A 55789-nucleotide genomic window follows, 5' to 3' on the forward strand; every position below is an offset into this window, starting at 1 on the left:
CGATCATCATGTTGCCGAATTCAGTGTCGTACTGGCACAGGTGGCGCTTGCCGCGCTCCAGGATCAGGCGGGTGCTGTCCTCGCCGCCGCGCATCAGCGTCACTTTGTTTCCCCCGTCAATTTTCAGAATGGAGGTGCGCGTCCTGTTTTTGTCCTCCGAAGTATATTCTTTGTAGACAATATACCGGCTGTCGCCCCTCCGGACATAGGTGCCGAAGGTTGTCAGCTCCACTTCGCCCGTTTCATCGTCCACTCTCTGGCGGCCTTTGATCGAGATCAGATAATTCTCCTGCATTCCAGCACTCCTAATAAATATGTTGTGATATGCTTCCGGCGCGGATTCCGGGAGGCGGCGCCGGATAACAAGTGGAATTAAGCTTTTTCCAGAGCCAGGTCGATCAGTCGGTCCAACAGCCCGCCGTAGGGAAGGCCGGAGGCCTCCCAGAGCTTTGGGTACATGCTGATCGGAGTAAAGCCGGGAATGGTGTTCAGCTCATTGAGAAGGATCTCCGTATGGTTGCGCACAAAAAAGTCCACGCGGGCGAATCCGCGGCAGCCCAGCGTGCGGTAAGCTCTGACGGCGATGGAGCGCATTTCCTCCGAAACCTCTTCGGACAGGTGTGCCGGAATGTACAGCTTCGATTTGCCGGACTTGTATTTGTCGTCGTAATCGTAAAACGCGGCTGACGCGGCGATTTCTCCCACCATGGGAGCGGCCTCGGCCGCGTCGTTGCCCAGGACCGCGCATTCGACCTCCTGGCCGATCACGGCTTCCTCCACCAGGATCTTTTCCCCTTCGGTGGCTGCAAGCCGGATGGCGGCGTCCAGTTCCTCTTCGCTGCTGACGCGGCTGACGCCCACGGAAGACCCGGAGCCGGCCGGCTTGACAAAGACCGGATATCCGAGCCTCGCCCCGATTTTGATGCGGACCTTTTCAGGATGTTCCAGATAGCGCGGATAATAGAACCAGAGATACTGTGCCTGCCTGATGCCGACGCCGGCCAGAAGCGTGTGGGTGACCGCCTTATCCATGCAGAGGGCGGAACTCAGGGTCCCGCAGCCGACGAACGGCAGGCCGGAGAGCTGCAGAAGGCCCTGTATGGTGCCGTCTTCTCCATTTTTGCCGTGAAGCACCGGGAAAACGCAGTCGACCGGCAAAATTTCAGTCTGATCCCTGCCGACGACGACGATCCCGCCGACGCTCCGGTCCGGGGACAGAAAAGCGGGACGATTCCGTTCGTCTTTTTCCCATTTGCCGTCCGGGATGGAATCCGTCGGACCTTCGTACAGGAACCACCGCCCGTCTTTGGTAATTCCGATGCGGTAAATCTCATATCTGTCCTCGGAAAGATTGTTTATAACGGAATACGCGGAAACGCGGGATACCTCGTGTTCTGGGGAACAGCCGCCGAACAGGACGGCGATTTTTTTTCGATTCATTGTTAACCTCCTTGCAGCGTCCGCTTGTGGAAGTGCGGAGCAGCGTAATGGAAGCGGGCTTTTTGAAAACAGAATACTACAAATACATATGATAGCACAACGCCGCTCCGCACGCAATTGCCTATTTGGGGAAATCTTCGGCCCGTAAAATTGTATGGTGACAAAAAAATGTTTATGTAGTATAATCTAGTATAATTACTGTCTTTAGACAGAAAATGGAACGGAACGTTTTAAGATTCGGGAGTGAACCATGATGGATCAGAAAGTATTTGAAATGGTGGCGGGCGGCGTGGAAGCCGCGCTGAACGGGCAGGGATACCGCCGGGCGGAAAACAAGGCGCAGGAAGACGGGCGGGAAGTTTATCTTCTTGGGGAATCGGTTGCCTACAGCGTCCTGTACCAGGAAAGCGCCAAACGCTTTGTTCTCCGGACCTGCGAAATGGACGGCGAAGAGCCGGACGGCAAGTGGAAATCCCTTTCCACATGGCTTTATGACCCGGATACCGATACTCCGGCTCAGGCGCAGAGCATTGCCGATGATTTTACTGAGACTCTGACCGGGCCGAAACAGACGGCGGCGGCCAAGGCGCGTAAGAAACGCAAGAAGGACGACGACAATAACGCCGACCCTGTATTCTTTTTCAACCGTTTTGTCGGCCTGTTTCCGGAACTGAAGGAGGAGCTGAACGCGGAACGATCGGTTTACGGTGATGTCCGCGCGGTCACGTTTGCCAGGGAGCGGCTCCTGCCGAAAATCAATGCCCTTGTGAACAACCCGGCTGAAAAGGACCGGACCGCACGATGCTGCCAGCTGCTGAACGACCTTTATCTCGCCGGGGATATGGACGTCCGCTCCATCATTACCATTGTGATCCTGAACGGAATCGAAGGCGGGTCGGCCGTCGAAACCGTCCGTTCCCAACTGGGAGAAGACCTGCTGAAAAGCTATAAGGCGGGCCTGAAGATGAAGGGCAAAAAAGTAAAACCGGAGAAAAAGCAGAAAAAGAAAAAGTTTATGGCGGATACTCTGCTCAACCGCTGACTTGTTTCCACAGGGCGCTTTTTACAGGCGTCCTGCGGGCCCTGACAGGAAAATTCCGTTAAATCAAGAAAATCCTGCGAAAAAACTTGACAGGGAAACGACTGTGTGCTATGATGTTTATACCTCGATAAAGGGGTTATTTTTTTGTGCCCGTTTATTTTGAGGGAGGCCGAAGCCCTTTTCATAGGGCTGAAAAATTTTTTCCGTACAGCGGGAGGTGCCGTCATGAGGACCAAGGTAACGTTAGCCTGCACAGAATGCAAACAGCGCAATTACAACACCATGAAGAACAAGAAAAATGATCCGGACAGGCTTGAGATGACCAAGTACTGCAGGTTCTGCAGGAAACATACGCTTCACAGAGAAACGAAGTAATCCGGACGGAGGGACAAAAGAAATTATGGCCGATAAAAGTGAAAAGAAAGAAAACTTTTTTGCCAGAACAGGGAAAAGCGTCTCCAAATTCTTTCGCGAAACGAAAAGCGAAGCCAAGAAGATGGTCTGGCCCACTCCTCGCTCCGTATTCAAGAACACCGGCGTCGTTCTGGCCACCATTATCGTCATTGGACTGTTTGTTTTCGGGCTGGATACGCTGCTGGTCAACCTGCTCGGGCTGATTATGAATGTCGCGGGCTGATGGAAGGACGTCGCAAAGTAAAAGTAATGAAAAGAAGCGGAGGGGTTTTCTTTGCCAGAGGAAGCTAAGTGGTATGTGGTTCATACTTATTCCGGCTATGAAAACAAGGTAGCCTCCAATCTTGAAAAAACGGTGGAGAACCGCCAGCTTCACGACCTGATCCAGCAGATTCTGGTCCCGACCGAAACCGTCACCGAAATCAAGGATGACAAAAAGCGCGATGTGGAGCGGAAGATCTTCCCGGGCTACGTCCTTGTGAAGATGATCTTAACCGATGAATCCTGGTATGTGGTGCGGAATATCCGCGGCTGCACGGGATTCGTGGGGCCCTCCTCCAAACCGATTCCTCTGACGGACGAGGAAGTGGCGAGGCTTGGCGTTGAAAAGAAAGAGATTGAGGTTTCTTACGATGTCGGCGATTCCGTCCAGATTATCGACGGGCCCCTCGAAGGGTTTGTCGGCGTTGTGGAAGAGGTCGACAAGGAAAAGAACCGGGTCCGCGTCACGGTTTCAATGTTCGGACGCGAAACGCCGGTCGAGCTTGAGCTGAATCAGGCCCAGGCCATGGAATGATTTTATTTGGGTAATAAGCGGAGGAATCCGCTGTTATGAGGGGGCAGCGCCCCTGTGGGAGGGACGGCAGAGCCGTTCCGCCATCGACCACGAATTTTGGAGGTGCAGTAAAATGGCTCAGAAGGTTACGGGCTTTATCAAGCTCCAGATACCTGCCGGCAAAGCTACGCCGGCGCCGCCGGTGGGACCCGCGCTCGGTCAGCACGGCGTCAACATCATGGCGTTTACGAAGGAATTCAACGAGCGTACCAAAGGCGAGGCGGGAATGATTATTCCCGTGATTATCACGGTGTACGCCGACCGCTCGTTTACGTTTATCACTAAAACGCCGCCGGCCGCGGTCCTGATCAAAAAGGCATGCGGAATTGAAAAGGCTTCCGGTCAGCCGAACAAAACCAAGGTGGCGAAAATTACCCGTGAACAGATCCGCAAGATCGCTGAAACCAAAATGCCCGACCTGAACGCGGCTTCCATTGAAACGGCCATGAGCATGGTCGCCGGAACCGCGCGCAGCATGGGCGTGGAAGTCGCGGACTGAATGAAAGCCCGGGTGGGAGGAAACAGGAATCCGATTTTACCACTTCACAGGGAGGATAACCAATGAAACACGGAAAAAAATACAACAACAGCGCAAAGCTGATTGACCGTTCCAGCCTTTACGAAACCGCCGAGGCTCTTGATCTTTGCGTCAAGACCGGCACGGCGAAATTCGATGAAAGCGTCGAAGTCCACGTCAAGCTCGGCGTGGACAGCCGCCATGCGGACCAGCAGGTCCGCGGCGCCATCGTCCTTCCGAACGGAACAGGCAAGACCGTCCGCGTTCTCGCGCTGTGCAAAGGCGACGCGGCGAAGGAGGCCGAAGCGGCCGGGGCCGATTACGTCGGCGCGGAGGAATATGTTCAGAAAATCCAGAGTGAGAACTGGATGGATTTCGACGTTCTGGTCACTACGCCCGATATGATGGGTCAGGTCGGCCGCCTTGGTAAAATTCTCGGCCCGCGCGGCCTGATGCCGAACCCGAAGGCAGGCACCGTGACGCGCGAAATCGGCAAGGCCATCAATGAGGCCAAAGCCGGCAAGATCGAGTACCGCCTCGACAAATCCAATATTATTCACTGTGTCATCGGCAAGGTTTCGTTCGGCGGGGATAAGCTGCGCGAAAACTTCGATGCTCTGCTCGGCGCGATCGTCAAGGCAAAGCCGGCCGCGGCAAAAGGGCAGTATATCAGGTCCTGCGTTGTCGCGTCCACGATGGGACCCGGCGTCAAGATTAACCCGAACAAATTCGGCGCTTAATTTAGTTGACATTTACTGCTTTTTCTGTTATAATAATCAAAACAATAGTTTTTCTTTATTCAAAGACAGCAGGCGCTGTACGCTTAATGGATTTTCCAGCCTGCCGAGAATAAGGTTCGATATGCATTTGTGTGTTGAAAGCCTTTTCTGCGGCAGCGGAAAAGGCTTTTTACGTTCTGCGCGGAAACTGAACCAAACGGAGGTGAATTTGTTTGCCAAGTGAAAAGATTCTTGAAGAAAAGAAGAAGGCTGTGGCTCAGCTTTCCGACAGCCTGAAAGCGGCCCGGACGGGCGTGATCGTCAGCTATAAAGGAATCACGGTGGAGGCCGATACGAAGCTCCGCAAGGAACTGCGCGAATCCGGCTGCCAGTACAAGGTTGTGAAAAACACCCTTTTGCGTCTGGCGCTGAAGGACGCGGGAATAGCGGGGCTCGACGATGTCCTGGAGGGGACGACCGCTCTGGCCGTCGATCCGGACGATTATGTCGCTCCTGCCAAGATTCTTGCGGGATATGCCAGTGCCGATAAAAGCGAAACCTTTCAGATCAAGGCGGGCTTTATTGACGGAAAAGCCGCAACCGCGGACGAGATCAAGACTCTTGCGTCCCTGCCCCCGAAGGAGCAGCTGGTCGCACAGGCTCTCAGCGGCCTGAACGCGCCGATTACCGGTTTTGTCACCGTTCTCAGCGGAACGATCAAGGGATTGGTGGTTGCCCTGAACGCAATTGCCGAAAAACAGCAGGCATCCGCTTGAGTTTATAAAAATAATATTAATTTGGAGGTTTCAATCTTATGTCTGATAAAGTTGCAAAGCTCATTGAAGATGTAAAAGCTCTTACGGTTCTTGAGCTCTCCGAGCTCGTCAAAGCTCTTGAAGAGGAATTCGGCGTATCCGCCGCCGCTCCGGTCGCGGTTGCCGCCGCTCCGGCTGCCGCCGCCGCTCCCGCAGAGGAGAAGACGGAATTCGACGTCATCCTGAAAGCGATCGGCCAGCAGAAGATTCAGGTCATCAAGGCGGTCCGCGAGATCACCGGCCTGGGCCTGAAGGAAGCGAAGGACCTTGTCGACGGCGCTCCGAAGCCGGTCAAGGAAGGCGTTTCCAAGGACGACGCTGCAGCGATGGAGGAAAAACTCAAGGCCGCGGGCGCGGAAGTCGAAATCAAGTAATTTTCGTTCCTCTGTTGTTTTCCTGCCCCGTAAAACGGGAAAAAGGTCCGTCCCATACAATCCGTCGGGTTGCTTGGGACGGATCTTTTTGCCTTCTCTTGTAAAACATAAAAATTTGAATACAATATTCTTAATGCTATTTTAATTTGCCGCAAATTTTTCTTAAAGTCGCTTCTGCTAAAGTGGTGGTAACAGAAACGAAGGAGGATCAGATAAAAAATGGTTACATTGGAACAGGTTGAAAAATTGAAGGAACGCGCAAATGTAAGTTACGATGAGGCGAAAGCGGCGCTGGAGGCGACGGGCGGCGATCTTTTGGAAGCCCTGATCTATCTGGAAAAACAGGGCAAAACGAAAGCGCCGGAAGGCAACGGCTTTTACAGCAGTAAGGGCGAGACTCCGCAGTATGGCAAAGAATATACGTACAGGGAGGAAAAGGCGGCGCAGCGGGGAGAGAGCTTCTCTGGGCTTCTAAAACGGTTCGGAAAATTCTGCCTGCGTCTGCTTCAGAAAGGAAACAGAAATACGTTCGAGGTGCTGAAGGGGAGCGAATGCAAGGCTTCCATTCCGGTGACGGTGCTGGTGCTTCTCCTGCTCTTCGCTTTCTGGGTGACTCTTCCGCTGATGATCGTCGGCCTATTCTTTGGGCTGCGCTATCGCTTTCAGGGGCCGGACCTCGGGAAGGACTCGGTGAACAAAGCGATGGATACGGTGGCGGATGCCACGGATGATGTGAAGAAATCCTTTTGTGACGACAAAAAATGATTTGAGGACGCGGGGCGGTGACAACGGTTGGGCAGAAAGATTCTGATTGTCGAGGATGAACAGAAAATTGCGCGCTTTATTGAAATGGAGCTGAACTACGAGGGATACGCGACGGAGAAAGCGGCCGACGGACAAACGGGGCTTGAACTTGCCCGCACGGGCGCATTCGACCTGATCCTGCTGGACCTGATGCTTCCCGGAATGAGCGGCATGGAAGTCCTGAGGCGGATCCGACGATCTTCCGATGTTCCGGTCATCGTTCTGACGGCGCGGGACAGCACGATGGACAAGGTCTCCGGTCTCGACGGAGGCGCGGACGACTATATGACAAAGCCGTTTGCGACCGAGGAACTCCTCGCCCGCATCCGAAACGCCCTGAGAAAAAGCGCGCCGGCGGAAAGCGAACAGCTTTCCGCCTTCGGCGTTGTGTTGGACCCGGCCCGGCGGACGGTGTCCGTGAATGGGCACCCTGTGTCACTGACGAAACGGGAATTCGATTTGCTTTGCTATCTGATGAAAAATAAGGGAATGGTTCTGTCGCGGGAAGTTCTGCTTGAGAATGTCTGGGGTTATGAATTCGAAGGGGAGACCAACGCCGTGGATGTTTTTGTCCGTTTTCTTCGTTCGAAAATCGACGATGTATACGGAATCAAACTGATCACCACGGTCCGCGGCGTCGGCTATGTGATCAAAGATGAGGAGTGAAACGCAGGGTCGCGGAAACCCCGCGCCGGAGGATCACACAAAGCCCTCGATCGTCTTCCGGCTGAACACCGTCTTTTTCTTTGAGCTCCTCGGGATTTTTCTGGTTTTGGACCTTCTGTTCGGCGCATCGCTGCTGATTGCTGCGGCCGGTCATGCGGAGCGTGCCGCCGGCCTTGCCGTTTACGCCGTGGAACAGGAGGGACTTCGGGATTCGGACGGACCGGTGATTTTTTCAGAAGGCGGGGTGACGTTGGAGAAAAGCGGAGCTGCTCCGGAGGGCCTTCGTGTCCCTGCGCTGGCCGGCAGATTATTTTTTGATGAATCCCTCTCAGGGGAAAGGTATTTTGCGGTTCCCAGAACTTCTCCTCTTTTCAGAAAACTCGATGGATTGGTTTACCGGTTGTATCAAAGCACGGGCGACGTCGTTTCCGTAGACCTGAGCAAAGAAATCGGGCTCGGCGAGACCATCCTGATCATTTTTCTGGCCGCGGAGCTGATGATGCTCCTTTTCGGCGTGAGGAAACGGTCGCGCAGGATCCGGAAGACACTGAGGCCGATTGCGGAACTTGCCGAGACGGCGCGCAGGCTGAACCAGTCGAGGCCGTTTACGCCGGAGGAAATCGAGGCCCTTGCCGGAAAGATCAATGGGATCAACGCGTCCCGTCTGGATACGAGAATCGCGGTCAGCGGCACGCAGGAGGAACTCAGGAATCTTGCCGCCGCGATCAATTCGATGCTCGACCGGATCAACGAGTCCTACCGCGCTCAGGTCCGCTTTGTGTCGGATGCCTCCCATGAGCTGCGCACCCCGATCGCCGTCATCCAGGGCTATGTCAGCCTGCTGGACCGCTGGGGGAAACATGACGAAAAGGCTCTCCAGGAGTCGATTGAGGCCATTAAGAGCGAAACGGATAATATGAAGCAGCTGGTGGAGCAGCTGCTGTTTCTGGCCCGTGGGGACAACAACACCATGATCCTGCAGAAAGAGCGGTTCGACGTTTCGGCTCTTGCCCAGCAGGTCTACCGCGAGACCAAAATGATCGACGGGGGGCACGGCTATTTTTTGAGGGCGGAACCGGCCCTGATCGACGCGGACGAGGCGCTGATCAAGCAGGCCATGCGGATCCTGGTGGACAACGCGGTAAAATATACGCCCGCGGGCGGGACCATCCGGATCTCAGCGGTCAGCAGCGGGGAAGAGGTTCGGGTGACCGTTCAGGACGACGGGATCGGCATTCCCGCCGAAGCGCTCCCCAGAGTTTTCGACCGCTTTTTCCGCACCGACGCTTCCCGTGCCCGCGCGACGGGCGGGGCGGGCCTTGGCCTTTCCATCGCAAGGTGGATTGCCGAACGCCACGGGGGGCATATGGAGGTGCTGAGCCGCGAGGCGATCGGGAGCAGAATTTCCCTTGTGCTGCCTGCGGCGAAAGAGGAAAGAACAGAGGGGAAAGAAGAAAAGGAGCCGGAGGCCGGGGTGCGAAAATGACGCGCCCACGGCTTCCGGCTCCCTTTTTCAGAGAAGTTATTTTACATTTTTCTATATTTTTTCACTTTGCGCATGTTCTTTTTCTTTCGGTTATAGACCAGCGTGAGGACAATATAAATCACAACGAGAAGAATAATCAGCGCGGCGATTGCCAGAAACCAGCCTGAAGTGAAAATCGACTTGATCACGTCGGTCATATGCAGCAGCTCGCTGCGCTCGACGGACTCGGAGGCGACGAGATTGATGGTCGCCAGCGTCTGGTCGGCGTACTTCAGCGTCGCTTTGCCGATCACCTGTCCCTTTTTAATCGGCGCGTCCACATGGTCCGGAATGGTCTTGTTGATGATGACGCTGCTCTGAGAGACGTCCTTTGGCAGAATCGCGGAATAGCTTTTCTCTGCGGTGAGCAGCAGGCTGTCCTTTTGCCAGGCGTAGTTCAGTTTGACCTCTCCCAGGGTCTGGTCGGTGCCGACTACTTTTTTCAGTTCCAGATTCTTTAGCGCCCAGCGGTAAAGGTTTGCGCTGTCCACCATTTCGCCGCGCGTTTTGACCGCTTTGCCGTTTGCGTCCACCGAGGGGGCGCCGAGCGCCACGCACAGATAGCTGTACCCGTCCGCGGACGCGGTGGAAATCAGGCAATAGCCCGCTTCGTCCGTGTGGCCGGTTTTAATGCCTTTGGCATACAGGTAATAATATTCTCCCCCGAGCGCATTTTTGTCAATCAGCAGGTTTGTCGTGGAGAGCGTCGGCATCTGTTTTCCCGCATTCGGCCCTCCGACGGGTTTGTAGGAGTACCGCGTCTGGGAGCAGACCTGCATGAAATAGGGCAGGCTCATCGCGCACCGCGTGATTTTCACCAGGTCCGCGGCGGTGGTGTAGTGATTGTCGTCGTGCAGTCCGTGCGGGTTTGTGAAGTTCGTTCCCGTACAGCCCAGCGCCTTCGCCTTTTCGTTCATCATCTCGACGAATTTGTCCACGCTTCCGCCCCCGACGTAGTCGGCCAGAACCATCGCCGCGTCGTTCCCGGACGGAACCATCATGCAGTTCAGGAGCTGATAGACCGTCAACACGTCGCCCGTCCGGATGTTCGACATGGAACTGCCCGTCCCGAGAAGGCGGTCGACCACATCCTTGGAGATCGTCACCTGGGTTCCCTGCAGGTCTTTGACCTGTTCGCTGACGATGATGTAGGTCATGATTTTGGTCAGGGAAGCCGGTTCCCTTTTTTCGTCCGGATTTTTCTGGTAAACAACGGTTCCGGTGTCCAGGTTGACCAGCTCGACCGCCGCGCAGGAAGGCTCGAAACCGATAGAGAAGTTGGCGGCCCGTGCGGGGACGGAAGAGATCAGGATGCAGCAGGCCGTCAGGACGGAAAACAGGAACGCTAGCCTTTTTTTCATGGAAATTTTGCCTCCGATGTGATATGATAGTAAAGCCGGCCGAAGCAGGCGTTTTATGTAAAATCAACCTATCTGATACATAGTATAACAGCCATTTCCGAAAAGATAAAGGACTATGCCGGAAAAACGTTTCATATGATTGATTTGTATCACTGGGAACGGCTTCGGAATCGAGCTGACTGGAGGAAACCGGTATGATCTATCTGACTGCCGATACGCATGGGGAGCTGCGCCGATTTGATTCTCCTCAGATGCGCAGGCTGAAAGCGGGGGACACGCTGATTGTCTGCGGGGATTTCGGATTTATCTGGGACGGAGGCCCGGCGGAGGAAAAGATCCTGAAAAAGCTGGGCAAAAAAAAATACGGAATTCTGTTTCTGGACGGGGCGCATGAAAATTATGATCTGTTGGAGAAATACCCCGCCTCCCAGTGGAACGGCGGCAAGGTGCGGCAGATCAGCGGCAATCTGTATCATTTGATGCGCGGTCAGGTTTATGAAATCGAGGGAAAGAAAATTTTTGCCTTCGGCGGCGGTGAAAGCAGCGAAAAGCAGCTGCGCATGGAGGCCGGGAAATGGTGGGAACGGGAAATGCCCACCATGGAGGAGATGCGCGAGGGCGCCGAGAATTTGAAAGCCGTGGGAAGACAGGTGGATTATATCGTCACCCACACGCCGCCGCCGAAAATGGGACCCGGACCGTCCGAACCTGGGACGGATGGGAAAAATCAGCTGGAAGCGTTCTTTGAGCAGATCACGAAGCAGGTCAGCTATGAAAAGTGGTTTTTCGGCTCCCTGCATATCGACCGAAAGGTCACCTATAAAAACTACGCGGTGTTTGAGGGGGTTCTCCCGGCCTGGGAGATTCCGTCGAAACACCACTTCAAAAAGTAACAAATGCTCCGGCTGCTGCGTGTGCAGAGCCGGAGCATTTATCAGCAGCTTATCCTGCGTCCATCAAATATTGAGAATTACTTTGACACCTGAAAGGACTTCGCGAACGAGATCAGCTCCTGTTCGGAAAGGTTCTTTTGGGCCGCGATATAAACGCTTACTTTGTCTGTTTCCCACTCGAGCGTGTCGCCGTCGATCAGCGCGGCTTTATGCCCATTGATATTCAGCACTTTCACATCGGTACCGCCGGTTTCCGTCGCGGCTTCCGATGTGTTCCGTCTTTCCTGGACAAAAATTTTCTTATCGCCGTTGGTAAAATAGAAGTCGGCATAATCTCCGTCTATTTTTCCATTGTCGTCCGGATAGAGCTTTGCGCAGTCGAACGCATAGCCGGAAGGCATCGATGCGGGAAGCAGGGGCTGGAAGGTAAGCTGAGCAACGGCCTTGCTCAATTCCTTTTCAGTGACGCGATTGTCCGAATGGTCTCCGTTCGCGATGGTGCCGAGTTTCTTGCCATTCTTGTCGTAGATGTCAATGTCTTTGCCTCCCGGCATGCTGGTGATCGGATTTCCGTCCTTATCGTAAACCTCCGGCTTTGAGGGCGCTGCGTTCGGGTCCTCCACCAGAACGGTGTTGTGCCCCAGACTGATGGTCTGAAGGATTCCGTCGATCGCCGTTTTTGCGAACGCCGTTTGGGAGAAGCCGACCAGGCAGACCAGGCAGGCCGCCGCGGTCGTCCAGCGGACGGTGGATTTTTTGTTCAGGCCGGCGGCGCGCCGGAATTCGCGCTTCATTTTTGCGCGTTCCGAACGGTTTAAGACCGGATTCCCGGTGTCCTCAGATTTTTCCTGAACATCGTTTAGCAAGTCGTAGATGTTTTTCATGGCTTAACCTCCCTGCATTGTCTCAGTTTTTTTCTTCCGCGGGAAAGGCGGTTGTACAGCGCCGATACCCTGATATTCCGTTCCCGCGCGAGCTGTTCGGCCGGCTTTTCGCGGACGTAGCAGTCCCAGAACAGCTTGCGGTCTTCTTCCGGCAGGTCCCGAAGCAAATCCCGGACCGCTTCCCTGGCTTCGCATGCGGATTCGTTTTCCGCAGTGCAGAGGGCTTCTTCCTCGCCCTCCGAGGGGAGCGGAAGCTCGCTTTGAAACCGGGAAGACCGGCGCAGACGGTCGATGGCCTTGTACCGGCAGACCGCCGACAGCCAGCCTGAAAAGCTGCTTTTCGTACTGTCAAAATGCTCAATTTCGTTCCAGACAGCGAGAAGGATGTCGTCCTCGCATTCCTCCCATTGGTCCGGAAGCGAGGAAAGGCGCCGGCGCACGATGGACCGGATCATTCCCCCGTAGGAATCGATCACATAATCCAGCGCCCGTTCGTCCCGCGCTTTCAGCCGCCCGATAAAATTATTGCCGTCTATCTTTTTAGCATCAAACATGTTTTCTCCTTTTCTGCCGTTCCCTGCATATTTGCGCGCTCACCTTAAATATTCGCGGGCGTGCAAGGAAATCTATCAAAAAGGACCGCATTTTTTCAATGCGGTCCTTTGAAAGATCAGTCCGTCCAGTTTTGAAAGAGCTGTCTGACCTCGGCGCGCAGGCCCCGGTGCTCCGGAAGGGACAGCTCCGGGTCCGCTCGGAAAATTTTTTGGGCGGTTTCCTGCGCTTTCCGCAGAGATTCCATGTTTGTCGTCATATCCGCGATTTTCAGGTCCGGAAGGCCGTGCTGCCGGTCTCCGAAGAAATCGCCGGGTCCCCGCAGCTTTAGGTCCTCGTCCGCGATTTGAAAGCCGTCGGAGGTGGAGCACAGGATTTTCAGCCGGGCGAGCGCCTCCTCGTTCCGCGCGGCTGAGATCAGGATACAGGTCGAGGCGCAGGTTCCCCGCCCGATCCGGCCCCGGAGCTGGTGCAGTTGGGAAAGGCCGTACCGCTCCGCGTTCTCGATCAGCATGACGGTCGCGTTCGGCACGTCCACGCCGACCTCCACGACGGTGGTGGAGACCAGAACGTCGATTTCCCCCGCTGAAAAGCGGTTCATGACCGCTTCTTTTTCCTTCGGCTTCATTTTTCCGTGCAGGGTGCCGATCCGGCAGTCGGGCAGCCATTTGCTTTTCAGGCGCTGCGCGTAGGAATTCACGCTTTCCATATCGCTCCCGCTTTCGTCGATCATCGGGCAGATGATATAGCACTGCCGGCTTTCCCGCACGTACCTGCGCACAAAAGCGAAAACGCGCGGCCGGACGTCCGGCGTCACGGCATAGGTTTTTGTTTCCTTTCTTCCGGGCGGCAGTTCGTCGAGAATGGAAAGATCCAGATCGCCGTAGATCATCAGGGCGAGCGTGCGCGGGATCGGCGTCGCGCTCATGACCAGCGTATGGGGACGGTCCCCTTTTGCGGCGAGCGCCGCCCGTTGGGCCACGCCGAACCGGTGCTGTTCGTCCGTGACGACCAGGCCGAGCCGTTTGAAGCTCACGCCGTCCGAAATCAGCGCGTGGGTGCCGACCAGCAGGTCGATCTCCCCGTCGGCCAGGGCGCCGCGCAGCTTCCGCTTTTCAGCGGCGGGCAGGGAACCGGTCAGAAGGCCGATCCGGATCCCCGTCGGCGACAGCAGGGCGGAAAGCGTCCGCGCGTGCTGCCTTGCCAGGATTTCCGTCGGAGCCATCAGGGCGGCCTGCATTCCGTTCTTGATCGCCGAATGGCACAGGGCTGCCGCGACTGCCGTCTTTCCCGACCCCACATCCCCCTGAATCAGGCGGTTCATCGGGAAACCGCCGAGCATGTCCGCCATCGATTCGCGCACCGCCCTTTTCTGGGCCTCTGTGGGCTGAAACGGCAGCAGACGGTAAAATTCACCGGTCCGGTCGCTTTGAAGCTGAAACCGGCTCCTGGCTCGGGTACGGCCCCCAATTCTCAGTAGGCCGAGCTGCAGCACCAGAAATTCTTCAAAGATCAGCCGCTCGCGGGCCGATTTCAGCGATTCCATATCGTCCGGGAAATGAATGTTCTTCAAGGCGAAATCCAGGCTGCTGAGAGTTTGCTCTTTTCGAAGCATCGGGGGAAGTGGGTCCGCCATCGGGTCCGGCAGCAGCCGGAGCGCCTCGCGCACCGCGTTTCCGATCAAGCGGCTGGAAAGCCCGCTGGTCTGGCGATAGACCGGCAGAACAGGGGGGCAGGACGCCGCCGGATAAAATTCCGGAGAAATCATTTCCCGTTTCAGGAAATTGGCGGTGACTTTGCCGTAAAACAGATATTCTTCGCCCGGATGCAGCAGGTTCATCACATAGCGGTTGTTGAAGAAAGTCAGTTCCAGGGTGCTTTCGCCATCAAAGGCGCGGGTCTTATAAAGCGTCATTCCGCCGCGGATGCGGGTCTCCGTTGGCGCTTTTTCAACGGCGGCCCGCACGGCGCAGACCGTTCCCAGGGGGGCGGTGCGGACCGGAAACGGGCGGCTCAGGTCCTCGTAAGCACGGGGGTACAGACGCAGCAAGGCGCCGACCGACGGCGCGCCGAGCTTTCGGAACAGCTCCGCGCGCCGCCTGCCGACGCCTTTCAGGGTCTGGATATCCTGTTTGAATAAGCTGGCCATTCTACCACCTGCAAACTGTGTTTTGTTTTTTCAGGCGGGCATGGCGTTATTCCACTGAAATGATAAAATAATAAACCGGCTGTCCGCCGTTGACAAGGGTGATCTCAATATCGCTGCTGACCTTGGATTTGATGCGGCTGCACGCATCGTTGGCCATTTCCTCGGTCACGTCCGCACCGTAGATCAGGGTGATGAACGAGGTGCCGCGTCCGACCATGGACCGGGTCAGCTTGGAGCAGACATGGACCGCGTCCCTGTTCTTTTCGATGACACTCAGTTTCCCGTTGACCAGTCCAAGTGTATCCCCCTCGCGGATCCGCTTTCCGCCGAACTCGGAGTCCCTTGCCGCAAATGTGACGGTGCCGGTCTGCACGCCGGAAGCGGCTTCCATCATGCCGACGGTGTTGACTTCCACGCTCGCGTCCGGGTTGTAGGCCAGAAGGGCGGAAAGGCCCTGCGGAATGGTGCGGGTCGGCAGCACGATCACCTTGCGGTCCTGGATCAGGGGGATGGTCTGTTCCGCCGCCAGAATGATATTTTTATTGTTCGGCATAATGATGACGGTCTTCGCCGGCGTTGCGAGGGCAGCGGCCATTAGCTCCTCGGTGCTGGGATTCATGGTCTGCCCGCCGCTGACGACCTGTGCGCAGCCAAGATCCGTAAACAGCGTTTTGAGTCCTTCGCCCGCGGCGACCGCGACGAAACCGATTTCCTCCACCGGTTCCGCCGGTTCCGGCGGCGCGGCGGATTTCGCCTTGGCGGCTTCGTTTTCCTCGGCGTTTTTCCGGTGCTGCTCCTTCATATTGTCGACCTTCACGGTCAGGAGCTGACCATAGGCGAGGCCCGCCTCCAGCGCGTTGCCGGGGTCCTCCGTATGCACGTGGACTTTGATGATTTCATCGTCGTCCACGACCAGGACGCAGTCGCCCATGCTTTCAAGGTAAGTGCGAAGGTCCTGCGGGTCTTTCCCGCACTCCGGATTCCGCCCGATGATGAATTCGGTGCAGTAGGTAAAATTGATGACTTCGTCGAATTCCGCGGCCGCGTTGCGGAAAAAGTCGCTGTTCAGCGTTCTGTCGTTTCCGGAACCGCCGCCGGCTTCCGCCGTTTCGCCGGAGAGGATCGTGTGGTCGCGGAAGACGCTCAGCATCCCGTCGAAAATATAGCACAGCCCTTTGCCCCCGGCGTCGACAACGCCGGCCCGTTTGAGGACGGGGAGAAGCTCCGGGGTTCTGGCGAGGGCCTCCTCTGCTCCCTTGCAGATGGCTTCCCAGACGACGACCGGATTGTCGTCGTCCTGCGCGGCCGCCTTGCCTGCTTCACAGGCGATGCGGGACACGGTCAGAATGGTTCCCTCGGTCGGCTTCATGACCGCTTTGTAGGCGGCCTCCACTCCGATGCCGAGCGCGGCGGCGAGGTCGGAGCCCCCGACCTCATCCATCCCCTCCAGGCCTTTCGCAAATCCTCGGAACAAAAGGGAAAGGATGACCCCTGAATTGCCTCTCGCCCCGCGGAGGAGGGCGCCCGAAGCGATCTTCGCGACCTCTCCGGCGGAATTTGAACTTGTCTTCACCAGTTCTGCGGCGGCCGATCCCATGGTCATGGACATATTGGTTCCCGTGTCTCCATCCGGAACGGGAAAAATGTTGAGTTCATCAACAGATGTTTTATATCGGACTATATTATTGGCACCGGATATGATAGCATTTTTCAGATCGATCCCGTTCATCACTTTGTCAGCACTCCCTCAATTCAAACAGCGGTTGGAAGCCGGACCTGCGAGCTCCGTCCCGGCTATGATACCATGAACCGCGAAGCCGCGAAACGCGCGGTCAGCCACGATTCATGGTTCAGTGTACTCTCAGGCGTCGGAAGCTTTGCCTCCGTTTACACCGTGAGGTTATTATACCATACACTTCCAATGGATTCAATCGTTAAAAATAAGCCGGGGCTTTAGGCCTGGAATGAAAATATCCTCACTCAAGGTGAGGATATCGGTTTGCTCTACCGGGGTTCCACAATGAGCTTGATTGCGGTTCGCTCCTCTCCGTCGATCGTTACGCTTGCAAATGCAGGCGTGCAGACGGCATCGATTCCCGACGGAGCAAGATAACCGCGCGCGATAGCTATGGCTTTGATAGCCTGATTGGTAGCGCCGGCGCCGACGGCCTGAATCTCGACCGAGCCGGATTCCCGGATGACACCCGCAACCGCGCCGGCAACGGAATTAGGCGCCGATTTTGACGACACTTTTAAGATTTCCATAAGCTATCCCCCAACTTATATTTATAGATACATCATAAATCGAAAAAACAGTTTTTGCAAGTTATTTTAATAAAAAATAATTGCTATATCTAAAAATTATTAGCAGAATAGCCAAAGCAAATTAGAGTATTTGTATTCTTTCAATGGAAACGGTTCTGCCTGATTTTTCATCCACGGATAAAACGGCTCCGTCCATCCGGCAGTCGCCGTCCGCCAGGTCGAAACGGACCGGCATTTTGGTCCTCATTTTCTGGATCACCAGTTCGGGCTTGACCCCCAGAACGGACTGAACGGGCCCCGTCATGCCCAGGTCGGACAGATACCCCGTGCCTTTCGGAAGGATGGTTTCATCCGCGGTCTGAACATGGGTGTGGGTGCCGAAAACGGCTGAGACGCGTCCGTCCAGGTAGTAGGCGAGCGAGCGTTTTTCCCCGGTTGCCTCCGCGTGAAAATCCACGAGCGTGATTTTCGGCGTGCCCGCCGAAAGAATTCGGTCCGCCGCGTCAAAAGGGGATTCCATGCTCTCCATATAAACGACTCCGATCAGGTTTAAAACGCCGACCTGGACCCGGCCGAGGTCGATGATCTCAAATCCTTTGCCGGGCGCCGCGGAAGGAAAGTTGGCAGGGCGCAGCAAAGCGGGGCAGGAATCATAAAAATCATAACTTTCCCTGCGCCGGAAGCTGTGATTTCCGGAAGTGATGACATCTACGCCGCTGTCGAACAGATGGCGGGCGGACGCGGGGGTCAGGCCGTTCCCGTCTGCGGAGTTTTCTCCATTCGCAATGACCAGGTCGATTCCCTTCAGCTTTTTGACGGAGGGCAGGTGTCTGCGGAGAAAATTACAGCCGATACTGCCGACCACATCACCAATTGCCAGAATGTTCATCATTGAATCCTCCTTCAGACAGAAAATGCAAACAAAGAGGGGGGAACAGCCCCTGTTCCCCCCATGTCAGGCGTGATGCCTTCCCTCACTTTGCATATTCGATTGCTCTGCTCTCACGGATTATGGTAACCTTGATTTGACCCGGATATTCCAGATCGCTTTCAATTTTTTTGCAAATGTCACGAGCCAAAAGCGCCATTTTGTCGTCGCCGACGGACTCGGGTTTCACCATGATCCGGATTTCGCGGCCAGCCTGAATGGCATAACTGCGGTCCACTCCGTCAAACGACGAGGCAACAGCTTCCAGTTTTTCCAGGCGCTTGATGTAATTTTCCAGATTCTCGCGCCTTGCTCCCGGGCGGGCCGCGCTGATCGCATCGGCTGCCTGAACCAGGCAGGCGACGATGGTTTTTGCTTCCACGTCCCCGTGGTGAGCCTGAATCGCGTGCACCACAGCGTCACTTTCTTTATATTTGCGGGCCATGTCGACTCCGATGTCGACATGGGAACCTTCGATTTCGTGGTCCAGCGCTTTCCCGATGTCATGCAGCAGGCCTGCCCTGCGCGCAATCGTGGGGTCCAGTCCAAGCTCGCTTGCCATCATGCCGGCAAGGTAGGCGACTTCCAGAGAGTGGTTCAGCACGTTTTGGCCATAACTGGTGCGGTAACGCAGCCGTCCCAGCAGCTTGACCAGTTCCGGATGGACGCCGTTCACGCCGGCTTCGATCACGGCGTGTTCTCCTTCCTGTTTAATGGTGGCGTCCACTTCCCGCCGGGCTTTTTCAATGGTCTCCTCAATTCTCGCAGGATGAATTCTCCCATCGGCAATCAGATGCTCCAGAGCGATGCGCGCCACCTCGCGGCGCACCGGCTCGAAACAGGAGAGAGTGATTGCCTCCGGCGTGTCGTCAATAATCAGGTCGACTCCGGTCATAGTCTCGATCGCCCGGATGTTCCTTCCCTCGCGGCCGATAATTCTGCCCTTCATCTCGTCGTTGGGCAGCGGCACAACGGAGATCGTGGCTTCCGCAACGTGGTCGGCGGCACAGCGCTGGATTGCGGTGGAAATAATTTCGCGCGCGCTTTTTTCGGCTTCTTCCCGCGTCTGCTGTTCAAACTCCATCAATTTGACGGCCTTTTCATGGGTCAGCTCGTTTTCAAGATTATTCAGCAGGTAGTCCTTGGCCTGATCCTTTGTAAAACCGGAAATACGCTCAAGCATTTCAAACTGGTTCTTTTTCAGAGCTTCCGCTTCGCCGAGCCGTTCGTCCGCGTGCTTGATCTTATTGTTCAGGATCTCGTCTTTGGCTTCCAGGCTTTCCGTCTTTTTGTCGAGCGTTTCTTCCTTTTGCTGAATGCGGCGTTCCTGCCGCTGAATTTCTTTCCGGCGGTCGTTCAGTTCCTTTTCGGACTCCGTTCTCTGGCGGTGGATTTCGTCTTTTCCCTCCAGAATGGCTTCCTTCTTTTTCGCTTCCGCCGTCTTGATCGCGTCGCTTACAATCCGCTTTGCTTCCTGCTCGGCAGAACCAATGGTATATTCGGCGGTCTTTTTGCGGTGGACAATTCCCGCAAGGAACGCAATAACCGCCGCAGCCACTGTAAAGACAGCGGTAATGATGATGCAGGTGGTGATATCGACAGTCAAATGTTGGCACCTCCTTTTCCTTTTACTAGAAAAAATTTCAAAAATTAAAATTATAAAAATGGGTATCATGGGTGCGTTAACCCATCAATGCAAAATATTGCATTATAAAAATAATTGTATTACTTTTTGTGCCGGTCTGTCAAGAAATTTACATAGAAATCCGGAAGGGATTTTGCTTATTTCAGGCATGACCGGAGAGAGAGGCCTGCGAAGGTTACGCGGATCTTGACAATCGGGGGAGACGGTGCTATCATATATAAAATACAGCAGTGGTCATGCTTTTTAATGTTCATGGAAAATTTATTCTCTAAAATGTTGACGAGGAAGCCGCGTCAGAGCTCCGCTTCAGAGAGCGCGCGCTGTAAGCTGAAAGCGCGCGCAGCAGGACGGACGGCGGCTACCGCCTCTGAGTGTGCGCCGAAGCGGAACTGCGAAAGGCGCGCCGGGATGTCTCCGTTATCGGACCGCAATGAGGGCAGAAGCACCGCTTTTGCCGCAATTGGGTGGAACCGCGGGATCAATTCCCCGCCCCATGTTTTGGGGCGGGGTTTTTTATTTTTCAAAGGAGTGTAGTTTAGGATGATTCATGTCAGCTTAAAGGGCGATGTCCGCGATTATGAAAGCGGCACAACCGTCGCGGAGGTTGCGAAATCGATCGGCGCAGGGCTTTACAAAGCCGCATGCGCCGGAAAAATCAACGGAAAAACGGTGGACCTGCGCACGGCGCTGACCGAGGACTGCGAGCTTCAGATCCTGACTTTTGACGACGCGGAAGGAAAGCACGCCTACTGGCATACGACCTCCCACATCATGGCGCAGGCTGTCAAGCACCTGTTCCCGGATGCCGGATTCGCCATCGGCCCCGCGATAGAAAACGGTTTTTATTACGACTTCGATCTTCCCCGCACGCTGACGCCGGAGGACCTTTCCGCCATCGAAGCCGAAATGAAGAAGATCATCAAGCAGGACCTTCCGCTGGAGCGCTTTGAGCTCGACCCGAAGGACGCCGTTGCCCTGATGGAAAAAGAGCATCAGATCTACAAGGTGGAGCTGATCAAAGAGCACTCCGGCAAAGGGGAGAAGATCAGCTTTTACAAGCAGGGAGACTATGTCGACCTGTGCGCCGGCCCGCATCTGATGACCACCGGGCAGGTGAGGGCGGTCAAGCTGACCAACTGCACCGGCGCCTATTGGCGCGCGGACAAGAACAATAAAATGCTGCAGCGCGTCTACGGCATTTCGTTCCCGAAAGCCTCGGAGCTCGACGCTTACCTGACGATGATGGAAGAGGCGAAAAAACGCGACCACCGCAAGCTCGGCCGCGACCTCGACCTCTTCGATATCTACGACGAAGGGCCCGGTTTCCCGTTCTTCCTCCCGAAGGGCATGGTTCTGCGGAACGTGCTCGAAAATTTTTGGCGCGAGGAACACGCGAAGCACGGCTATGAGGAAATCCGTACTCCGATCATCCTGAGCAAAGACCTCTGGCTCCGTTCGGGGCACTGGGACCACTACAAGGACAACATGTACACGACGAAGATCGACGACGAAGACTACTGCATTAAGCCGATGAACTGCCCCGGAGGGATGCTGGTCTACAAACGCAAGCTGCACTCTTACCGGGATCTCCCGGAGCGCGTGGCGGAGCTGGGGCTGGTGCACCGGCACGAGCTGTCCGGCGCGCTGCACGGCCTGATGCGCGTGCGCTGCTTCACCCAGGACGACGCCCACATCTTCATGACGCCGGATCAGATCGAAAGCGAGATCCTCGGCGTAATGAACCTGATCGACAGCTTTTATAAGGTGTTCGGCTTTGAATACAGCCTGGAGCTGTCCACCCGTCCGAAAGACTCCATGGGCACCGACGAGCAGTGGAAGACGGCGACGAACGCGCTGATTCACGCGCTGAAAGCGAATGGCAAACCCTATGTGATCAACGAGGGCGACGGTGCGTTCTACGGCCCGAAGATCGACTTCCACCTGCGCGACTCGATCGGCCGGACATGGCAGTGCGGCACGATTCAGCTCGACTTTCAGATGCCGGAGCGCTTCGACCTGACCTATACCGGCGCGGACGGCGAGAAGCACCGGCCGGTCATGATCCACCGCGTGATTTTCGGAAGTATCGAGCGGTTCATCGGCATTCTGACGGAGCACTACGCGGGCGCTTTCCCGCTGTGGCTGGCTCCGGTCCAGGTCAAGGTCCTTCCGATTTCCGAAAGTACGCAGGGCTATGCCGGCAAGGTGGCGGATGAGCTCGCCGCCGCGGGCCTGCGCGTGGAGCTTGACTCGCGGAATGAAAAAATCGGCTACAAGATCCGTGAAGCGCAGCTTCAGAAAATCCCTTATATGATTGTGATCGGGGAGATGGAAGCGCAGAGCGGGGAAATTTCCGTGCGCAGCCGCAAAAACGGGGACCTCGGCACCATGAGCCTCTCTGAATTTGTTAAGAAGGCCTCCGAAGAGGTTGCCTCTAAATCAAAAGACTGATTTTTTCACAAGGATAAAACATGCGGGCCGGATCCGTAAAAATGGATCCGGCCCGCATGTTTTTCGACAAGCCAAAGCGTTTTTCCGGTTTCCGTCCGGCCTCGTCAGATTTTGCCGCGGCCCAAAGCGCCGGTAATTTTGATGAGATTTTGGTCCCGCTTTTCTACAGCCTTGGCTGCTTTACCGCCGGTGTAGTTGTAAAAACCGCGTCCGCTTTTTACGCCCCAGTCACCCCTGTCGTAAAGAGCTTTCAGCGTCTTCGGCACTTCGGCGCTGTTGTCGAGATCGGCAAACAGATAATCGGCAATGTGAGTAAAAACATCAAGGCCGGCGAGATCCGCGGTCTCAAACGGACCGAGACAAGCGTAACGGAGGCCAAGCCCATACTTCATGGCTCTGTCGATATCCTCGGGGCTTGCAGCGCCGCTTTCCGCCAGGGAAAGGGCTTCCCGCAGAACGGCAAACTGAAGCCGGTTCAGAACGAAACCCGGCACATCTTTCGCGCGGATCGGCTTTTTGCCAAGCCGCACGGCCAGGTCATAAACAAAATTTAAGGTATCTTCCGAGGTTTTTCCGCCCCGGATTATTTCTACCAGCGGAATCAGGTACGGCGGATTGATCCAGTGCATTCCGACGAACCGCCCTGCATGCAGGACCGCCGTTCCCAGCAGAGTGATGGACAGACCGGAGGTATTGGTTGCGATGATACAGTCCTTCGGTACCGTCGCGCTGATACGGCGGAAAAAATCCTGTTTGATTTCTAAATCTTCGGCAATGCTTTCCAGAACGAAGCGGGCGGAAGAGAAGCAGGCTTCGCCGGTCACTGCGTCGATCCGCTCCGTCAATTTTGCCGATTCCGCGCCGGTGATTCGCCCTGAATCCACCATTGAGATCTGGTTTTTCTGAATGACGGCTTTTGCCCGGTCGATTCCCTTCTCGCTGCGGTTCCATAATGTAACTGACAATCCATGCTGAGCAAAGATCTGTGCAAGTGCGGTTCCCATGGTGCCGGCGCCCGCGATAACGACGCCGGGAAGTTCATCTGTGTTCATTTGGTCCTCCTTTGAGGCCGCTGCTTCAGCCGTCAGAGCAATCGAACAGGAATGATCGTGAGGCAGTGACGGGAAAAGCCTTCGTTTATCAACACCGGAAAGGACTATTTGCTGATCTTATCCGCAATGCTGCTTGCCGCAAAGGAATCCGGTTTTATTTTGCAGTCATAGCCGCAGGCTTTGACCCATGAGACAAGTTCCGGAATTAACTTGCTGGTTTTCCCCTTTTTCCCGACATCCACATGAATGCAAAAGCTGACATTGTTGAAATCGAAATTAATTTTTTTACAATAATTTTCAATTTCGGCGATCAGTTTGTCAGCGTATTTCAGGCTTAAACTTGTCTCGTAAAAAAGTTTCTGCCTCATATTGTCGATTCTTTTGATCCGAAGAATATCGTAGAAAAAAATACCGCCGTGGCCCACGTTCTGGACCGCGATGACCACAACCATTTTCGTATCGGAATAGTTCTGACTGTCCGTCCCGACGACAAGGTTGAAACCTTCCGATGTTTTATAATTTGACTTGATGTAATTTGTTATGATGCCGATCATCTGATCGTCGTTGCAGTTACCATAAGTTGGACTAATCATACGATATACTCTCCGCTGTATAATTTGAGGCATCCCTTTTTTATTTAATTGTTATCATACCACAGATCTTACCGCACTGCGTTACGTTTTCGTAAATTTTATGCGAATTCCGTCCTGATTGATCGGCATGCGCTGGAGCCTATGCGGCATCCCTTTTTACAGTTAAACTATATATAGCTTGACTGTTGACTATTGTTTCCATATGTTGTATAATGCAAACAGCAATAAAGGAGGCTGAAAAGGATGCAGACGAATGTGACGGTTGTTGGGAACACAATTGCAGAATCCGAGGTAAAAAATTATATTCAGTATGTCAATCAAAAAAATCCGGGCAGGGCGATCAGCTCCCTGCGGATCGAGCCGGATGGCGGGTACGTGAATCTGTCCTATGAGCTGGAACCCGTTCCGTTTGAGCGGATCCGCAGGATCACGGGATATCTGGTCGGGACGATGGACCGCTGGAACGATGCCAAACGTGCCGAGGAGCGGGACAGGGTCAAACACGGGATCTGAGCTTCTTTCAATCATCGCGGAAGAATGTTTTTTTTCTGAAGAAAGGGAAATGCTAATCCGCGGGGTGATCTTGCATGACAGAAATTGATCCGAAAATGAAGGATCGGTTTAATTCTCTTTCGCCGGATTTAAAAGCGGAAATTATGAAACAGAATGTTCAGATTCACAATCTGCAGGACCTGATTCATTGTCTTGAGAAAATTGTTCAGGGGAGCTGATTCGGATAAAACGCCGCGCGGCCAGAGAGCCGCGCGGCGTCCTGCTGACTGAGGACATGGTCAGAATTCTTCTCTGCCTTTCAGCATGCTGTCCAGTTCATCCGCCAGGTGTACGATCTGCTGGACCGCGTTTGCCACGTCTTCCAGTGCTTTCGTCTGTTCCAGAGAGGTGCTGAGAGTAGCTTCAGAGTGGGTTACCGTTTCGCTGATGGACTTCTTGATCTTTTCTGTCAGGAGGGAGATTTCATTTACCGTCTCTTTTGAGTGATCCGAAAGATCCTTGATCTCTTTGGCGACAACCGAAAAGCCGGCGCCGAATTCCCCCGCGTGGGCCGCCTCAATGGAGGAATTCAGGCCGAGGATCTTCGTATTCATAGCTATTTTGTTGATCATGGCCAGAATATTGCCGATTTCTTCATTAAATTTTCCGATCTGTGAAATTTCATGATTTAAACTCTGCTGTTCGCCCATAATACTTTGGGAAGAAGAGGCAAGCTCTTCCAGTGTCGCGGAAACCTCCACAAACTTGCCCGCGAGCTTTTTCGCGATGATTTCCAGATGCAGTTTTGCGTAACCGCTTTGGGCGAACGCGTTTACGACGATGAAGAGCACTTCGGCGGCCGCCGCGATATTTTCCTTTTTTGTTATATCGATCTCTCGCGCGGCAGCCAGGAGCCCTGTCTCACTGAGCCCGATCTCCTCGGCGGTTTTACGGAAAGCATTTTCTTCGGGTTTGTCCGCAAGGCATTGGCCCCCAAGAACGGTGCCGAGAAGCTCGCCGTCAACGACGACGGGAGCCGCGAAATCGATCAGCCCGGCGTGACAGTTCCCGATATACGGCCGTCCGGTTCTGGCCGCCTCCAGCCCCATCCGATGGTGTGACTCCGCGCAGCGGGCGTCTCCCGCCTCTGTTTTATGGATCCATTCGGTACAGAACTTCGTGTATGAACTGGGTTCGGTGATCGGATTTCCGCGGCGGTCGACCGTGATGCTGGCGCAGTTCATTCCTGTGGCGAAATTGTCCTGAAATTTCTGCAGCAGCCCCATGTCCACAATATCTGTGATTTCAAGTGCCTTTAGGTCGATTTTCCCATCCTGCATCTGCTTGATCAAATACATCATCTCCCCATTTTTATCTCATTCTATCATTTTCTAAAAACCGTTTTCAGTGATAAGGAATTATCGGGAAATAATAAAGCCTGTGTTTCGATGGAACATAAATCGCTTTCCCTCATGAGGATTGATTATGGAACAGTTTAAAAGAATCCCCGCGCATATCGGCATCATTCCGGACGGCAACAGAAGGTGGGCCCAGCAAAACGGACTGCAAAAGGAAGACGGATACGGGCATGGGATCGAACCCGGGTTCCAGCTGTATGAAATGCTGTTAGAGTATGGAATTCGGGAAGCGACCTTTTACGGTTTTACAAAAGACAATAACAAGAGGGTTCAAAAGCAGCGCGAGGCTTTTACGAAGGCGTGTGTGGATGCCGTCGAGCTCCTGAGCGGGAAAGACGCCAATCTGTTCGTCGTCGGAAATACCGGGTCGCCGGCTTTTCCGGGAGAATTGCAGAAGTATGCGAACCAACGCGTCTGCTTCGGGCAGGGCAGGATCAATTTGAATTTTCTGGTAAACTATGACTGGGAATGGGATCTGGATGGGCTGAGGGAAAACGGCCGTCTGAGGTCGTCCAAGATATCCAGGATAGACCTGATCATCCGATGGGGAGGGAGAAGGCGCTTGAGCGGCTTCCTGCCGGCGCAGTCGGTGTACGCCGATTTTTACGTTGTCGACGATTTCTGGCCGGACTTTCGGCCCTCGCATTTTCTCGATGCGCTCCGCTGGTATCAGGGCTGCGATGTGACGCTCGGAGGCTGAACCCAAGGAGCGCGTTCACAATGAGTTCATATTTTCATGGTATTATGTAAACAAAATAAGGATACAGGAGGTCTAAAATGAATTCAAACGCGAAAACCGCGCTGCAGAGCAAGCTGATGGTTTACCTGGCTTACTATCGATTGGCGGAAAAAGAAAACGACCAGGAACGCAAGGACAAGCTGGAACCATACATTGAGGACCTTCGGGAAGAAATTAAAAACGCGGAATAGCAAAAGCGCCGTTTGGATTTGGTTCCAAGCGACGCTTGTTACATAAAGGCGGGTCTATTCAATTCCCAGTTCGTTCATCTTGTCCCGCAGCCTGAGAAAATCCTCAAACGCCCCCGGTTTGTTATGCGGGTTTCTCAGCAGTGCCGCGGGGTGGAGGGTCCCCATCATGAAAACGCCGCTTTTTTCGGTAAACATCCCGTGTTCCTTCATGATTTTGAAATCCGGGCGGATCAGTTTCGCGGCTGCGATGCGCCCGAGGCAGACGATGATTTTTGGGTGCATCAGCGCGACCTGGTTGCGGAGCCATCCGATGCACTGCTCCTGTTCCTCCGGCTGGGGGTCGCGGTTTTTCGGCGGCCTGCATTTCACGATGTTGCCGATATAGATGTTCTTCTCGCGGTTGAGGTCCACCGCGTCCAGCATCTTATCCAGAAGCTGCCCGCTGCGCCCGACGAACGGCTTGCCCTGCAGATCTTCCTGTTCGCCGGGTCCTTCGCCGACAAAGAGAACCTTCGCTTTCCGGTTCCCCATGCCGAATACGACATTTGTGCGCCCTTCGCATAATCCGCAGTTGGTGCAGTTCAGGCACGCATGTTCCAGTTCTTCCCACGTCTGATACAAGAGATCGCCGCCTTTTCTGTCGAATCCTGTTCTCATGATACCATGGACCGCGAAACCGTAAAACGCGCGGTCAGCTTTCGGCCATGGCCCAATGTTCTCTGTTATTATAACATAGGAAGAGAACTCATGAAAGACCCTTGTCAAGATGTTTCCGTGGATTCATCACGGGCTGACAGCGGCGGCTGCCGGAAGAAAAGAGAACGGAAACCATGCTGAAAATTCCTACTGATTTTCTCGGACGGAAATGACGTAGGAGTAGACAATCGGGATGACAGTCAGAAGAATCAGAGCCGCGTACAGCAGCCACATCAGGCTCAGCAAACCGGAAAGCGCAATCAGGATTCCGCCGGCGACCCAGAGAGGCCCGGCCATGCGGTGCGTTTTCCGCCAGTTTTCCTCGCTCGCCAGCGTCCACGGCACCCGGATTCCCATTGTGTAATTAAATTTGCACTTCGGAAGGTAGTTCCCTATGACGGCAATGCCGACCCCGACCAGGGCCATGACGATCATGCTCATGTTGAACCGGACGTTTAAGGCGTTCAGGATGATCAGAACGTCCATTGCGTTCGCGAGGATGACGATGAACCACAAAGAAATGCTCTTCATTTGCGGAGAGCGGTTGATATTCTGGCTGCGCGGGTCGAGCTTCAGCATGACGCTGACCAGAACGGAGGCTGCGAGCATGATTGCCGGGAGGGCGAACAGCCCGAACGCCTTGGAGCCGTAGCCGTTCGCGGTTCCCGCGCCGTCCCAGTGAACTGCGATCCGGTCCGGTACCCGGGAATAAAACGCTGCGGAAATCAAAAACGGCAAAACAGCAAAAAACCAGTAGAGAACGTCACCCTTTTTAAATTTCATGATCCGATTCCTCTTTTTTGTTCAGAAATTGCTGGAACCAATTGAGAACGTCTTCAAAGACCGAAAGGTCCAGTTCGTAATAAATGAATTTCCCTTCATGCCGGTCCGAAATCAGGCCGGCTTCCCTTAAAATTGCAAGATGGTGAGAAACCGTCGCCCCGGTCATGGAAAAATGTGCCGCAATCTCCCCCGCGGGGAGCGGACGCTCCCGCAGAAGGTTTAATATTTCCCGCCGCGTCGGATCGGAAAGGGCTTTAAAAGTGAACGCCAGAGGCATTTTCTCACATCCGTTATTTAGATATCTATCTAAATAAAAGAATAGCGCATTCGAGCCCTGCTGTCAATCGAAAAATATTTCCTTTTTTTCGCCGTTTAATCGAATTCCGGCGGCTTGAAAACCGAAATACGGGTTGTCTTTTTCAAAGAAATAGGGTATAATAACTTCCATGACTTTTATACTCGAAGGTCAAGCAAGGCAGAGATGCGTGCGATGGGATATGCGGCCGGGCGGGCTCTGTGCGGCGGAGCGCCGCGAACCATGTCAGGCGGGGAACCGAGCAGCATTAAGCGGAGTTGCTCCGTGCGACGCAGCCGGTCTGTTCGTCCGCATATCCAATCGCATGAATGCCGTGGCATCACGGCCTGTCTTGCTTTCCGCTTTTCTGGGGGGTGAGTTGGCACGTATCAGGTACTTTACAGAAAATGGAGGCCGAAAACTTTCTCCGACGTGGTGGGGCAGCCGCAGGTCACCCGGACGTTGAAAAATGAACTTGAATCCGGCCGCGTGGCGCACGCGTATCTGTTCACAGGTTCCCGCGGAACGGGAAAGACCACCTGTGCCAAAATCCTTGCAAAGGCGGTAAACTGCCTGAATCCGGTGGACGGGGACCCCTGCGGAGAGTGTGAGATCTGCCGCGGGATCGAGGACGGATCGGTGATGGATATCGTCGAAATCGACGCGGCATCCAACAACGGGGTGGACAGCATCCGCACTCTGCGGGAAGAGGCGAACTTTACGCCGGCTGCCGCGAAATACCGGGTCTATATCATCGATGAAGTCCACATGCTTTCCATCGGGGCGTTCAACGCGCTGCTCAAGACGCTGGAGGAACCGCCCGCGCATGTGATCTTTATCCTCGCCACTACGGAGGTGCACAAGCTGCCCGCGACGATTCTGTCGCGCTGCCAGCGGTTTGACTTTCACCGCATTCCCCCGGAGGAGATCGCCGGGCGCCTTGCCTATATCGCGGAGAAAGAAGGCGCCTCGATCGACCAGGCGGCCGCGCTGCTGATCGCCCGGCTGGCGGACGGCGCGCTCCGCGATGCGCTCTCCATTTTGGACCAGTGCTTCGGGCGTTCCAGGAACGTGACGGAAGAGGTCGTCGTGGAGACGGCCGGGCTGGCCGGGCGGGAACACCTGTTCCAGCTGGCGGATGCGGTCGGCCGGCAGGACAGCGCCGCCGCACTCGAAATCGTAGACCGCCTGCACTCCGCTTCCAAGGACATGGCGAGGCTGTGCGGGGAGCTTTCCTCCCACTTCCGCAGCCTGATGCTGATCAAGACGATGAAAAATCCGCGTCCCCTTTTGTCGGTGACCGACGCGGAATACAGCGAGCTGTCCCGGCAGGCCGGCGAAATTCCGATGGCGGCGGTTCTGCACGCGATCGATACGCTTCAGGCCACGCTGGAGAAGATGTACCGGGGCGGGGACCGGCGGATCGAATTTGAACTTGCAATGCTCCGGCTCTGCTCCCCGCAGCTGGATTCCTCTCCGCAGGCGCTCCTGAGGCGCGTCGAGGCCCTGGAGCAGGGCGCCACGAGGCCCGGGACGGCGGAGCCGTCCCGAAAGCCTGCCGCTGCTCAGGTACCGGACCGTCCCGATCTGCCGGAACAGGAAGGGAAGACGGCGGAGGGCGGAGAGGAATCAGACGTTCCTGCTGAAAGTGCGGTTCCGGCGGAGCCGGAGCAGATCATCGGAGAACTGAAGACCAATGCGGAGAAACTGGCCGAATGGCCCGAAATTGTCCAGACGCTGAAAAATTATTCCCATACGGTCGCGGCGGCGTTCAACGGCTCGACCGCCTATGTCAGCGGCGACTACGTCCTGATCGACGCCCCGAACGAAATTGCATTCAAGCTGCTGAGAAAACCCGATCAGCGTGAGAACATGCGCAAGGCGATTCAGCAGGTGACAGGGCGGACCTACAGCCTCGGCCCTTATCGGAAACCGAAAGAAAGCCGCCCTGAGGACGACCCGCTTGCCCAATTGGCGCGAAAGGCGGAAGACCAGGGGATTCCGGTGGAAACAAAATAACGGGAGGAATTTTTTATGAAAGCAAGACTGCCCCAGGGATACGGCGGAGGCGGCGCGTCCAATCTGCAGCAGATCGCGCGGCAGGCTCAGAAGCTCCAGGAACAGATGGCGCAGACGACGCAGGAACTGGAGGAAAAGGAATATACGGCCTCTTCCGGCGGGGATGCAGTCCGCGCCACAGTAACCGGGAAGATGGAACTAAAATCGATGGAGATCAAGCCCGAGGTCGTCGATCCGGAAGATGTGGAAATGCTGTCCGACCTGGTCATCGCGGCGGTCAACGAGGCCCTGCGCGCGGCGGCGAACGATAAGACGGAACGCATGGAGAAAATTTCGGGCGGGCTGAACGTGCCGGGGTTTTTATAAGCGATGGCCGGCTATCATATTCCCCCTCTGTCCCGCCTGATCGACCAGTTTGAACGGCTGCCGGGAATCGGCGGCAAAAGCGCCCAGCGCCTGGCCTATTATGTGCTCGGCCTTTCCGAGGACGGGGTGAAGGAGCTGTCCGACGCGATTCTGGACGCTCATAAAAAAATTCATTACTGTAAGGTCTGTTGCAATCTGACGGACGAGGAGCTGTGCCCGATCTGCCGCAATCCCGCGCGCGACCATTCCGTCATCTGCGTGGTCGAGGATCCGCGCGACGTCATCGCGCTGGAGCGCACGCATGAGTTCAACGCGGTCTACCATGTCCTTCACGGGGTCATTTCCCCGCTGAACGGGATCGGTCCGGACCAGCTCTGCATCAAGGAACTGCTCGCCCGGATCGGAAATAAGGATCAGAAGATCGCGGAGGTCATCATGGCGACGAATCCCACGGTCGAGGGCGAGGCGACCGCCATGTATCTTTCGCGCCTTTTAAAGCCGCTCGGCGTAAAAGTCACGCGCCTGGCCTACGGAATTCCCGTCGGCGGAGAGCTCGAATACGCCGACGAATTCACGCTGACCCGCGCGCTGGAGGGCCGAAGCGAGATTTGAGTTCCTCCGGTTTACATAACTCTTGACAACCGGCGGGAAATATGGTACTCTTTAATTCCCGAAAAGAAGGGGCTTTTTATGCAGAAGGATTCTTTCAAAACGATTGCGAAAAATAAAAAGGCCTATCACGACTATTTTGTGGAAGAAAGCATGGAGGCCGGCATCGAGCTCTGCGGGACGGAAGTGAAATCCATCCGCAGCGGTCAGGTGAACCTGAAAGATGCGTGGTGCGCAATCGACAACGGAGAACTGCAGATCAGGGGAATGCACGTCAGCCCGTATGAACACGGCAACATTTTCAATCAGGACCCGATGCGCGTCCGCCGGCTTCTGATGCATAAAAAGGAGATCCTGAGACTGTTCGGGCTGGTTAAGCAGGACGGCTATGCGCTGATTCCGCTTTCGGTTTATCTGAAAGGTTCGCTCGTCAAGGTTCAGGTGGGACTTTGCAAGGGCAAAAAGCTGTACGACAAGCGGGCCGACCTGGCGGCAAGGGCCGCGAAGCGCGACATGGAGCGCGCGATGAAGGAGCGCAACCAGTGAAATCACACATGGGGATGTAAAGGCTTCGACGGGGACTGTCAACCATGGTAAGCGAGTAGCGCCGCAGAACGCTTTATTTCTTCAAAGAAAAATAAATGACAAAACTGAAAACGCTAACTATAACTACAATTATGGGATGGCGTACGCAGCCTAATTAGACTGCCGTCTTTACCGGGAGTACCGCGGCCCGGATAAAGGCGTCGATTAGCGGTGAACGTGAACCGGGGAACGCCTTTACCCCGGTCACGGACGAAAGGCTACCAAGGCGCGAAGCCTGCCGATTGGCGGCGTGCTGAGGGAATTTTAAATGATCGGCTACACTCGTAGAAAGCCATGGCAAGCAATCTTCGGACACGAGTTCGACTCTCGTCATCTCCACCAATTTGTACGGGAAAGTCTGAAAAGGATTTTCTCGTATTTTTTTGCTCTCATGCCGTGCGTACAAGCGCCGCATCTTCGGCCTTCACGCTTTCCTTGGATTTTACGCCACGGTAACTTTTGAACCCGTCAAAGGTGACGTTGAAGTCTACTCCGATGTTATAATTCCTGCCGACTCGGACGGCTTTGATAAACTGCGACACGATCACTTCCTTTGCCATGAAGGAGCTTATGTTGTATAGGTCCGCCCAACTCAGCAGCCGGTCATACTTGCGCTTTTGGCTTTTCGAGGTTTCAGGCAAGGTTTTCAATTCCAGGTCTGCCGCATCCAAGGTGGACTAGGCATCTTTAATTTGTGCTCCGGTTTCTGCGACCAGCGTATTGAGTAGGTCGATGCTCATTTTGTTCTGACTGTGAATGACTTTAAGAGTCTCATTTTTGTAATTGTCAAGCTCTTTCTGTTTATCCTGCAAATGCGCTTTTGCTATCTCGTACTTTGACTTTGGTTCGATGTTCTTCTCATGTTGGCTGGAGAGGATTTCCGATTCGGCCTGCCGTTTGGCGTGGTAGTAGTAGGTCGCACGCGGCAAAACGGAAACATCTAATAGCAGGGACAGCTTATGCTTATGCCTTAGCTTCGAGATTGCCTGTGCTTTTTCTCTTGCTGTTCCCTTTTTAAAACTAAGGCATTCAAGTTTTTTAAGTAGTCAAGTTCCGCTCGTAGCCGCTGATTTTCTGCTACCAAATCTTTCTCGACCTTTTTATCAAGCTTCGGTTTGCACCCTTTCTGAGTACCGCTGGCTGCGTTGGCTCGCCCACGCCGCTCGATGTACAATCCTTCTGGACCCTCTTCCAGATAGATGCGTTCCCAGCGTGATACATGACTTTTATTGCCGATGCCAAATCGCTGGGCTGTCTCTCGGCAGCTTAACCCCTCTTGACGCATGGTCTCCACCACATGTTGCTTGAATTCTCCTGTATATCTTTGGTTCGGTACTCCTTTTGGCATAAAAACACCCCATTTGTTTTTCAGTATACCATACTGTCTAACAAATGGGGTGCAGTTCAATGCAGGCTGGCCTTGTCTTAAAAGCGGCCACCACCGGACCGCTAAATTTCGTGAAGATGCTTTGTCAGTTTCATATTTTCGCCGTAATCAACCGGGCAGTCGATGATGCTTGGGAAGGGCTGGCGGAAGGCATTTTCCAACGTTGGAATCAGGTCGTCCGCTTTTTCTATCCGATAGCCTCTGATACCAAAGCTTTCTGCAAATTTGACGAAATCCGGGTTGGTGAAATCGACGTAGTAGCTTTTCCCGTACTGATTCATTTGCTTCCATTGAATCAGGCCGTAGTGGCGGTCATTGAAAATCAGAGTGACGAACGGAGTACCGATCCGCACGGCTGTTTCAAGCTCCTGGCAGTTCATCAGGAATCCCCCGTCGCCGGTCACGGCGATAACCTTTTTGTCCGGATTTATCAGCTTTGCCGCAACGGCCCCGGGCAGCGCGATTCCCATTGCGGCAAAGCCGTTCGATATGATACAGGTCTTGGGTTTGTAGCAATGGTATTGCCGCGCGATCCAGATTTTGTGTGCGCCCACATCGGAAACGAGGATATCGTCTGGATCCAGAACTTTCCGGATATCGGAAAGGATTTTCTGAGGTTTCATCGGAAAACTCCTATCATTTTCATAGGCGTTTGCCTCCTCCTCCATTTTCTGCTTGATCTGCAAGGCAAATTCCGGCTCGGAATTTCGGCTAGCTTGATTAAGAATCCGGAAGAGCGAATCAGAGATATCCCCGATAACCTCTATCATCGGCTGGAACAGTTTGTTAATGTGGGCGGGCCTTGGATCGATATGGATAATTTTGCGGCATCGGTCGCTGTTCCATTTGGATGGGGCGTATTCCACGATGTCGTATCCGACTGCAATGACGAGATCGGACTTCTCCAGGACCTTATTCTCGTAATCCGTTTCCGGGATTCCAATGGTCCAGAGGGAATATCGGCTGTCGAACGGGATGATTCCTTTCGCCATCATCGTATGAACAACGGGGATTTTCAGCTTTTCCGCGAACACCGTCAGGGCTTCTGCTGCGTTGGAACGGACCGCGCTGCTGCCAGCGAGGATGACGGGAAATTTCGCCGCGGAAATCTCATCGGCGGCGCTTTCAATCAAACTGCTTTCAGCATACTCTTTTGGAGGAATCTTTCTCTCGAGCGGCTCCTCATCCAAACCAACTGGCATTTTTGAAATGTTGACGGGAAGGTCGATATGGCAGGCACCAGGCTTTTCACTTTCAGCATATTTAAAGGCTATCCGGGTGATTTCACTTACCGTATCCGGCCGAACAATCTGTTTGCTCCGTTTGGTGATGGGCTCAAACATCTTGCACAGATCAAGATACTGATGGGAAGTCAAATGCATCCGTTCGGTGCCGACTTGGCCGGTGATGGCTATCAGCGGAGCACCATCCTCGTTGGCATCTGCGACGCCGGTGACCAGGTTGGTGGCGCCGGGACCGAGGGTGGAAAGACAAACGCCGGCTTTCCCGGTCAGCCTCCCGTAGACATCTGCCATAAAGGCCGCGCCCTGTTCATGGCGCACCGTGATGAAACGAATCGAAGATTTATGTATGGCGTCAATCAGTGCGAGATTTTCTTCGCCCGGAATACCGAAAATGTATTCCACTCCTTCTTGTTCCAGGCATTTTACCAGCATTTCCGCTGTGTTGAAAGATTGCGATGAAATGGATTTTTCATCATTGCCATTCTGCTGAAGCATAAAAAGAGTTCTCCTTGCCGATTGCTTCCTTGACAGGAAAAAATATGGTTTTTACTTTGAAAATATAATGCAAACCGGACTTTCCGTCTCGATCTTCCGGCCTGTGTAGTGCGGGATGCCCGTTGTGGGATCAATACGGAAAACGGTAATCGTATCGCTGTCTTCATTCGCAACATAGAGAAGTTCCCCGGCGGGGTCCGTTGTGACAAATCGCGGCGTTTCTCCTTGAGTTTCGGTGAACCCCATACAGTGCAGGTATCCTGTGAACGGGTCGATGGAATAGGTCGCAATACTGTCGTGGATGCGGTTGGAACAATAAACGAACCGGTTACTGGGATGTACAATCACCTCGCTCGCCTGCCCCTCTCCGGTGTAGGTATCGGGAAGGGAGGGAAGAATCTGTTTTGGCTCGAGGATCCCTGCCTTCTCGTCAAAATAGCTGAAAGTAATATTGTTTCCCTTTTCGTTGACCTGGTAAACATAGTGATTGTTTGCATGGGATGCGATGTGACGCGGTTCGTCAAGCTTACGGGAAGCGACCCGGCATGTCAATGTGAGGGATCCGTCCTTCTCAATCCGGAAGACGTTTGTCTGTCCGAAACCGGTTGTACGGCCTTGGGCAGGCGCAAAAAGGTAGGATTTACTCTGGTCTAAAATACACTGGTGAGGAAGGGAGACGGTGCCTTCTCCATGTCCGGGAATGATAGCTTCGTGAATGGGGTCGGTTAGACTTCCGTCGGCGCTTCTTGCAAGGGTGGAAATTTTCCCTCCTTGCAGGGTTGCGACAAAACAGTACCGGTTCGTCGCATCCACCGAGACGAAGACAGGATTTTTTCCGCCTGCTTTGGCGGAATTTAGAAATTTCAGTTTTCCGGTCGTCTTGTCAATTTTATAGGCACTGACGAAATCCTTATCGCCATGTACCGTATACAGAAAATCGCCGTTCCGGTCAAAGCACTGATAGGACGGGTTCTCAATATTTCCGACAAGCTGGATTTCCTGCCACTCGATCGTTTTATGGTCGACCCGGTATACCTTCAATCCCTTGCCGCGCGCGTTTCTTTCTCTTGTGGTCCTGCAGCCAACATATGCGAAACTCATTCCAAACCTTCCTTTATAAGTTTATTTTGCGGGGAAGCATATCAGGAATTACGGTCGGCCCCGCAACTTCACACCGCGGAATTCCTCTTGCTCCAAGGAGACAATTGTCTCTGAAATATTGATGGCCTATATGGAATGGACAAGCGTAACAATCCTGCCGAGAATTGCTCTTATTTGCCCAAACCATTATAGACCATGTAGTTACGATCGAAAATTTCAACGATTTCAGGCCGAAATGGATCATCGTAACTTGGAACTTCCAGGCCATTTATCCCATGCAGATTAAATGGAATACGCCGGTGATTGCTAAAATGAACGTGACGGCGAGAGCGACAAAAGCCCATCCCCAGAGCTTCAGAAATATTTTATTGATGTCGTATTTTTTCTCTGCATCCGGTTGGGAGGAAATCGCCGCCATAATTAATCCGCCGGTGGTGGAAATCGGGCTTACGCCTGTGATAGTTCCGCCGATGACGACAGCGGCCGCCAGTTCGACCGGGGAAACGGCACCGTTGAAATGAGAAGCGATACCGCCGACGGTGGGAATCAATGTCGGGAAAACGACGCCGAGGCCCGAACTGAAGAACGACATGATACCTCCGGTAACACCCATGATCGCAGTGCCGGTAAATGGTGTCATGATGGAGCTCAGCGCATTTGACAGTAGTGTGATGCCATCGGACTGTACAACGATATTCATCAGCATACCTACGCCTACGACCATCAGCAGTACGTTCCATGGGATGCTTTTAATGCTCGCACCCTCATTCCCAACACCAAAGAGCAGAATAACCGTGCCCACAAGGAATGAAATCAGGCCTACATTCACCTTGAAAGCGAGGGTGCAGACGATCATGACGAGCAGTCCGGCCAGTGAAATCACTTGGTTTTTGTTGAACCGGATTTTTTCATCCGGCAGGTTTGCCTCGCTGTATTTGACTTTCCAGCCTTTATAAACGATGTAGACAACGGCGGCAAGAACCAGCGAAGCGACAAACAGGCTGGCCCAAATGGGAAACAGATTGGTGTTGATTCCCTGTTTGCCCATTAGGTTCATAACCACAACGCCTTCCGGTGTGATCGGGGTCATCCTGCCGCCAAAGCATCCACATTCGCCCATAATTGCCAGCATAATTGGATTGTAGCCCGCGGACAGCGCAATCGGTACGGCCAGCACCGGGATAATTGCCAAAATAGGAATGGAACCGGGCCCGATTGCGGATAGAATAAAACCGAGGCAGTAAAAGACGATGGGGATGAGCCAGACGTGGCGCTTAACCGACGAAACGAAAAGGTTCGCAATATTATCCAGTGTCTTGTTCTGCATCAGAATTCCCAGGAGATATGTAACACCCACCATCGTAATAAACAAGGAACTGCTGAACCCCGCTATGATTGTTTTCTCGGCGATTCCGTAAATTCGACCGATGATTAGGGCAAGAGCGATAGAGACGATACCAACGTTAGCTTTCCAGACAAAGCCGATTACGATTGCCACTAAAAGTGCGATCAAGGATATAAGACCTAAACTTTCTCCCATTCGATTACTCCTCCCAAATATTATTGACTACTCCCGAATCCATGAACTGTAAAGTTTTTCTCCGATGGTAGAGTCCTGTGCCGCTTTGGTTACAAAAGACGGATATTCAGATTCTGTAGAGAAACCGGGGACAACTTTATGCCCCCTTTCGATTTTTTATGTAAGAGAGCTGCCCGCCGCTGAGAACGATTTCAATTTCAACATCGGAGAGGTCAAGCCTTGCCTCGAAGGCTGTTCCTTTCGTCAGGTTGCGGACGATGACCTTTCTGCCCCTGATCTGATTGGCCGAGTCGTCAATTTCAAGTTCATCCCCGAGGGAGAGCCCATCATAATCGGCAGGATTTTGGAACAGAAGTGGGATTACGCCGTGATTGATCAGGTTGTTTTTATGAATGCGAGCCATGGATTTGGCGACGATTGCCTTTACGCCCAAGAACATCGGGCAGATCGCCGCATGCTCACGACTGGAACCCTGTCCGTAGTTCTCTCCGCCGACAATGATGCTGGTTCCAAATTCCTTGGCACGGGCCACGAAGCTCGGGTCGTAACGGTTGAAGGCATACTGGGCAATCAGCGGAATGTTCGAGCGCATGGAAGAAAACTGCGCGCTGCCCGGGGTGATATCGTCCGTGGAAATGTTGTCGCCTGCTTTCAGGCTGATTTTCGCCTTGATGGTTTCCGCGGGCGGCGTATTGACCGGCAGTGGTTTGATGTTCGGCCCGCGGATGATTTCAACGCTGCTGGAGTCGGCGGGGGGCGCGATGATCATCGTGTCGTCAATCGGATAATTCGCCGGTTCCCTGATCTCGCCAAGCCCGGAGAGATCACCTAGGATATCCACGGGATCGGTGATGAAACCTGTGATGGCGGTGGCTGCGGCGACCTCCGGACTCACCAGAAACAGTTTCGCATCGGCCGTCCCGCCTCTGCCCCTGAAATTCCGATTGGAGGTGCGCACTGAAACACCGCCTGTCGGCGGTGCCTGCCCGATGCCGGGGCATGCGCCGCAGGCAATCTCGGTGATACGGGCACCCGAATCGACCAGATCGGTGATGATGCCCTCTTTCAAAAGTTGCCGGAAGGTCTGGCGCGTAGCTACCGAAACCGTTAAGCTGACATTTTCATTTACCGTCCTGCCTTTTAGGATCACGGCAGCCTTTTTAATATCGGCGTAAGACGCATTGGTGCAACTCCCGATATAGACCTGCTGTACCGGAATATCGTGAACTTCCCGGATCGTTTTGACGTTGTCGGGCATGTCGGGGCAGGCGACCAACGGTTCGATTTTCGAAAGATCCAGCGTGATTTCCTCGTCATATCCACAGCCTTCGTCGGCGCTCAGCGGCACGAAATCCTTCTCGCGGCCCTGTGCCGCAAAGAACCTGCGCACCACCTCATCCGCAGGGAAAATGGATGTGGTCGCCCCCATTTCCGCTCCCATGTTAGCAATCGTCCCGCGTTCCGGTACTTCTAGCGTTTTGACCCCTTCGCCGGTATATTCGAAGGCCTTGCCAAGCCCGCCTTTGACCGTGAAACGCCGCAGCATTTCGAGCGCAACGTCCTTGGCAGAACAGCCGGGCCTCAGTCGGTTGATCAGATTGACCCGCACGACTGCCGGCATTTTGAGGCGCATGGGAAAGCCTGCCATGGCGACCGCCACATCCATTCCGCCCGCGCCGATTGCCAACATGCCGATCGCGCCGCTTGTCGGCGTATGGCTGTCGGTACCAAGCAATGTTTTGCCGGGAATGCCAAAGCGGGAATAGTGGACCGAATGGCAGATGCCGTTGCCGGGACGCGAAAGGTACAGCCCGTATTTTTTGGCGATGGACTGCAGAAAAATATGATCGTCCGGTGTTTTATTGTCGACATATAGGAGATTGTGGTCCAAGTAGCTTACGGAGCATTCCGTTCGGACGCGGGGAAGATTGAGTGCTTCAAATGCAAGGTATGACATCACGCCTGTGATGTCATGTGTCAGCGTCTGATCTATTTTGATATAGATTTCTTCTCCTGGAATCAGTTTTGCCGACGAGGTCAGATGGTTGCGGATGATTTTTCGAATCAGATTTTCTGGCATAAAAAGCAGTTCCCTCCGTTAATAAAATTTTGCAGGATCTCACAGACAACTCGGATTTGCCGATAAGTGGATCATTCGTGAAAAGTGCCCAAGATTGTGCGATTTGAACGACTGAAATTATCATAAACATTCCCATGGCCCTTGTAAAATGCCAATATGTATATGGTCAATATAGACAAAACTGTATGATGGCGCCTGAAGGGTACTTACATCCGTCAGAAAGGGTAAAATCAAAAAGGCTTATATATGCGAAATGCACAAGCATTTGGGTTTCATATGCAATGTTACTCATAACGCCCATAATGAAAAAATCATGTTGGAAGCGTCTCTATTGCTGCCAAAACAGATGCACAAAAGGAATGGGCGGGGCGGGCTCCAAATTTGGAGTCCGCCCCGCCCATTCCTCCATCCGTTTTCCGGAAGGACGCCTAATTGGCTATCCCGGGCGACCCGTTCCGGAGTCCGGCCGGTTGTCCGCCCTGTAATGCTGGATGAATGATCTCTTTGAGAATACCTCCCCTGCAATTTCAAAGAATGACTTTTCCGCTTCGCTGAGATAAGCGTCCTTACGATAAAGAGCTAGGATTTCCCATCTGACGGGATGCTTAGTGAGGGAATAAATATCTACTTCAGTTTCACATTTCGCCAGTTCAATAGTCATGGCGGGCACGATCGTCACGCCCATATTTGCAGATGCCAAGCGGCAAGCACAGGTATTGCTGTCTATTTCCATAAAAATATTAGGCTTGATTTTATAGGAGCCAAACAGCAAATCCAGAAAAGTCCGGAGTGCATGTCCTTTCTTTAGAAAAATGAATGGAAGATCCTTCATTTTATTCAAATCAACTGCATAAGGGCAATTATCCACATAATATTCCGGGCCTACCACATTCTTGGCGGTGACAAGAAATAGCTCTTCGCTGTAGATAAGCTTCGCTTCCAGATTTTTATCTTTTCCGTCATTATCATTATTTTGAAAGGGAAGAATCGCAAAATCCAACTGGCCTTTTAAAATACGGTCCATAAGAATATCTCCCTTGGATGAAAATATCTGCACGTCAATCCCGGGGAATTTCTTTCGGTAGCGAGGCAGAATCAGAGGTAACATATAGGAACAACGTTCGAACGGAAAGCCAACCCGTATTCGTCCTTTCCTGTTTTTTGAAATGTCACCCAGCTCTTTGGACATATTGTTTTCCATCATCAAAATCTGCCGGGCATACTCTATATATCGCTCGCCGGCAAATGTAAGGGAGAGCGGTGATGTGGAGCGATCGAAGAGTTTTACTCCCAATTGATCCTCCACTTTGGAGATAAAATGGCTCAAGGCGGGCTGCGAAATATAGAGCGAATTTGCGGCTTTCGTGATGCTTTGACACTCTGCGACAGTGCAGATGTAGACCAACTGCTGCATATCCATTTTACATACCTCCCTAAGCAAATTACCACATCCGTTTCATTCTGTCAACAAGCTGAAAAACGGGAAAAAGCCTTATGCACTTTTGTTTATAGTGTCCATATTAAAATAAGCATTTTACTTAAAGTCGTTTTTCAGCTAAGATGACTTCAGTGAATTGTGCCCAATTTTTAAAATTACAAAATTCTGGAGTCGATATTAAAGTCGTGTATTTTTAAGTAATGGTGGATTTGGGTAACGATGACGGAGTCTGTATAGGAGGGTTACAAATTGGAAGCTGTCAATAGCGCTGTAAAAAAATTTGGCACGCTGATTGAACAAGATCTGGAGCGGGTTTCCCGAATGAAGGAAGCGGATGAATTTACAGATTTTAAAGCACTCGATAGAATTGTGATCGGTGTCCTGCCGGGCGACGGCATAGGGCCTGTCCTCATGGAACAGGCCCTGCGCGTCCTGCGGAGCCTGATTCAAAACGAACTTGACAGGGGACGGATTGAAATACGGATCATCGAGGGGATGACGATCGAGAAGCGCGCAGAAAGAAGGGAATCTCTGCCTGCTGACATCTTCGAAAAAATTAAAAAATGTAACGTTATTCTAAAAGGGCCGATGGTTACGCCGCGTGCCTCGGATCCGTGGCCCAATCTTGTAAGTGCAAACAGCCTTCTGCGCAGAGGTCTCGATCTTTTTGCCTCGGTCCGCCCGATTCGAATCCCCTCAAAAGGGATCGACTGGACTTTTTTTCGGGAGAATATCGAAGGGGAATATATCTGGAGCGACAAAGGGATTCAGGTAAACGAGGATCTCGCGGTGGATTTTAGGGTTCAAACGAAACAGGGTAGCGAACGGATAGCCCGCGCGGCTTTTGAATTTGCCAAGAATAACGGAAAAAAGAACGTGACGGTGATTACCAAAGCAAATATTATTAAGCTGACGGACGGTAATTTTGTAAAAGCCGTCCGGGAGGTAGGAAAGGAATATCCGGGGATAGAAGTAGAGGAACGATTGGTAGATGCGATGGCCGCCAAAATGATGAACCCGGAATTTAGCAGAGGATTGGAAGTCTTTGTACTGCCCAACCTCTATGGGGACATCATCACCGACATCGCCGCCGAGAACCAGGGCGGGCTGGGAACAGCATCCTCCTCCAATCTTGGCAGCCGGTATGCGATGTTCGAGGCCATCCACGGCGCGGCTCCAGATCTGGTCGCTTCGGGGAGGAGCGAATATGCTGACCCGAGCAGTCTGATCCGCGCGGTCGGTATGATGCTTGGTCATATCGGTTACACCGGCCTCAAAAAGAAGCTGGATGACGCCATGGATATCTGCACGGTTACCGAGCGCCGGATCGTCGTAACCACCCGGAAAGAGGACGCCTCCGCCAGGGAATTCACCGATTATCTGCTGGAGACATTGTCTAAGTTAGGTTGATCGCAAGTTTTTAAGTTGCTCTTTCAGACTGCGTTTTTGAAAGAGCAACTTGTTTTTGGAAAGAAGGGTTTCAGATGAAGATAAAACGAAGCGCAGTGGCCGGTACGATGGAATCGAGCGATATCATGGTCACCGTTGCTCCCAACAATGGCGGTATTCAAATCGAATTGAACAGCACGGTGGAAAAGCAGTTCGGGCAGGAGATCCGGAATGTGATTCAGGATACCCTGACGCGGCTTGGCATCGACAGCGTAACTGTTACCGCTGTGGATAAGGGCGCGCTGGATTGTGTGGTCCGTGCGCGCGTGGAAACGGCTGCCTATCGCGCGTGCGGCAGTGAAAACTATGTTGACTATGATGTTTGGGGTGGCATGATGATTGGCTTGTTAAGGAGAAGCGTGCGGTAAACAGCAATCATAGCGGTACGCACAGAGGTTTCTACAGGGAAACGGCGCAGACGTTGAAGCTTGTTAATATCACGGTCTTAATAATAGGTTCAAGCAGCGGAAGATATAAAAAAAATCCCTCGCTCTTTTTATAAAGGAGCGAGGGATTGTACTTCCATCTGATATAGAATTACCAACGGCCGGGTCCTTGAAGAGTCAGCCTTGCATTTGAGTTTTAATCTGCTGAATCTCCTGATCGTTCGCCTGCGCGGCGGGTTTATAATAACCCTTCGATTCCGCAAGCTTAAAAAGTTCATACTGCGACGTTTCACATTTATTGCGGATTTGCTGGAGCGTGGACCGCAGATTCTGGTTTTCGCATTCCGAAATTGCGTTGGCATAAAAAGTCAGGCTGCTTTTCTCCATAGAAAGGGCATCATTCACCATTGCTTTTTCTTGCATTGTTACCATCTCCTACTGTAAAAAAGTCATGAGCTGCTGTTTTGTACTCTTGGCATCCTGAGCAGATTTTTCAAAAAATGATTTGACCTGCGGGTCCGTGGCCTGCTGAGCGTAAGTCTGCATTTTTTCATATGCAGTATCGTGAGCCCCCAGCATATGCCGCAAATTTTGCAATTCCGTCTGATTTAACTGAGACATGAAAACAATCCTTTCTGTATGAATTTCTTGTTATATTTTGTTTCCTATTCTGCCTTTTATACGAAAATTTATTGATAAATCCGGCGAGCGGTCCGATCCTTTCGGACGGCGGCCGGTCCACGCCTTGCAGTGCCAGAGGCATGGATCGACGGGGCGATTCATACAAGTCCTAAAAGCCGGGCTGTATTGGCAACCAGGAAGCAGACGACAATCCCCGTAACCGTTGGAATGGTGAAGCCGAGAGCGGTCCACTTTGCACTCTGCGTTTCTTTCCGGATGGTCAGGCAGGTCGTGCCGCAAGGCCAGTGCAGAAGGGAAAAGAGCATGACGCACACGGCGGTCAACCAGGTCCAGCCATGACTGACGAAAAGAGTATGGAGCTGCGCGAGGCTTTGGTAATCCGTCAGGGTCCCGGCCGCCATATAGCTCATGATAATAATCGGCACGACGATTTCGTTCGCGGGGAAACCGAGGATAAACGCCATCAGGATATAACCGTCCAGTCCCAACAGCTTGGCGAAGGGGTCCAGAAACCCGGCGCACTGTGCTAGAAGGCTGGCGCCTCCGACATGAATGTTGGCGAGAAGCCAGATGACGAGCCCGGCCGGAGCCGCGACAACAACGGCGCGCCGCAGCACGAACAGCGTCCGGTCAAAAATGGAACGGACGATCACCCGTCCGATCTGCGGGCGGCGATAGGGGGGGAGCTCCAGATTGAAGGAGGACGGCATCCCTTTCAGAATTGTTTTGGAGAGAAATTTCGAGATCATCATGGTCATGAAGACCCCGAAAATAATAACGGAGGTCAAAGTCAGCGCGGAGACGGCCGACTGGAACGGCCCGGCCGCCGCGGCCGCGAAAAACATGGTGATGACAGTGATCAGCGTGGGGAACCTTCCGTTGCACGGAACGAAGTTGTTGGTCAGGATAGCAATCAGCCGTTCTCTTGGGGAATCGATGATCCGGCAGCCGATTACGCCGCAGGCGTTGCAGCCGAAACCCATGCACATGGTTAAGGATTGCTTTCCGTGCGCGGACGCCTTGCGGAAAAAGTTATCCAGGTTGAATGCGACGCGCGGCAGGTATCCCAAATCTTCCAGCAAAGTAAACAAAGGAAAGAAGATCGCCATGGGAGGAAGCATGACGGAAACAACCCAGGCCAGGGTCCGGTACATCCCTTCGACCAGCGGCCCTGTGACCCATTCGGGGGCGGAAATCCAATGGAAAAAGTCCAGCAGGCGGTCTTCCACCCAGAACAGTCCGTCGGCGATCAGCTCAGACGGCACATTTGCCCCCGTGATCGTAATCCAGAAGATTCCGAGCAGCAGTAAAATCATGACCGGGATTCCGGTGGCTTTGGAAGTAAGTATTTTATCGATTTTCCGATCTCGCTCCGCATACTCTTTCTTTTCATAGACAATGGTTTCGCGCCCAATTGCTTCGCAGAGTTCAACGATCTTTGTAACGACGCAGTCACGGAATGAATCGCCTGTAATGCCTCCCTGTCTCAGCTGCTCTTTTGCTTCCCGGAGCCGCTCTGAAACAGATTTTTCCGCAAGAATGTCTTTTCCCAGATAATTTCGCATGGAACGCAGCAGGCTTTCATCGCCGTCCAGCAGCTTGAGCGCCACCCAGCGGCTGTTCAGCTTTCCGTCCAGTGAATCTTCCAAAACCGGCTGGAGCATGGAAATCGCCCGTTCGATTTCATCCCCATATGCGATGGTAAGCGGTTGGATTTCACTGCTGTCCCGGGTTAAGTCCGCCACGGCATCCGTCAGGCGGTTCAGCCCCTTTCCGCTCCGGGCGCTGGTTCCCACAACGGGGATTCCCAGCTTTTGAGACAGCCGTTCCAGATTCACCCTGATCTTTTTCTTTTTCGCCTCGTCGAGCAGGTTGACGCACAGTATGACCCGTTTTGAAATCTCCATGGTCTGAAGGACAAGATTCAGGTTGCGCTCCAGACAGGTGGCGTCGGCGACGACCACTACGGCGTCCGGGGCTCCGAAGCAGATAAAGTCGCGCGCGATTTCCTCTTCTTCCGAATTTGCCATCAGGGAATAAGTGCCCGGAATATCGACAAGGACAAAGTTCGTATCCTGATGCCTGTATCTGCCCTGCGCGTTGGCCACGGTTTTCCCCGGCCAGTTTCCCGTGTGCTGATTCATTCCCGTCAGGCTGTTGAACACCGTGCTTTTTCCGACGTTCGGGTTCCCGGCCAGCGCCACCACTTTATCGTCCGCGGTTTCCCGTTCGATTTGCAGTACGCCGCCGCAGCTGCATAAAACCCCGGCGCCTGTCGATTCTCCTGTCAATCCCAATGTGGTTCCCTCCTAATATGGTTCTGTTTAGGAATATATCATTGCAAAAAAGTTGGGCGCATCCACATGGTCGATATTCCATGCGGCGGCCCGATAGAGGCCTTTTATTTTGTTTCACTAGGCTAATATATGGTTCCTTTACTGAAAGTGCTACTATTATTTCCTGTCCGTAAGGAAGACGCCGGATTGCGCGCTGGGGAAGCCGGCTGACCCGAACTTCGATGTAACCGCGTTTACGTTATAAATGTATAAAAAACGGAATACCGGCGGAAATTAACAAGAAAGGACGGTGAAGGAACAATGAAGCCGAAGCGTCGCCGCAGCGCGGCGCGGCCGGTTTTGCTGGCTGCGTGGATTCTCGCTTTGCTCAAAATGCAGGAGAACCGGAAGCTCCTGCTCTCCCGGCAGGAGAGGCTGTCGTATGAAGATCCGCTGACCGGCGGAGCGAATGAAAAAAAATTCGTGGAGGAGGCGCGGCGACTTCTCAGGCCGGCGGACAGGAAAAAATATGCGCTGATTGCCTTTCATGTGAGGGGATTCGGAGTAATTAACGAGATTTTCGGCTATCGCAACGGAACGAGGGTACTTCAGGGAATCCATTGGGTATTTGTTAAGAATCTTGGAAAAGACGAGCTGAGCGCACATGTTTATGCCGACCGATTTTTGCTTTTGCTGGCATGCCGGGACAGAGCCGGTTTGACGGAAAGACTGAATCGGATTTGCGCGGACCTGAAAAATACCATTGAGTTTTACGGGATCCACTATGAACTGTCTCCGGCGTTCGGAGTCTGCGAATGCCCGGTCGGTGCTGCGGAAGATGTGCAGGAGCTGATCAGCCGCGCCGTAATGTCCCTGAAGGCCGATCATTTTCCGGACTGCCCGCCCTGCGCCTTTTATGAGGACCGGATGCGGATCGGCCGCATGACGCTGAAAAATATGGCGGACCGCCTGGTGCCGGCCTTGGAAAACCACGAATTTGTGGTGTACTATCAGCCGAAATATTCCACTGCTGGCGAGACGCTGTTCGGCGCCGAGGCTCTGGTGCGCTGGCGCACGGATCCGAATACCCTCGTGCCGCCGGGCGAGTTTATTCCCGTATTTGAGCGGAGCGGAAAAATCGCGGAGCTGGACCGCTACGTGTTCCGGCAGGTTTGCCGTGATCTTCGGAGGTGGCTGGACGAGGGAAAGGAGGCGGTGCCGGTTTCCGTCAATCTGTCCCGCGTCAGCCTGCTGAATCCTTCCGTTGCGGGTGAATACCGCGGGGAGGCGGCAAAATTGGACGTACCGTCGGGTCTGTTGGAGCTGGAAGTGACGGAGAGCGCGTTCGCGCAGGATGCGGCGGTCCTCGAAAAATCTATGAGAAGACTGAGCGCCGCCGGCTTTTCACTTTCCGTTGACGATTTTGGCTCCGAGTACTCCTCGCTGAAAATGCTGTACGATGTTCCGGCGCAGACGATCAAGCTGGACCGGGATTTTTTAAACGGACTGGGTTTCGGGGAGCGCGGGGAAGCGGTTGTTTCCTCTGTCATCGGTCTGGCGGAACAACTGCATATGTCGGTTGTGGCGGAGGGCGTGGAAACAAGAGAACAGATGGAATTTCTGAAAAAGATCCGCTGCATGGCGGTACAGGGCTACTATTTTTCGCCTCCTGTCTCGGAAAGGCAATTCGCGGCTTTGCTGCCGGTAAAAGGGATAAAAAACGGTCCGTTTGAGTGAAATTGCGTGGAATCTGCGGAAGTTCCGAGGTATAATGAAAAAGAGTTCATCTGTTCTAAGGAACGCTTTATGCCGGGATGCGGTCCGGCACGGTGATGCGCCGATGGATCTGTCTCTGCCTGGGGCGCTGGAAAAGGAATGAAACGGAGGTTCGGCTATGCTGCGGCTGATCGTTCTTTGCGATAATTATGTGCGCCGGGCCCGTCTGCTCGCGGAACACGGGCTTTCCCTCTGGATTGAGAGAAACGGGACGGGAATTCTGTTCGATGCGGGACAGACGGACGTGTGGCTGAAAAATGCCCGGATCCTCGGTCTGCAACCGGAAACCGCCTCTGCGGTCGTTTTGAGCCATGGGCATTATGATCACTGCGGAGGGCTTGAATTCTTTCCGTTCCGAGACAGCGAAGCGATGGTTTATGTCACCCCTCAGGCGTTTCAGAAAAAGCTGGCGCTCGACGGGAGGGGCGCGTACCGTGATGTCGGAATGCAGTGGAAGCCGGGAGACACGCCGGAATCGGAAGGCCGCATTGCCAGCACGGAGGGCAAAACGGAGATCCTTCCCGGAGTCTGGACCTTGGGAAATGTCGGAAGCTATAATTCCTTCGAGCCGGTGCAGGACTGTTTCTTTACGGAGAAGGATGGGGAAAGGGTCCCGGACCGGATGGACGACGAACAGATTCTTGTGGCGAAGGAAGGAGACGAACTCGCGGTTTTCTCGGGGTGCAGCCACCGGGGAGCCGTCAACTGCGTGGAACACGTTCGCAGCTGTTTCCCCGGAAAGAAAATCCGGTTTTTAGTGGCGGGAATGCATTTAAGCGGCGAAGGAGAAGACCGGATTCGGAAAACCGCGGAGTACTTTGCCGGGTCCGATCTGGAAAAAATCGTTCCGCTGCACTGCACCGGGATTCCGGCGGCCGCGCGTCTGAAGCAGGTCTTAGGAGACCGCTGCGTTCTGAGCTCGGTGGGGGACAGGATCGATCTCTTCTGAACCGGGAAAAAATGTCTTGACTAAACTGGAAGATTATGTTATACTATCTAACATAGTTTAGTTGTGATGCATGGCGCTATGAATGAAATGGGCAACCACATAAAACAAAGGCGTTTCAGAAGATTTGTTTCTGGAGTGCCTTTATTTCTTTCTGAAATCGGTACGTGAATCCGCACCGATTTTTTATTTTCCCCTTTACAAGAACGTATGTTCTGTGATATGATGGAGGAAAAGAGCACGCGGGAGGAAACGGCATGGACCTGTTCGATAAACTGAAAATACTGACCGACGCAGCGAAATACGACGTGGCCTGTACTTCAAGCGGTGTGGACCGGGCCGCCGGACGCGGGGGGATCGGGAGCGCGGAAGCCTGCGGGATCTGCCACACCTTTGCGGCGGACGGGCGCTGCGTGTCCTTGCTGAAGGTCCTCATGACCAACAAGTGCGTCTACGACTGCCGGTACTGCGTCAATCGGCGCTCCCATGAAACGCCGCGAACCGAGTTTTCTCCCCGGGAGCTGGCCGACCTGACGATCGGCTTTTACCGGCGCAATTATATCGAAGGGTTGTTTTTGAGTTCCGGCGTGCTGAGAAATCCGGATTACACCTGTGAGCGGATGATTGAAACACTGCGGATCCTGAGAGAGGATTATCGCTTCTGCGGATATATCCATGCGAAAGCGATTCCCGGGGCGGACCGGTCGCTGATCGAGCGGCTCGGACTGCTCGCGGACCGGATGAGCGTCAATATTGAGCTTCCGTCGCATCAGAGCCTGTCGCTGCTGGCGCCGGACAAGAGCAAGGTTTCCATTCTGGGGCCGATGGGCGGGATTCGGGACGGCATCCGGCAGAACAGGACGGAACTGGTGCGGTACCGGCACGCTCCGAAATTCGCGCCGGCGGGGCAGAGCACGCAGATGATTGTCGGTGCGACTCCCGACACCGATTACCGCATTCTGAATCTGGCGCAGGGGCTTTACAGGAACTACGGCCTGAAACGCGTTTTTTACTCCGCCTATCTTCCGGTTGTGGAAAACAGCCTGTTGCCCGCCGTTGGGACAAAGCCCCCGCTTCTGCGGGAACACCGCCTGTATCAGGCGGACTGGCTCCTCCGCTATTACGGCTTTTCCGCGGATGAGCTTCTCGACCCGCAGCATCAGACGTTCAACCCCTATGTGGACCCGAAATGCAATTGGGCCCTCAATCATATGGAGGCGTTCCCGGTGGAGGTCAACCGCGCGCCGAGGGAACTGCTGCTCCGCGTTCCCGGGATCGGCGTGACGGGCGCGAAACGGATTTTGACAGCCAGACGGACCGCTTCCCTGAGGCCGGAGGACCTGAAAAAGCTGGGCGTTGTGTTGAAAAGGGCGCAGTATTTCATCACCTGTAACGGAAGATCCGTGCCCGGCCTGAGGCTGACGCGGGATTCGATCCTTCGGGCGCTTCTGTCCGCGCGCGAGCTGGATCTCTACAGCCGCGACCTGCCCTGGGAGGACGCGCCGCAGCAGCTGTCGTTTTTCGGCGGGCCCGGACCGGAGCGGGAGGAGGTGAGGAAATGGCTCGCGACGTGATCTACCGCTACGACGGCAGCTTTGAGGGACTCCTGTGCTGCGTGTTTGAGAGCTATGACCGCAGGGAAATCCCGGCGGCCGTTCTTTCTCCCGACGACGTCCAGACGACGCTGATTCCGGAGCGGGAAATCGTCGCCGACGCCGCGAAAGCCGCGCGGGTCGCCGCGTCCATCCCGAGGAAAATCGGGGCGGGGGCTCCCGGTTTTGTCCGGCGCGCTTTTCTGACCTGCCTGCCGGGGAAGGAACGTGAAATCCTGCTCTTTCTGCGCCTTGGATATCGGTATGGTCCGCAGGTGATGAATCTGCTGACAAATGAAACGGTCCACACGCTGAGCCGTGCGGTTGAATTTCTGGACCGCGAATCGCATCTGCTGAAGGGCTTTATCCGGTTTTCGGAGTTTAACGGCGCACTCGCGGCCGAAATCGAGCCGAAAAATTTTGTTCTTCCACTGCTTGCGCCGCATTTCCGCGCAAGATTTCCGGAGGAACGGTTCCTGATTTTTGACCGCGCGCACGGAGCGGCGCTGGTCTGTCAGCCTCATCGGGCGGCGATCCTTCCGGTCGAAGGTCTGGAACTGCCGGACCCGGATGAGCGGGAGAGGGAAACGCGGGCCCTGTGGCGGCTCTATTACCGGACTGTGGAGGTCGAGGGGAGGCACAATCCGGTCTGCCGCAGGAGCCACATGCCAAAACGCTACTGGAACTGCATGACGGAGTTTTGCGATTCTGAACCGACGGGGTCAAAAAATCCCACCCCGAAGGACAAAGGGCGGGAGAAAGGCGGTTTGCCGTTCATCTGTGGATTTTAAGCTTCTTTTCCGTTCCGTTTCTCAGCCTTTTGATGTTTTCCCGATGCTTCCAAATCAGCAGGGAAGAAATCAAAAAAGCAAAAATCGTCGTGATCCAGACATAGGACTGAGGCACGGCCGCCCAAGCGATGTAATCCTGAAAGTAGAGAAACAGGAAGTTGGAAATCGGAAAGGAAACGGCTGCCAGAATGGAACCGAGGGATACGATTTGAGAAATCGCGAATACCAGGATGAAAATGCTGATGGCGACGGTGAAAAGCCGCCAGTCCAGCAGCAGCAGCATTGCCGCGGAGGAAAGGACGCCCTTTCCGCCCCGGAAACCAAAGTAAACGGGATAAATATGGCCGATCATGCAGAAAAGGCCGGCGAGATAAGCTCCGTACTGGGCAAAATAAGGAGGCATCCCGGAAAGGGCTCCGATGTGCAGAAAAATCAGCCGGCCGGCGCAGACGGAAGCGGCACCCTTGCCAAAGTCGAAAATCAGCGTCAGAATTCCGGCCTTGACCCCGACGGAGCGCAGCACATTGGTCAGGCCCGCGTTTCCGCTGCCGAGCGTTCGGATGTCTGTGTTATTGTAAAGCCTTCTCGTGAAAATGATGGAAAAGCTGATGCTTCCAAGAAGATAGGACAACACCGCGACAATCAGAGCGGACGCGGCGATCGAAAGGTCCGGCATAATGAAATTCTCCTCCCGTTTGAAAGGCCTCCCACGCAACACGGACGCGGCGTCCGCGGCAATTTCTGCCGGGCAGAAAGCCATGCAATTATCATAGCACCGACACCGTTTATTTTCAAGGAAATGATTCGATTCGTTGGTGTGAGGGACCTCTTACGGGCCCTGTGTCCCTTCCCGCCCTGTTTTGGCGGAAGGTTCCCTTCGGATCGCCCCGTTTTTTCCTCTTGCGGACGGGCAGGGTGAGAAGTACAATTAAAAAAGTTCGAACAATTTATAGAAACCGAAATCATCCATCGTTATGGAGCTTAGAATGGAGAATTCAAAATGAAATCATTCCGGAAAGAACTTTTTTTCCATCTCCCCACCCGGAGGGGGATCGTCAACATCACCCCGCAGGTGGAAAACGCCCTGAAGGAGAGCGGTATTCGGGAAGGCCTTGTGCTGGTCAATGCGATGAACATTACCGCGAGCGTATTTATCAATGACGACGAAAGCGGGCTCCACCAGGATTTTGAGGACTGGCTGGAAAAGCTTGCGCCGGAAAAGCCGTACAGCCGCTACCGCCACAACGGTTATGAGGACAATGCGGACGCGCATCTGAAGCGCACGATTATGGGTCGGGAAGCGGTTGTGGCGGTCACGGACGGGAAACTGGATTTTGGCACCTGGGAACAGATTTTCTATTTTGAATTTGACGGCAAAAGAGATAAACACGCCCTGGTGAAGATCATAGGAGAGTGAGCTGTTCTTTTTTCAGCGAGGCGGTTTTTCGGTTGGTTACCCGGTCCGATTCAAGCAGAGGGCCCGTCAGCAGAGGGGAGAGCGGGTCGTGATTTTCAACGCGTTTCCGCACCGCTTCGTCCCCGGCGCAGGCGTAGCAGTAAAGACAGCCGTGGCGGCAGGTGTCGTAGGCGCCGATGTCGATGCTCTGGATGCAGCCGCACCCGGGGCGCTGATTCCGGTCCTTTGCCCCTTGAATCGGGCAGCAGGCCAAACGTTCGATCCGGTTTTGGTCGATGCAGCGGGCGCGCCCGATTCCATACCGGGAAAGATCAATTGCTTCACAACAGGTTTTCAGTGCAATACCATGCCGGAGCGCCGTCTCGGCAAATCCCGAAGCGACCTCTTCCATTTTTTCAGGCGTGATTTCACGTGTCAGCTCGGAGGCACGGCCGCCGTTTTTTCTGTACCGGTCCACAAAACTGAAAATGCATTCTTCCGTCGAATCCCCGATTTGTTCACAGAGTCGGCGAAATGCCCTGCGGTGCCATTCAGGCGTCAGCTCGCCGGTCAGGATGACGGGATCATACCGCCAGACGATGCGCTCCCGGCCGATTTCCCGGCTGAGCCTGCGAAAAGCTTTTAGCAAAAGGTTTTTCTCGGGCAGGAACCGCTCTATTTTTCCGTTATAGGGATTCAGCGTCAACTGAAAGTAGAATTCATAACCCATTCTGCGGATTGCATCCAGTTTGTCCATCATAGGCGCGGGGTTTTTGGTCCAGAACACGATGCAGTCGACCGTATCCGGTGAGAGCGCGATGCGCGACACCTGCCTGAGGTTGATTGGGTTGCGGACCAAAGCATAGCCTTCCACCAGCCGGCGAAAGAGCCAGTCGGAGTAGAAAGCGGGAAGATCGGTTCTTCTGCTTGCGGATAAAATCATGGCTTCCTCCCGGTGAAAAAATGGTATGGCGAATGTCTGTCTTGCTCGGGTTTATGAAAACAATAAATGAATTTGCAGATTTTGATCATTCATTTTTTAAATGTTTCATCCGTGTTACTTTAGGTTAGCATAAATCGACCACTTTGGCAAGAAAGTCTGTAGAAACGCTTGACAGGCATGGTTAGCGGTGGTAAACTAAAATCAGGAAAGAGGTTAGCGAGACCTAACCTCTTGTAAAAAGGGCAAGAGTTAACCGATGCTAACTTAAAGGAGGAAAAGGATATGATGCCTCTGACGATGGCGAGAGCCGGGGATACGGTGACGATCCGGAAGATCAACGGAAAGGACGAGACACGGCAGCATCTGGCCGCGATGGGTTTTGTGGAATGCGGCCTGGTGACGGTGGTCAGCGAGCTGGCGGGGAATCTCATCCTTCAGGTGAAGGAAAGCCGCATCGCGCTGGACAGAAGCATGGCGAACCGGATCATGATTTGAAAGAGGAGAGCGATCAATGCTATGAAAACACTGAAAGAAGTAAAACCGGGAGAAACCGTTGCAGTCAAGACGCTTACCGCGACCGGCCCCCTGCGGCGGCGTATCATGGATATGGGCATCACGAAGGGGACGGCGATCTCGGTCCGCAAGGTGGCGCCGCTGGGGGACCCGATCGAAATCACGGTCCGCGGATATGAGCTGTCCATCCGGAAGAATGAGGCAGAGCATATCGAAGTAGCGTAAATTTTTCTGCGGGGAAGTTAGCAGAGGCTAATTAATTGAAGGAGGGTTTTTCACAGATGGGGATAAAAATAGCGCTTGCCGGCAACCCGAACTGCGGCAAAACGACCATGTTCAACGGCCTGACGGGAAGCAGCCAATATGTCGGGAACTGGCCGGGGGTCACGGTCGAAAAGAAGGAGGGAAAGCTGAAAGGGAATAAGGATGTGGTCATCACCGACCTGCCGGGGATCTATTCTCTTTCGCCCTACACGCTCGAGGAAGTCGTCAGCCGCAACTATCTGATCAATGAAAGGCCGGACGCCATCATCGATCTGGTCGACGCGACGAATCTGGAACGCAACCTGTACCTGACGACGCAGATTCTTGAGCTTGGGATCCCCGTTGTGATTGCCCTGAACATGATGGACGTGGTCAAGAAATCCAAAGACCGGATCGACACGGAGAAGCTTGGCGCGGCGCTGGGATGCGAAATTGTCGAAACCTCCGCTCTGAAAGGGACCGGCTTGCGGGAGGTCACCGAAAAGGCGATCCGCCTTGCGCGGGAGAAGAAAGAATTTCATTTCCAGTGCGAATTCAGCGCGAAGATCGAAGACGCGCTGAAAAAGCTCTCCGAGCTTTTTGAGGGGACTCTTGAGGCCCCGCGCGCGAGGTGGTATGAGGTCAAGCTGTTCGAGCGGGATGAAAAGGTGCTCGCGGAGCTCTCCATGACGAAGGAAAAACGCGGGCGGCTGGAAAAAGTCGTAAGCGAGGCGGAAAAGGAGCTGGATGACGACAGCGAGACGATCATCACCAATGCGCGTTACGAATACATCTCCAGGCTGACGGCGAACTGCCTGCACAAAAAGCAGAGAGCCCTTTCGACCTCCGACCGGATCGACCGGGTCGTGACCAACCGGTTTCTGGCGCTCCCGATTTTCGCCGCCGTCATGATCCTGATGTACTATATCTCGATCACGACGATCGGCGGCATGGCGACCGACTGGGTCAACGACACGCTGTTCGGGGACTGGATCCCGAACGCGGTGACGTCGGGCTTGCAGGCGATCGGCGCGGCGGACTGGCTGCAGGGGCTGGTCATCGACGGCATCATCGGCGGCGTGGGGACCGTGCTGGGCTTCGTGCCGCAGATGCTGCTGATTTTCTTCTTTCTTTCCGTTCTGGAGGATTCGGGGTACATGGCGCGGGTCGCGTTCATCATGGACCGTATTTTCCGCCGGTTCGGGCTTTCGGGAAAATCCTTCATCCCGATGCTGATCGGGACGGGCTGCGGCGTGCCGGCGATCATGGCCGCCCGGACGATCGAGAATGAAAAGGACCGCCGCATGACCATCTTGCTTTCCACCTTCATCCCGTGCACGGCGAAGACCGTCATCATCGGCATGATCGTCTCGACGTTTTTCCCGCGCTCGGTGCTGATCGCGCCGGCCATGTATTTTCTCGGCATCGCCATCA

At 53.9% G+C, this 55789-nt stretch carries 59 protein-coding genes, 2 other RNA genes, 1 pseudogene and 1 other annotated feature (2 of these 63 cut by a window edge); of the genes and pseudogenes, 33 read left to right on the forward strand and 29 right to left on the reverse strand.

Annotated elements, in window-relative coordinates:
• Together EQM14_RS05140 and EQM14_RS05145 are read right to left on the reverse strand one after the other, a co-directional pair.
• A protein-coding gene (locus tag EQM14_RS05140; protein ID WP_128741946.1) for a DUF1934 domain-containing protein crosses the window boundary here: on the reverse strand, positions 1–295 show its 5' portion. The gene continues 167 nt to the left of window position 1, outside the view; only the first 295 of its 462 coding nucleotides appear in the window; its start codon is at positions 293–295; its stop codon lies beyond the left edge, outside the window.
• A 77-nt stretch (positions 296–372) separates the two neighbouring features.
• Entirely contained in the window at positions 373–1440 is a 1068-nt protein-coding gene (locus tag EQM14_RS05145; protein ID WP_128741947.1) for a D-alanine--D-alanine ligase family protein, read from the reverse strand.
• A 250-nt stretch (positions 1441–1690) separates the two neighbouring features.
• On the opposite strand from EQM14_RS05145, the gene EQM14_RS05150 reads away from it, so the two are divergent.
• The 11 genes from EQM14_RS05150 (at position 1691) to EQM14_RS05200 (ending at position 9112) form a co-directional block, all read left to right on the forward strand.
• Positions 1691–2482 (forward strand): DUF7674 family protein, encoded by a 792-nt coding sequence (locus EQM14_RS05150; protein WP_128741948.1) that lies wholly within the window; start codon positions 1691–1693, stop codon positions 2480–2482.
• Between the two features lie 225 nt (positions 2483–2707).
• The gene (gene rpmG, locus EQM14_RS05155) at positions 2708–2857 is read left to right on the forward strand and encodes a 50S ribosomal protein L33 (RefSeq protein WP_128741949.1); all 150 of its coding nucleotides are present in this window, start codon (positions 2708–2710) and stop codon (positions 2855–2857) included.
• Between the two features lie 25 nt (positions 2858–2882).
• The gene (gene secE / locus EQM14_RS05160) at positions 2883–3119 is read left to right on the forward strand and encodes a preprotein translocase subunit SecE (RefSeq protein WP_128741950.1); all 237 of its coding nucleotides are present in this window, start codon (positions 2883–2885) and stop codon (positions 3117–3119) included.
• A 51-nt stretch (positions 3120–3170) separates the two neighbouring features.
• A complete protein-coding gene (nusG, locus tag EQM14_RS05165; RefSeq protein WP_128741951.1) occupies positions 3171–3692 on the forward strand; it encodes a transcription termination/antitermination protein NusG in 522 nt (173 codons plus the stop codon).
• 112 nt (positions 3693–3804) lie between these two features.
• The gene (gene rplK / locus EQM14_RS05170) at positions 3805–4230 is read left to right on the forward strand and encodes a 50S ribosomal protein L11 (protein ID WP_128741952.1); all 426 of its coding nucleotides are present in this window, start codon (positions 3805–3807) and stop codon (positions 4228–4230) included.
• A gap of 62 nt (positions 4231–4292) precedes the next feature.
• The gene (rplA, locus tag EQM14_RS05175) at positions 4293–4988 is read left to right on the forward strand and encodes a 50S ribosomal protein L1 (RefSeq protein ID WP_128741953.1); all 696 of its coding nucleotides are present in this window, start codon (positions 4293–4295) and stop codon (positions 4986–4988) included.
• A gap of 41 nt (positions 4989–5029) precedes the next feature.
• Positions 5030–5169: a sequence feature (ribosomal protein L10 leader region), on the forward strand.
• Positions 5170–5200: 31 nt separating this feature from the next.
• The gene (gene rplJ, locus EQM14_RS05180) at positions 5201–5743 is read left to right on the forward strand and encodes a 50S ribosomal protein L10 (protein WP_128741954.1); all 543 of its coding nucleotides are present in this window, start codon (positions 5201–5203) and stop codon (positions 5741–5743) included.
• 38 nt (positions 5744–5781) lie between these two features.
• Entirely contained in the window at positions 5782–6156 is a 375-nt protein-coding gene (gene rplL / locus EQM14_RS05185) for a 50S ribosomal protein L7/L12 (protein WP_128741955.1), read from the forward strand.
• Between the two features lie 219 nt (positions 6157–6375).
• A complete protein-coding gene (locus EQM14_RS05190) occupies positions 6376–6921 on the forward strand; it encodes a DUF4342 domain-containing protein (RefSeq protein WP_128741956.1) in 546 nt (181 codons plus the stop codon).
• A 27-nt stretch (positions 6922–6948) separates the two neighbouring features.
• On the forward strand, positions 6949–7626 hold the full coding sequence (locus tag EQM14_RS05195; protein ID WP_128741957.1) for a response regulator transcription factor: 678 nt from the start codon (positions 6949–6951) through the stop codon (positions 7624–7626).
• The gene (locus EQM14_RS05200) at positions 7616–9112 is read left to right on the forward strand and encodes a sensor histidine kinase (RefSeq protein WP_128741958.1); all 1497 of its coding nucleotides are present in this window, start codon (positions 7616–7618) and stop codon (positions 9110–9112) included. The genes EQM14_RS05195 and EQM14_RS05200 overlap by 11 nt, the downstream gene beginning before the upstream one ends.
• Positions 9113–9153: 41 nt before the next feature.
• Here EQM14_RS05200 and EQM14_RS05205 read toward each other — a convergent pair whose 3' ends face one another.
• Positions 9154–10512: a D-alanyl-D-alanine carboxypeptidase family protein gene (locus EQM14_RS05205; RefSeq protein ID WP_128741959.1), complete on the reverse strand. Its 1359-nt coding sequence runs from the start codon at positions 10510–10512 to the stop codon at positions 9154–9156.
• Positions 10513–10706: 194 nt separating this feature from the next.
• Between EQM14_RS05205 and EQM14_RS05210 the strand changes: the two genes are divergently transcribed.
• Complete coding sequence (locus EQM14_RS05210) at positions 10707–11405, forward strand: metallophosphoesterase family protein (protein WP_128741960.1); 699 nt, start codon at positions 10707–10709, stop codon at positions 11403–11405.
• Between the two features lie 77 nt (positions 11406–11482).
• Here EQM14_RS05210 and EQM14_RS05215 read toward each other — a convergent pair whose 3' ends face one another.
• From EQM14_RS05215 to rny, 7 genes are all read right to left on the reverse strand, one after another.
• Positions 11483–12289 carry a DUF4367 domain-containing protein gene (locus EQM14_RS05215; RefSeq protein ID WP_128741961.1) on the reverse strand — a complete coding sequence of 269 codons (807 nt, stop codon included), beginning with the start codon at positions 12287–12289 and terminating at the stop codon, positions 11483–11485.
• Positions 12286–12843 carry a sigma-70 family RNA polymerase sigma factor gene (locus EQM14_RS05220; protein ID WP_128741962.1) on the reverse strand — a complete coding sequence of 186 codons (558 nt, stop codon included), beginning with the start codon at positions 12841–12843 and terminating at the stop codon, positions 12286–12288. Before EQM14_RS05220 ends, EQM14_RS05215 begins: the two co-directional genes overlap by 4 nt.
• A gap of 116 nt (positions 12844–12959) precedes the next feature.
• Positions 12960–14990 (reverse strand): ATP-dependent DNA helicase RecG, encoded by a 2031-nt coding sequence (gene recG, locus EQM14_RS05225; RefSeq protein WP_128741963.1) that lies wholly within the window; start codon positions 14988–14990, stop codon positions 12960–12962.
• 46 nt (positions 14991–15036) lie between these two features.
• Positions 15037–16722, reverse strand: coding sequence for a DAK2 domain-containing protein (locus EQM14_RS05230; RefSeq protein ID WP_128741964.1), 1686 nt, complete (start codon positions 16720–16722; stop codon positions 15037–15039).
• A gap of 272 nt (positions 16723–16994) precedes the next feature.
• Positions 16995–17255: a stage V sporulation protein S gene (locus tag EQM14_RS05235; RefSeq protein WP_128741965.1), complete on the reverse strand. Its 261-nt coding sequence runs from the start codon at positions 17253–17255 to the stop codon at positions 16995–16997.
• A gap of 121 nt (positions 17256–17376) precedes the next feature.
• Positions 17377–18144, reverse strand: coding sequence for a TIGR00282 family metallophosphoesterase (locus tag EQM14_RS05240; protein ID WP_128744239.1), 768 nt, complete (start codon positions 18142–18144; stop codon positions 17377–17379).
• 85 nt (positions 18145–18229) lie between these two features.
• On the reverse strand, positions 18230–19789 hold the full coding sequence (gene rny / locus EQM14_RS05245; RefSeq protein ID WP_442861476.1) for a ribonuclease Y: 1560 nt from the start codon (positions 19787–19789) through the stop codon (positions 18230–18232).
• A 579-nt stretch (positions 19790–20368) separates the two neighbouring features.
• Between rny and thrS the strand changes: the two genes are divergently transcribed.
• Positions 20369–22279, forward strand: coding sequence for a threonine--tRNA ligase (gene thrS / locus EQM14_RS05250; RefSeq protein ID WP_128741967.1), 1911 nt, complete (start codon positions 20369–20371; stop codon positions 22277–22279).
• 104 nt (positions 22280–22383) lie between these two features.
• Here thrS and EQM14_RS05255 read toward each other — a convergent pair whose 3' ends face one another.
• Positions 22384–23331, reverse strand: coding sequence for a 3-hydroxyacyl-CoA dehydrogenase family protein (locus EQM14_RS05255; protein WP_128741968.1), 948 nt, complete (start codon positions 23329–23331; stop codon positions 22384–22386).
• Between the two features lie 104 nt (positions 23332–23435).
• A complete protein-coding gene (locus tag EQM14_RS05260) occupies positions 23436–23924 on the reverse strand; it encodes a ribonuclease H-like YkuK family protein (protein WP_128741969.1) in 489 nt (162 codons plus the stop codon).
• Positions 23925–24167: 243 nt separating this feature from the next.
• Here EQM14_RS05260 and nrdD point away from each other — a divergent pair, with 243 nt between their 5' ends.
• Together nrdD and EQM14_RS16295 are read left to right on the forward strand one after the other, a co-directional pair.
• A complete protein-coding gene (nrdD, locus tag EQM14_RS05265) occupies positions 24168–24437 on the forward strand; it encodes an anaerobic ribonucleoside-triphosphate reductase (protein ID WP_128741970.1) in 270 nt (89 codons plus the stop codon).
• A 74-nt stretch (positions 24438–24511) separates the two neighbouring features.
• Positions 24512–24655 carry a hypothetical protein gene (locus tag EQM14_RS16295; RefSeq protein ID WP_164918974.1) on the forward strand — a complete coding sequence of 48 codons (144 nt, stop codon included), beginning with the start codon at positions 24512–24514 and terminating at the stop codon, positions 24653–24655.
• Between the two features lie 60 nt (positions 24656–24715).
• Here EQM14_RS16295 and EQM14_RS05270 read toward each other — a convergent pair whose 3' ends face one another.
• Positions 24716–25768 (reverse strand): PocR ligand-binding domain-containing protein, encoded by a 1053-nt coding sequence (locus tag EQM14_RS05270; RefSeq protein WP_243112642.1) that lies wholly within the window; start codon positions 25766–25768, stop codon positions 24716–24718.
• Positions 25769–25901: 133 nt separating this feature from the next.
• Here EQM14_RS05270 and EQM14_RS05275 point away from each other — a divergent pair, with 133 nt between their 5' ends.
• A complete protein-coding gene (locus EQM14_RS05275; protein ID WP_128741971.1) occupies positions 25902–26534 on the forward strand; it encodes an undecaprenyl diphosphate synthase family protein in 633 nt (210 codons plus the stop codon).
• 77 nt (positions 26535–26611) lie between these two features.
• On the forward strand, positions 26612–26764 hold the full coding sequence (locus EQM14_RS16300) for a hypothetical protein (RefSeq protein WP_164918975.1): 153 nt from the start codon (positions 26612–26614) through the stop codon (positions 26762–26764).
• 54 nt (positions 26765–26818) lie between these two features.
• Here the strand turns inward: EQM14_RS16300 and EQM14_RS05280 are convergent, their stop codons facing one another.
• From EQM14_RS05280 to EQM14_RS05290, 3 genes are all read right to left on the reverse strand, one after another.
• A complete protein-coding gene (locus EQM14_RS05280) occupies positions 26819–27385 on the reverse strand; it encodes a uracil-DNA glycosylase (RefSeq protein ID WP_128741972.1) in 567 nt (188 codons plus the stop codon).
• A 222-nt stretch (positions 27386–27607) separates the two neighbouring features.
• A complete protein-coding gene (locus tag EQM14_RS05285) occupies positions 27608–28243 on the reverse strand; it encodes an SdpI family protein (protein ID WP_128741973.1) in 636 nt (211 codons plus the stop codon).
• Positions 28233–28520, reverse strand: coding sequence for an autorepressor SdpR family transcription factor (locus EQM14_RS05290; RefSeq protein WP_128741974.1), 288 nt, complete (start codon positions 28518–28520; stop codon positions 28233–28235). The genes EQM14_RS05285 and EQM14_RS05290 overlap by 11 nt, the downstream gene beginning before the upstream one ends.
• A gap of 228 nt (positions 28521–28748) precedes the next feature.
• Here EQM14_RS05290 and ffs point away from each other — a divergent pair.
• The 6 genes and pseudogenes from ffs (at position 28749) to ssrA (ending at position 32459) form a co-directional block, all read left to right on the forward strand.
• An RNA gene (gene ffs / locus EQM14_RS05295) (signal recognition particle sRNA small type) lies at positions 28749–28848 on the forward strand.
• An 89-nt stretch (positions 28849–28937) separates the two neighbouring features.
• Positions 28938–30557: pseudogene (gene dnaX, locus EQM14_RS05300) on the forward strand (DNA polymerase III subunit gamma/tau); the annotation flags it as partial.
• A 15-nt stretch (positions 30558–30572) separates the two neighbouring features.
• Positions 30573–30923: a YbaB/EbfC family nucleoid-associated protein gene (locus tag EQM14_RS05305; protein ID WP_128741976.1), complete on the forward strand. Its 351-nt coding sequence runs from the start codon at positions 30573–30575 to the stop codon at positions 30921–30923.
• A 3-nt stretch (positions 30924–30926) separates the two neighbouring features.
• Complete coding sequence (recR, locus tag EQM14_RS05310) at positions 30927–31535, forward strand: recombination mediator RecR (protein WP_128741977.1); 609 nt, start codon at positions 30927–30929, stop codon at positions 31533–31535.
• A 78-nt stretch (positions 31536–31613) separates the two neighbouring features.
• On the forward strand, positions 31614–32078 hold the full coding sequence (gene smpB, locus EQM14_RS05315; RefSeq protein ID WP_128741978.1) for an SsrA-binding protein SmpB: 465 nt from the start codon (positions 31614–31616) through the stop codon (positions 32076–32078).
• Positions 32079–32088: 10 nt separating this feature from the next.
• Positions 32089–32459: a transfer-messenger RNA gene (ssrA, locus tag EQM14_RS05320) on the forward strand.
• A gap of 47 nt (positions 32460–32506) precedes the next feature.
• On the opposite strand, the gene EQM14_RS05325 is transcribed toward ssrA, so the two are convergent.
• The 8 genes from EQM14_RS05325 to EQM14_RS05360 form a co-directional block, all read right to left on the reverse strand.
• On the reverse strand, positions 32507–32788 hold the full coding sequence (locus EQM14_RS05325; protein WP_128741979.1) for a hypothetical protein: 282 nt from the start codon (positions 32786–32788) through the stop codon (positions 32507–32509).
• 6 nt (positions 32789–32794) lie between these two features.
• On the reverse strand, positions 32795–33046 hold the full coding sequence (locus tag EQM14_RS05330) for a hypothetical protein (protein ID WP_128741980.1): 252 nt from the start codon (positions 33044–33046) through the stop codon (positions 32795–32797).
• Between the two features lie 41 nt (positions 33047–33087).
• On the reverse strand, positions 33088–33465 hold the full coding sequence (locus EQM14_RS05335; RefSeq protein WP_128741981.1) for a helix-turn-helix domain-containing protein: 378 nt from the start codon (positions 33463–33465) through the stop codon (positions 33088–33090).
• A gap of 101 nt (positions 33466–33566) precedes the next feature.
• Complete coding sequence (locus tag EQM14_RS05340; RefSeq protein ID WP_128741982.1) at positions 33567–35243, reverse strand: acetolactate synthase large subunit; 1677 nt, start codon at positions 35241–35243, stop codon at positions 33567–33569.
• Between the two features lie 51 nt (positions 35244–35294).
• Entirely contained in the window at positions 35295–36344 is a 1050-nt protein-coding gene (locus EQM14_RS05345) for a lactonase family protein (RefSeq protein WP_128741983.1), read from the reverse strand.
• Between the two features lie 268 nt (positions 36345–36612).
• Entirely contained in the window at positions 36613–37884 is a 1272-nt protein-coding gene (locus EQM14_RS05350) for an SLC13 family permease (RefSeq protein ID WP_128741984.1), read from the reverse strand.
• Positions 37885–38020: 136 nt separating this feature from the next.
• A complete protein-coding gene (locus EQM14_RS05355; RefSeq protein ID WP_128741985.1) occupies positions 38021–39964 on the reverse strand; it encodes an aconitate hydratase in 1944 nt (647 codons plus the stop codon).
• 436 nt (positions 39965–40400) lie between these two features.
• Positions 40401–41384 (reverse strand): LysR family transcriptional regulator, encoded by a 984-nt coding sequence (locus tag EQM14_RS05360; protein WP_128741986.1) that lies wholly within the window; start codon positions 41382–41384, stop codon positions 40401–40403.
• Positions 41385–41651: 267 nt separating this feature from the next.
• Here EQM14_RS05360 and EQM14_RS05365 point away from each other — a divergent pair, with 267 nt between their 5' ends.
• Both EQM14_RS05365 and citD read left to right on the forward strand, forming a co-directional pair.
• Positions 41652–42812 (forward strand): isocitrate/isopropylmalate family dehydrogenase, encoded by a 1161-nt coding sequence (locus EQM14_RS05365; protein WP_128741987.1) that lies wholly within the window; start codon positions 41652–41654, stop codon positions 42810–42812.
• A gap of 74 nt (positions 42813–42886) precedes the next feature.
• On the forward strand, positions 42887–43219 hold the full coding sequence (gene citD, locus EQM14_RS05370) for a citrate lyase acyl carrier protein (RefSeq protein ID WP_128741988.1): 333 nt from the start codon (positions 42887–42889) through the stop codon (positions 43217–43219).
• A 195-nt stretch (positions 43220–43414) separates the two neighbouring features.
• Here citD and EQM14_RS05375 read toward each other — a convergent pair whose 3' ends face one another.
• The 3 genes from EQM14_RS05375 to feoB (EQM14_RS05385) all read right to left on the reverse strand — a co-directional run bounded on the left by EQM14_RS05375 (position 43415) and on the right by feoB (EQM14_RS05385) (position 46176).
• Positions 43415–43660: a spore coat protein gene (locus EQM14_RS05375; RefSeq protein WP_128741989.1), complete on the reverse strand. Its 246-nt coding sequence runs from the start codon at positions 43658–43660 to the stop codon at positions 43415–43417.
• A gap of 12 nt (positions 43661–43672) precedes the next feature.
• On the reverse strand, positions 43673–43858 hold the full coding sequence (locus EQM14_RS05380; protein ID WP_128741990.1) for a hypothetical protein: 186 nt from the start codon (positions 43856–43858) through the stop codon (positions 43673–43675).
• Positions 43859–44016: 158 nt separating this feature from the next.
• On the reverse strand, positions 44017–46176 hold the full coding sequence (gene feoB / locus EQM14_RS05385) for a ferrous iron transport protein B (protein ID WP_128741991.1): 2160 nt from the start codon (positions 46174–46176) through the stop codon (positions 44017–44019).
• A 300-nt stretch (positions 46177–46476) separates the two neighbouring features.
• Between feoB (EQM14_RS05385) and EQM14_RS05390 the strand changes: the two genes are divergently transcribed.
• From EQM14_RS05390 to EQM14_RS05405, 4 genes are all read left to right on the forward strand, one after another.
• Entirely contained in the window at positions 46477–47892 is a 1416-nt protein-coding gene (locus EQM14_RS05390; protein WP_128741992.1) for a putative bifunctional diguanylate cyclase/phosphodiesterase, read from the forward strand.
• Between the two features lie 157 nt (positions 47893–48049).
• Entirely contained in the window at positions 48050–48880 is an 831-nt protein-coding gene (locus EQM14_RS05395; protein ID WP_128741993.1) for an MBL fold metallo-hydrolase, read from the forward strand.
• A gap of 254 nt (positions 48881–49134) precedes the next feature.
• Complete coding sequence (locus EQM14_RS05400) at positions 49135–50451, forward strand: putative DNA modification/repair radical SAM protein (protein WP_128741994.1); 1317 nt, start codon at positions 49135–49137, stop codon at positions 50449–50451.
• On the forward strand, positions 50436–51260 hold the full coding sequence (locus tag EQM14_RS05405; RefSeq protein WP_128741995.1) for a TIGR03915 family putative DNA repair protein: 825 nt from the start codon (positions 50436–50438) through the stop codon (positions 51258–51260). Before EQM14_RS05400 ends, EQM14_RS05405 begins: the two co-directional genes overlap by 16 nt.
• Here EQM14_RS05405 and plsY read toward each other — a convergent pair.
• Entirely contained in the window at positions 51244–51936 is a 693-nt protein-coding gene (gene plsY, locus EQM14_RS05410) for a glycerol-3-phosphate 1-O-acyltransferase PlsY (RefSeq protein WP_128741996.1), read from the reverse strand. The genes EQM14_RS05405 and plsY overlap by 17 nt on opposite strands.
• 324 nt (positions 51937–52260) lie before the next feature.
• Between plsY and EQM14_RS05415 the strand changes: the two genes are divergently transcribed.
• A complete protein-coding gene (locus EQM14_RS05415) occupies positions 52261–52677 on the forward strand; it encodes a secondary thiamine-phosphate synthase enzyme YjbQ (protein ID WP_128741997.1) in 417 nt (138 codons plus the stop codon).
• Here EQM14_RS05415 and EQM14_RS05420 read toward each other — a convergent pair.
• A complete protein-coding gene (locus EQM14_RS05420; protein WP_128741998.1) occupies positions 52664–53599 on the reverse strand; it encodes a DUF1848 domain-containing protein in 936 nt (311 codons plus the stop codon). The two genes, EQM14_RS05415 and EQM14_RS05420, sit on opposite strands and share 14 nt — an antisense overlap.
• 282 nt (positions 53600–53881) lie before the next feature.
• On the opposite strand from EQM14_RS05420, the gene EQM14_RS05425 reads away from it, so the two are divergent.
• The 3 genes in view from EQM14_RS05425 to feoB (EQM14_RS05435) are tightly spaced (at most 56 nt apart) and all read left to right on the forward strand, a layout consistent with a single transcriptional unit that may run on beyond the window.
• Positions 53882–54094, forward strand: a complete 213-nt coding sequence (locus tag EQM14_RS05425) for a FeoA family protein (RefSeq protein WP_128741999.1) — start codon at positions 53882–53884, stop codon at positions 54092–54094.
• Positions 54095–54115: 21 nt separating this feature from the next.
• Complete coding sequence (locus tag EQM14_RS05430) at positions 54116–54337, forward strand: FeoA family protein (protein WP_128742000.1); 222 nt, start codon at positions 54116–54118, stop codon at positions 54335–54337.
• Between the two features lie 56 nt (positions 54338–54393).
• Positions 54394–55789: the 5' portion of a ferrous iron transport protein B gene (gene feoB / locus EQM14_RS05435; RefSeq protein ID WP_128742001.1), read on the forward strand. 737 nt of this gene lie beyond the right edge of the window; the window shows 1396 of its 2133 coding nt (coding positions 1–1396); it begins with the start codon at positions 54394–54396; the stop codon falls past the right edge of the window.

The sequence above is a fragment of the Caproiciproducens sp. NJN-50 genome (assembly GCF_004103755.1).
In the GTDB taxonomy this organism is placed as follows: Bacteria; Bacillota; Clostridia; order Oscillospirales; family Acutalibacteraceae; genus Caproicibacter.

Coding starts and splice junctions, on each gene's coding strand:
- EQM14_RS05145 (WP_128741947.1), bottom strand. CDS start 1,440: ATGAATCGAAAAAAAATCGCCGTCCTGTTCGGCGGCTGTTCCCCAGAA.
- EQM14_RS05150 (WP_128741948.1), top strand. CDS start 1,691: ATGATGGATCAGAAAGTATTTGAAATGGTGGCGGGCGGCGTGGAAGCC.
- rpmG (WP_128741949.1), top strand. CDS start 2,708: ATGAGGACCAAGGTAACGTTAGCCTGCACAGAATGCAAACAGCGCAAT.
- secE (WP_128741950.1), top strand. CDS start 2,883: ATGGCCGATAAAAGTGAAAAGAAAGAAAACTTTTTTGCCAGAACAGGG.
- rplK (WP_128741952.1), top strand. CDS start 3,805: ATGGCTCAGAAGGTTACGGGCTTTATCAAGCTCCAGATACCTGCCGGC.
- rplA (WP_128741953.1), top strand. CDS start 4,293: ATGAAACACGGAAAAAAATACAACAACAGCGCAAAGCTGATTGACCGT.
- rplL (WP_128741955.1), top strand. CDS start 5,782: ATGTCTGATAAAGTTGCAAAGCTCATTGAAGATGTAAAAGCTCTTACG.
- EQM14_RS05190 (WP_128741956.1), top strand. CDS start 6,376: ATGGTTACATTGGAACAGGTTGAAAAATTGAAGGAACGCGCAAATGTA.
- EQM14_RS05200 (WP_128741958.1), top strand. CDS start 7,616: ATGAGGAGTGAAACGCAGGGTCGCGGAAACCCCGCGCCGGAGGATCAC.
- EQM14_RS05205 (WP_128741959.1), bottom strand. CDS start 10,512: ATGAAAAAAAGGCTAGCGTTCCTGTTTTCCGTCCTGACGGCCTGCTGC.
- EQM14_RS05210 (WP_128741960.1), top strand. CDS start 10,707: ATGATCTATCTGACTGCCGATACGCATGGGGAGCTGCGCCGATTTGAT.
- EQM14_RS05215 (WP_128741961.1), bottom strand. CDS start 12,289: ATGAAAAACATCTACGACTTGCTAAACGATGTTCAGGAAAAATCTGAG.
- EQM14_RS05220 (WP_128741962.1), bottom strand. CDS start 12,843: ATGTTTGATGCTAAAAAGATAGACGGCAATAATTTTATCGGGCGGCTG.
- recG (WP_128741963.1), bottom strand. CDS start 14,990: ATGGCCAGCTTATTCAAACAGGATATCCAGACCCTGAAAGGCGTCGGC.
- EQM14_RS05235 (WP_128741965.1), bottom strand. CDS start 17,255: ATGGAAATCTTAAAAGTGTCGTCAAAATCGGCGCCTAATTCCGTTGCC.
- EQM14_RS05240 (WP_128744239.1), bottom strand. CDS start 18,144: ATGAACATTCTGGCAATTGGTGATGTGGTCGGCAGTATCGGCTGTAAT.
- thrS (WP_128741967.1), top strand. CDS start 20,369: ATGATTCATGTCAGCTTAAAGGGCGATGTCCGCGATTATGAAAGCGGC.
- EQM14_RS05255 (WP_128741968.1), bottom strand. CDS start 23,331: ATGAACACAGATGAACTTCCCGGCGTCGTTATCGCGGGCGCCGGCACC.
- EQM14_RS05260 (WP_128741969.1), bottom strand. CDS start 23,924: ATGATTAGTCCAACTTATGGTAACTGCAACGACGATCAGATGATCGGC.
- nrdD (WP_128741970.1), top strand. CDS start 24,168: ATGCAGACGAATGTGACGGTTGTTGGGAACACAATTGCAGAATCCGAG.
- EQM14_RS16295 (WP_164918974.1), top strand. CDS start 24,512: ATGACAGAAATTGATCCGAAAATGAAGGATCGGTTTAATTCTCTTTCG.
- EQM14_RS05275 (WP_128741971.1), top strand. CDS start 25,902: ATGGAACAGTTTAAAAGAATCCCCGCGCATATCGGCATCATTCCGGAC.
- EQM14_RS16300 (WP_164918975.1), top strand. CDS start 26,612: ATGAATTCAAACGCGAAAACCGCGCTGCAGAGCAAGCTGATGGTTTAC.
- EQM14_RS05285 (WP_128741973.1), bottom strand. CDS start 28,243: ATGAAATTTAAAAAGGGTGACGTTCTCTACTGGTTTTTTGCTGTTTTG.
- EQM14_RS05290 (WP_128741974.1), bottom strand. CDS start 28,520: ATGCCTCTGGCGTTCACTTTTAAAGCCCTTTCCGATCCGACGCGGCGG.
- EQM14_RS05305 (WP_128741976.1), top strand. CDS start 30,573: ATGAAAGCAAGACTGCCCCAGGGATACGGCGGAGGCGGCGCGTCCAAT.
- recR (WP_128741977.1), top strand. CDS start 30,927: ATGGCCGGCTATCATATTCCCCCTCTGTCCCGCCTGATCGACCAGTTT.
- smpB (WP_128741978.1), top strand. CDS start 31,614: ATGCAGAAGGATTCTTTCAAAACGATTGCGAAAAATAAAAAGGCCTAT.
- EQM14_RS05335 (WP_128741981.1), bottom strand. CDS start 33,465: ATGCCAAAAGGAGTACCGAACCAAAGATATACAGGAGAATTCAAGCAA.
- EQM14_RS05340 (WP_128741982.1), bottom strand. CDS start 35,243: ATGCTTCAGCAGAATGGCAATGATGAAAAATCCATTTCATCGCAATCT.
- EQM14_RS05345 (WP_128741983.1), bottom strand. CDS start 36,344: ATGAGTTTCGCATATGTTGGCTGCAGGACCACAAGAGAAAGAAACGCG.
- EQM14_RS05350 (WP_128741984.1), bottom strand. CDS start 37,884: ATGGGAGAAAGTTTAGGTCTTATATCCTTGATCGCACTTTTAGTGGCA.
- EQM14_RS05355 (WP_128741985.1), bottom strand. CDS start 39,964: ATGCCAGAAAATCTGATTCGAAAAATCATCCGCAACCATCTGACCTCG.
- EQM14_RS05360 (WP_128741986.1), bottom strand. CDS start 41,384: ATGGATATGCAGCAGTTGGTCTACATCTGCACTGTCGCAGAGTGTCAA.
- citD (WP_128741988.1), top strand. CDS start 42,887: ATGAAGATAAAACGAAGCGCAGTGGCCGGTACGATGGAATCGAGCGAT.
- EQM14_RS05375 (WP_128741989.1), bottom strand. CDS start 43,660: ATGCAAGAAAAAGCAATGGTGAATGATGCCCTTTCTATGGAGAAAAGC.
- EQM14_RS05380 (WP_128741990.1), bottom strand. CDS start 43,858: ATGTCTCAGTTAAATCAGACGGAATTGCAAAATTTGCGGCATATGCTG.
- EQM14_RS05390 (WP_128741992.1), top strand. CDS start 46,477: ATGAAGCCGAAGCGTCGCCGCAGCGCGGCGCGGCCGGTTTTGCTGGCT.
- EQM14_RS05395 (WP_128741993.1), top strand. CDS start 48,050: ATGCTGCGGCTGATCGTTCTTTGCGATAATTATGTGCGCCGGGCCCGT.
- EQM14_RS05400 (WP_128741994.1), top strand. CDS start 49,135: ATGGACCTGTTCGATAAACTGAAAATACTGACCGACGCAGCGAAATAC.
- EQM14_RS05405 (WP_128741995.1), top strand. CDS start 50,436: ATGGCTCGCGACGTGATCTACCGCTACGACGGCAGCTTTGAGGGACTC.
- plsY (WP_128741996.1), bottom strand. CDS start 51,936: ATGCCGGACCTTTCGATCGCCGCGTCCGCTCTGATTGTCGCGGTGTTG.
- EQM14_RS05415 (WP_128741997.1), top strand. CDS start 52,261: ATGAAATCATTCCGGAAAGAACTTTTTTTCCATCTCCCCACCCGGAGG.
- EQM14_RS05420 (WP_128741998.1), bottom strand. CDS start 53,599: ATGATTTTATCCGCAAGCAGAAGAACCGATCTTCCCGCTTTCTACTCC.
- EQM14_RS05425 (WP_128741999.1), top strand. CDS start 53,882: ATGATGCCTCTGACGATGGCGAGAGCCGGGGATACGGTGACGATCCGG.
- EQM14_RS05430 (WP_128742000.1), top strand. CDS start 54,116: ATGAAAACACTGAAAGAAGTAAAACCGGGAGAAACCGTTGCAGTCAAG.